The 49013-nt window shown below is 62.9% G+C and carries 44 protein-coding genes (1 of these 44 only partly in view); 32 read left to right on the top strand and 12 right to left on the bottom strand.

Annotated features, from left to right (window positions below):
* The first annotated feature begins 331 nt into the window (after positions 1 to 331).
* The 8 genes from NE850_RS31495 (at position 332) to NE850_RS31460 (ending at position 8074) form a co-directional block, all read left to right on the top strand.
* Positions 332 to 886 (top strand): hypothetical protein, encoded by a 555-nt coding sequence (locus NE850_RS31495; RefSeq protein ID WP_310699840.1) that lies wholly within the window; start codon positions 332 to 334, stop codon positions 884 to 886.
* The gene (locus tag NE850_RS31490) at positions 883 to 2283 is read left to right on the top strand and encodes a hypothetical protein (RefSeq protein ID WP_310699839.1); all 1401 of its coding nucleotides are present in this window, start codon (positions 883 to 885) and stop codon (positions 2281 to 2283) included. The genes NE850_RS31495 and NE850_RS31490 overlap by 4 nt, the downstream gene beginning before the upstream one ends.
* Position 2284: 1 nt before the next feature.
* Complete coding sequence (locus NE850_RS31485) at positions 2285 to 3445, top strand: XRE family transcriptional regulator (protein ID WP_310699838.1); 1161 nt, start codon at positions 2285 to 2287, stop codon at positions 3443 to 3445.
* Positions 3429 to 3998 carry a hypothetical protein gene (locus NE850_RS31480; protein ID WP_310699837.1) on the top strand — a complete coding sequence of 190 codons (570 nt, stop codon included), beginning with the start codon at positions 3429 to 3431 and terminating at the stop codon, positions 3996 to 3998. The genes NE850_RS31485 and NE850_RS31480 overlap by 17 nt, the downstream gene beginning before the upstream one ends.
* Before the next feature lie 61 nt (positions 3999 to 4059).
* The gene (locus tag NE850_RS31475) at positions 4060 to 4566 is read left to right on the top strand and encodes a gamma-glutamylcyclotransferase family protein (protein WP_310699836.1); all 507 of its coding nucleotides are present in this window, start codon (positions 4060 to 4062) and stop codon (positions 4564 to 4566) included.
* 423 nt (positions 4567 to 4989) lie between these two features.
* Complete coding sequence (locus NE850_RS31470; RefSeq protein ID WP_007177540.1) at positions 4990 to 5844, top strand: MurR/RpiR family transcriptional regulator; 855 nt, start codon at positions 4990 to 4992, stop codon at positions 5842 to 5844.
* A 311-nt stretch (positions 5845 to 6155) separates the two neighbouring features.
* Positions 6156 to 7484 carry an aspartate aminotransferase family protein gene (locus NE850_RS31465; protein ID WP_310699835.1) on the top strand — a complete coding sequence of 443 codons (1329 nt, stop codon included), beginning with the start codon at positions 6156 to 6158 and terminating at the stop codon, positions 7482 to 7484.
* A 35-nt stretch (positions 7485 to 7519) separates the two neighbouring features.
* Positions 7520 to 8074, top strand: coding sequence for a carboxymuconolactone decarboxylase family protein (locus tag NE850_RS31460; RefSeq protein ID WP_007177538.1), 555 nt, complete (start codon positions 7520 to 7522; stop codon positions 8072 to 8074).
* A gap of 250 nt (positions 8075 to 8324) precedes the next feature.
* Here NE850_RS31460 and NE850_RS31455 read toward each other — a convergent pair whose 3' ends face one another.
* The gene (locus NE850_RS31455) at positions 8325 to 8633 is read right to left on the bottom strand and encodes a DUF4148 domain-containing protein (protein WP_007177537.1); all 309 of its coding nucleotides are present in this window, start codon (positions 8631 to 8633) and stop codon (positions 8325 to 8327) included.
* A 351-nt stretch (positions 8634 to 8984) separates the two neighbouring features.
* Between NE850_RS31455 and NE850_RS31450 the strand changes: the two genes are divergently transcribed.
* The 4 genes from NE850_RS31450 (at position 8985) to NE850_RS31435 (ending at position 12572) form a co-directional block, all read left to right on the top strand.
* A complete protein-coding gene (locus NE850_RS31450) occupies positions 8985 to 9410 on the top strand; it encodes an OsmC family protein (protein ID WP_310699834.1) in 426 nt (141 codons plus the stop codon).
* A 163-nt stretch (positions 9411 to 9573) separates the two neighbouring features.
* Positions 9574 to 10224, top strand: coding sequence for a TetR/AcrR family transcriptional regulator (locus NE850_RS31445; protein ID WP_310699833.1), 651 nt, complete (start codon positions 9574 to 9576; stop codon positions 10222 to 10224).
* Between the two features lie 31 nt (positions 10225 to 10255).
* Complete coding sequence (locus NE850_RS31440; RefSeq protein WP_310699832.1) at positions 10256 to 11806, top strand: MFS transporter; 1551 nt, start codon at positions 10256 to 10258, stop codon at positions 11804 to 11806.
* 493 nt (positions 11807 to 12299) lie between these two features.
* Complete coding sequence (locus tag NE850_RS31435) at positions 12300 to 12572, top strand: YodC family protein (RefSeq protein WP_007177533.1); 273 nt, start codon at positions 12300 to 12302, stop codon at positions 12570 to 12572.
* A gap of 137 nt (positions 12573 to 12709) precedes the next feature.
* On the opposite strand, the gene NE850_RS31430 is transcribed toward NE850_RS31435, so the two are convergent.
* Complete coding sequence (locus NE850_RS31430) at positions 12710 to 13018, bottom strand: superinfection immunity protein (RefSeq protein ID WP_007177532.1); 309 nt, start codon at positions 13016 to 13018, stop codon at positions 12710 to 12712.
* A 228-nt stretch (positions 13019 to 13246) separates the two neighbouring features.
* Here NE850_RS31430 and NE850_RS31425 point away from each other — a divergent pair, with 228 nt between their 5' ends.
* Entirely contained in the window at positions 13247 to 14710 is a 1464-nt protein-coding gene (locus NE850_RS31425; protein WP_007177531.1) for a M20 family metallopeptidase, read from the top strand.
* A gap of 512 nt (positions 14711 to 15222) precedes the next feature.
* Entirely contained in the window at positions 15223 to 16110 is an 888-nt protein-coding gene (locus NE850_RS31420) for a crotonase/enoyl-CoA hydratase family protein (RefSeq protein ID WP_007177530.1), read from the top strand.
* A 76-nt stretch (positions 16111 to 16186) separates the two neighbouring features.
* On the opposite strand, the gene pdeR is transcribed toward NE850_RS31420, so the two are convergent.
* Both pdeR and NE850_RS31410 read right to left on the bottom strand, forming a co-directional pair.
* Positions 16187 to 18190, bottom strand: coding sequence for a cyclic di-GMP phosphodiesterase (gene pdeR, locus NE850_RS31415; protein ID WP_007177529.1), 2004 nt, complete (start codon positions 18188 to 18190; stop codon positions 16187 to 16189).
* A gap of 205 nt (positions 18191 to 18395) precedes the next feature.
* Positions 18396 to 22913, bottom strand: a complete 4518-nt coding sequence (locus tag NE850_RS31410) for a DEAD/DEAH box helicase (RefSeq protein ID WP_310699831.1) — start codon at positions 22911 to 22913, stop codon at positions 18396 to 18398.
* A 338-nt stretch (positions 22914 to 23251) separates the two neighbouring features.
* Here NE850_RS31410 and NE850_RS31405 point away from each other — a divergent pair, with 338 nt between their 5' ends.
* Positions 23252 to 24301 (top strand): aldo/keto reductase, encoded by a 1050-nt coding sequence (locus NE850_RS31405; RefSeq protein WP_007177527.1) that lies wholly within the window; start codon positions 23252 to 23254, stop codon positions 24299 to 24301.
* A 134-nt stretch (positions 24302 to 24435) separates the two neighbouring features.
* Here the strand turns inward: NE850_RS31405 and NE850_RS31400 are convergent, their stop codons facing one another.
* Complete coding sequence (locus tag NE850_RS31400) at positions 24436 to 24804, bottom strand: carboxymuconolactone decarboxylase family protein (RefSeq protein ID WP_007177526.1); 369 nt, start codon at positions 24802 to 24804, stop codon at positions 24436 to 24438.
* 116 nt (positions 24805 to 24920) lie between these two features.
* Between NE850_RS31400 and NE850_RS31395 the strand changes: the two genes are divergently transcribed.
* Complete coding sequence (locus NE850_RS31395) at positions 24921 to 25871, top strand: AraC family transcriptional regulator (protein WP_165188531.1); 951 nt, start codon at positions 24921 to 24923, stop codon at positions 25869 to 25871.
* Here NE850_RS31395 and NE850_RS31390 read toward each other — a convergent pair whose 3' ends face one another.
* From NE850_RS31390 to NE850_RS31375, 4 genes are all read right to left on the bottom strand, one after another.
* Entirely contained in the window at positions 25872 to 26441 is a 570-nt protein-coding gene (locus NE850_RS31390; RefSeq protein ID WP_007177524.1) for an aromatic acid exporter family protein, read from the bottom strand.
* A 132-nt stretch (positions 26442 to 26573) separates the two neighbouring features.
* Positions 26574 to 27893 carry a cation:proton antiporter gene (locus NE850_RS31385; RefSeq protein ID WP_310699830.1) on the bottom strand — a complete coding sequence of 440 codons (1320 nt, stop codon included), beginning with the start codon at positions 27891 to 27893 and terminating at the stop codon, positions 26574 to 26576.
* 87 nt (positions 27894 to 27980) lie between these two features.
* On the bottom strand, positions 27981 to 28370 hold the full coding sequence (locus tag NE850_RS31380; RefSeq protein ID WP_007177522.1) for a DUF3175 domain-containing protein: 390 nt from the start codon (positions 28368 to 28370) through the stop codon (positions 27981 to 27983).
* A gap of 174 nt (positions 28371 to 28544) precedes the next feature.
* A complete protein-coding gene (locus tag NE850_RS31375) occupies positions 28545 to 29072 on the bottom strand; it encodes a PRC-barrel domain-containing protein (protein WP_007177521.1) in 528 nt (175 codons plus the stop codon).
* A gap of 318 nt (positions 29073 to 29390) precedes the next feature.
* On the opposite strand from NE850_RS31375, the gene NE850_RS31370 reads away from it, so the two are divergent.
* On the top strand, positions 29391 to 29678 hold the full coding sequence (locus NE850_RS31370) for a hypothetical protein (protein ID WP_007177520.1): 288 nt from the start codon (positions 29391 to 29393) through the stop codon (positions 29676 to 29678).
* Between the two features lie 182 nt (positions 29679 to 29860).
* On the opposite strand, the gene NE850_RS31365 is transcribed toward NE850_RS31370, so the two are convergent.
* Positions 29861 to 31123, bottom strand: a complete 1263-nt coding sequence (locus NE850_RS31365; protein ID WP_310699829.1) for a DNA topoisomerase IB — start codon at positions 31121 to 31123, stop codon at positions 29861 to 29863.
* Positions 31124 to 31336: 213 nt separating this feature from the next.
* Between NE850_RS31365 and NE850_RS31360 the strand changes: the two genes are divergently transcribed.
* From NE850_RS31360 to NE850_RS31340, 5 genes are all read left to right on the top strand, one after another.
* Complete coding sequence (locus NE850_RS31360) at positions 31337 to 31678, top strand: hypothetical protein (RefSeq protein ID WP_007177518.1); 342 nt, start codon at positions 31337 to 31339, stop codon at positions 31676 to 31678.
* A 182-nt stretch (positions 31679 to 31860) separates the two neighbouring features.
* Entirely contained in the window at positions 31861 to 32412 is a 552-nt protein-coding gene (locus tag NE850_RS31355; protein ID WP_007177517.1) for a type 1 glutamine amidotransferase domain-containing protein, read from the top strand.
* A gap of 95 nt (positions 32413 to 32507) precedes the next feature.
* Entirely contained in the window at positions 32508 to 33071 is a 564-nt protein-coding gene (locus tag NE850_RS31350) for a DUF4142 domain-containing protein (RefSeq protein ID WP_007177516.1), read from the top strand.
* Positions 33068 to 33412 (top strand): DUF1488 domain-containing protein, encoded by a 345-nt coding sequence (locus NE850_RS31345; protein WP_007177515.1) that lies wholly within the window; start codon positions 33068 to 33070, stop codon positions 33410 to 33412. The genes NE850_RS31350 and NE850_RS31345 overlap by 4 nt, the downstream gene beginning before the upstream one ends.
* Before the next feature lie 94 nt (positions 33413 to 33506).
* Complete coding sequence (locus NE850_RS31340; protein WP_007177514.1) at positions 33507 to 34088, top strand: glycine zipper domain-containing protein; 582 nt, start codon at positions 33507 to 33509, stop codon at positions 34086 to 34088.
* Between the two features lie 154 nt (positions 34089 to 34242).
* On the opposite strand, the gene NE850_RS31335 is transcribed toward NE850_RS31340, so the two are convergent.
* Positions 34243 to 34482 (bottom strand): hypothetical protein, encoded by a 240-nt coding sequence (locus NE850_RS31335; protein WP_165188529.1) that lies wholly within the window; start codon positions 34480 to 34482, stop codon positions 34243 to 34245.
* Between the two features lie 363 nt (positions 34483 to 34845).
* On the opposite strand from NE850_RS31335, the gene NE850_RS31330 reads away from it, so the two are divergent.
* Positions 34846 to 35298, top strand: a complete 453-nt coding sequence (locus tag NE850_RS31330) for a PA2169 family four-helix-bundle protein (protein ID WP_007177511.1) — start codon at positions 34846 to 34848, stop codon at positions 35296 to 35298.
* Positions 35299 to 35507: 209 nt separating this feature from the next.
* Here NE850_RS31330 and NE850_RS31325 read toward each other — a convergent pair whose 3' ends face one another.
* The gene (locus NE850_RS31325; protein ID WP_007177510.1) at positions 35508 to 35846 is read right to left on the bottom strand and encodes a BON domain-containing protein; all 339 of its coding nucleotides are present in this window, start codon (positions 35844 to 35846) and stop codon (positions 35508 to 35510) included.
* A 500-nt stretch (positions 35847 to 36346) separates the two neighbouring features.
* Here NE850_RS31325 and NE850_RS31320 point away from each other — a divergent pair, with 500 nt between their 5' ends.
* The 9 genes from NE850_RS31320 to NE850_RS31280 form a co-directional block, all read left to right on the top strand.
* The gene (locus NE850_RS31320; RefSeq protein ID WP_007177509.1) at positions 36347 to 37840 is read left to right on the top strand and encodes an RNA polymerase factor sigma-54; all 1494 of its coding nucleotides are present in this window, start codon (positions 36347 to 36349) and stop codon (positions 37838 to 37840) included.
* A gap of 135 nt (positions 37841 to 37975) precedes the next feature.
* The gene (locus NE850_RS31315) at positions 37976 to 39154 is read left to right on the top strand and encodes an aminotransferase class I/II-fold pyridoxal phosphate-dependent enzyme (protein ID WP_310699828.1); all 1179 of its coding nucleotides are present in this window, start codon (positions 37976 to 37978) and stop codon (positions 39152 to 39154) included.
* Positions 39155 to 39344: 190 nt separating this feature from the next.
* Complete coding sequence (locus tag NE850_RS31310; protein WP_165188527.1) at positions 39345 to 41117, top strand: S10 family peptidase; 1773 nt, start codon at positions 39345 to 39347, stop codon at positions 41115 to 41117.
* Between the two features lie 190 nt (positions 41118 to 41307).
* Complete coding sequence (locus NE850_RS31305) at positions 41308 to 42054, top strand: FadR/GntR family transcriptional regulator (protein ID WP_007177506.1); 747 nt, start codon at positions 41308 to 41310, stop codon at positions 42052 to 42054.
* A gap of 199 nt (positions 42055 to 42253) precedes the next feature.
* A complete protein-coding gene (locus NE850_RS31300; RefSeq protein WP_007177505.1) occupies positions 42254 to 42997 on the top strand; it encodes a (Fe-S)-binding protein in 744 nt (247 codons plus the stop codon).
* Positions 42994 to 44388, top strand: coding sequence for a lactate utilization protein B (locus NE850_RS31295; RefSeq protein ID WP_165188525.1), 1395 nt, complete (start codon positions 42994 to 42996; stop codon positions 44386 to 44388). The genes NE850_RS31300 and NE850_RS31295 overlap by 4 nt, the downstream gene beginning before the upstream one ends.
* Entirely contained in the window at positions 44375 to 44962 is a 588-nt protein-coding gene (locus tag NE850_RS31290) for an LUD domain-containing protein (RefSeq protein WP_007177503.1), read from the top strand. The genes NE850_RS31295 and NE850_RS31290 overlap by 14 nt, the downstream gene beginning before the upstream one ends.
* A 114-nt stretch (positions 44963 to 45076) precedes the next feature.
* Positions 45077 to 46984: a VRR-NUC domain-containing protein gene (locus NE850_RS31285; RefSeq protein ID WP_310699827.1), complete on the top strand. Its 1908-nt coding sequence runs from the start codon at positions 45077 to 45079 to the stop codon at positions 46982 to 46984.
* Positions 46981 to 49013 carry the 5' portion of an ATP-dependent DNA helicase gene (locus NE850_RS31280; protein WP_310699826.1) on the top strand. 232 nt of this gene lie beyond the right edge of the window, so the window shows 2033 of its 2265 coding nt (coding positions 1-2033); it begins with the start codon at positions 46981 to 46983; its stop codon lies beyond the right edge, outside the window. Before NE850_RS31285 ends, NE850_RS31280 begins: the two co-directional genes overlap by 4 nt.

The following is a 49013-nucleotide window of genomic DNA, read 5'->3' as shown; positions in this document are numbered from 1 at the left end:
ACACCACCGGTTGCTCGACTGGTGCGGCGGTAGTTTCGATCCTTCTGCCTTTGACCTCCAAGGCCTCAACGAACGCCTCTTCGAGATCAAATTCTGATCGTCAAGACGGCCGCCAAATGTCGCTTACTCTATATCGAATATTAAATTCGATTTATGAAATCTATTTTTGGGGGCCTTGAGGCCCTCACTTGCAGTCTGCAGCCTTCGAGCGCACCACCGAATTCAACCGTACCGAGACTTAATCTGACATTGTCATGAAATTACTTGTTTTAGATTGACATTGTCATGGGTGGGTCTAACATATAAGCGTGCGAACTCCGTGGAGGAGCGAATGCGCGACGACTTGCATACGACGGTAGCTTTGAAGCCGCACTGGCGGAAAGCCGTGCGAGTAGTGGAGAGACTGGAGGCGGCTGGTGAGACGGAGGCCGCGCTGGCCATCCATGAGGCGACTTGCAGCGAGTGGGCGACTAGCGTACGCCCGCCGTGGTTTGCCGAGTTTGCTGTGCACCTTGAGCAGGCAGGTAGGGATTTGTTTCGGCTCGACAGCCTCCTTGCCGTTGTGGACGAGTTTGAGCGCCGCGCGGAGACCTCGCTCGAATTAAGTGTTTGCGAGGTAGCACGCCTGACTATTTACGGCGACCCGGTCGACAGGCTCCACGAGGCAGTTCGTGCTGCGGTACTTTCAGACTGCGTTCTGCAAGGGATTGAGCACTGCGCGTTGAAGGTCTCCGACCAGTTCGGCGATTTGCAGGGAACCACTCTGCGTCGCGCAATGACCAGGCTGGCGGCCGACATTGACTTCTCCCACGACCCGGCACGCAATTCGAAGCGCAAGCTGGGTAAGGACGACATTCTGGGCATTGATTTAGGGCTGAGACTATGACCAGCCGCGCGGTTCCTGCCAACGCTCCAACGGCGACCTTCCGCGTTTGCGAAAAACGCGCTCGCAAGTTATCCAAGGTTCAGGTCATCCGCTTGGGAGAAGACATCGAGGTCGACGCGACTACGCTGTCCGAATACTGCTTTCGCCAGTCTGATGGACTGGCATATGACCTGATGACGCTGATTGGGGCCGTGAAATTTGCGGACCGCATGCTTCGGCGACAACACGCGAAGACTTGGGCGCGGCACTTACATATCGAAATTCCCGTCTTCAGACCTAACGCTTGGCTGCTGCCGAGTGTTCATGACACGCTGGTGCAATGCCTCAACTATCTCACCGGAGATGGTTGGTCCTTCACGTTTGTGGAGCGCGCGGGAGAGGCGCCCGCGCTGCAGCAGTCGCCGTTGCACGAAATATCGCTCGGCAACCGCGACATCGTGTTCGTTCCTTTTAGCCACGGATTGGACTCTTACGGCCAAGTTAGGCTCCTGAAACTCGCACAGCCAGAAACTGAGGTTGTGTGCGTTTACGCAGATGCTCGGGCCGCAGGAGGACACAGGGGCGCATTGAAGCGGAAGAGGATGGCGGGAATCCAGTATGTGGGCGTACCTGTTAAGGTCAAACGGTTCCGTCATCCGGAGGGCAGCTTCAGGTCGCGTCCTTTTATGTTCTATCTTTTGGCGAGCCTTGGGGCGATTGAATCGGGCGCCAACCGGGTCATGATTCCCGAGAACGGGCAGGGGAGCATTGGAGGGTCCCTCGTCACGACTGGCCATGAACCGAAGCACCGCAGTTGCTATCCGGGTTTCACGTCGCGGCTTTCGAAATTTCTCGCGGCGTTGACTGGCACGCAGTTGGAGTTCTATCATCCTGCGCTCTTCGACACGAAGGGCGTTATGTTGCGCGCTCTATCGGAGTCCGGTGAGGATGTCCGCGCGATTTTGAAAACCCATCGGTCATGCTCGTGCGATGCACGAACGGCATCTCGCGACGGGAGGATGTTCCACTGCGGTGTTTGTGGGAACTGCCTTCTCAGGCGTGCCGCCGAACGCTGCGCGCAGCTCGAAGGAGCCACTGACTACCTTTTTTCGGACTTGACTTCGAAAACGCTTGAAGGCGGACTCAGGCCAGGTGATGGCCAAGTCAAGTTTGGCTTCTTTTCCGACCTCGCGCGCAACAGCGCGCGTGACATGCAGCGCTTGGCCGACTTTGGCTCAGCTCCGCATCATCGTGTCGCGCAAGTGACCGCGATTGACCTCGCCAGATTTGCTGGCGGCGACATCGCCCAGACCAGCTCCAATCTCACAGGTTTGCTCCGGCAGCATGCATTGGAGTGGAACGACTTCTTGGCTGCTTGTGGCGAAGATTCATGGATTTCGAAAATCGCGAGGGGATAGCATGGCTATCGAATTAAAAGTCCGCCCCGAAGTTTTGGGGCCGCGACTCAAAGGTGCCCGCTCGCTAGCTAAGCTGACGCAGGAACAGGTGGCGCAGAGGCTGAGGATTGCCCGGACCACTGTTGTCGCAATCGAAAGCGGTAAGCGGGGAGTTTCGTCCAGCGAGCTGAGAGCTTTTGCTGAACTGTACGCGATGCCGGAGAGCGAGCTGTTGGCAGACGGCACTCCAAGCTTGGACATGGAGTTGAAGTTCCGCGCGCACTCCAGTAGTGATGATGTCGACAGCGCCGCTGCGCATTTGTTGCTGAACAAGCTCGCGGCGGCCTCGGTCGAACTCGAAGCGATGCTCGACAGGCGGATGTTGCAGCCTGACCTGCCAGTTGTGACCATTTCTCGCTCGATGCCCGTCGAGCAACAGGCCGAGGACGTCGCGCTTTCGATTCGGCAACGTTTGGGCATCGGTTTTGGCCCCATACCGGACCTCATCGCTTTGGTCGAGCTTGACATGGGATTGCGCGTCTTTGAGCGCGGATTGCCATCAAAGGTCAGCGGCGCGTTTGCCTACGACGAGGCGATTGGTGGATTTATTGTCGTTAATGCACTGCACCCAGCATCTCGCAGGCGTCTGACTATCGCACATGAACTCTGCCACGCATTGTTACGGCGCGCAGGCATAGTCGTCCACATGACCGAAGGCGATTTTTCGGACAGGGAAGAAAAGTTTTGTGACGCCTTTGCTCGGGCGTTGCTGATGCCAGCAATGACTGTGCGCAAGAAGGCCGCAGAGTTGCGTGATGCAGCGGGCCAGTTCTCGGTGAGGCAACTGCTCGCAATGGCTGTGTACTTTCACACGTCCATCGAAGCCATGACTCGTCGCCTAGAGGGACTGAACCTTTTGCCGAAGGGGACGTTCGAGTCTTTGAAAGCAAAAGGATTGGGGACCCAGCATCTGGAAGAGGTGCGGCGCGAGCTCGACGAGCCGGAGGCTGTCGGCCGATTCAGTCCACGGACTTTGCTCCTGGCCGCGGAAGCATTTGAGAAAGGGCTTCTCTCAGAGCAACAAATCGCTCGAAAGCTGCAATTGGATTTGGGCTCGGTGCGCGAAGTGTTGGGACATATGGCTCCGGACGGAGAGGGGGAAGAACTTGAGCTTGCCATCTAGCCAATTTCCGACCGGTCCGCTGGTGCTGGACGCAAGCGTCCTTTTCAATCTTCTCGGCACTGGCAAGCCAAAAGCGGTCCTGCAAGCCATCGGAGTTGCTTGTTGGGTGGAAGAGCGTACGGCTGCCGAGGTTCGGCGTATGCCTGGACAGCGTACGGAGAGCGCGCCGCTGCAGCCACTATTTGATGATGGGTGCCTCCAATTATGCAGAATGTCTGAGCAAGCGTATGACACTTATCTTTCATTGGTCAGCGGGGCGCCGACAGAATCGCTGGACGATGGGGAAAGCGCGGCGATAGCGATAGCTGTCGACGGTTTCGGGAGCGTAGTGCTTGACGACAAAAAGGCACGACGAATTCTGTCGAACCGGTTCACGGAGTCAACGCGCGGTAGTTCGCTTTCATTGTTCCTTGCAGCGGCAACACGAGCGAATTGGAGCATGCAGGAGCTACGAGCCGCCATCACGGCAGCCCGCGAAGTTGCTCGGATGGCGATTGTCCCCGAGGAGCGCATTCTCTACGCGGAATTGTTTGCAGCGACGGCGGCCGGCTAAGCCGACTAGCGAATTTGCGCTCAGAATTGGTGTGACATCGGCCGGTCAATTGAGGGTGGGCATGTTCACAACCGACGAATTCGCGTATTTCGCGTATGGCTCGAACATGTCGGCACGCCGATTGGTCGCACGGGTGCCGTCCGCGAGGGTTGTCACCACAGGCTTCATAACCAGGCACAGACTCGTCTTCGACAAGCTCAGCCAGGACGGGTCGGGCAAATGCGATTGCGAGTACACCGGACTCGCTGACGACAGTGTCTATGGTGTCATTTTCGGAGTGGCCTTGCGAGACCGTCCGGTGCTCGACAGATTCGAGGGGGCAGGCGCGGGTTATGAATCTAAAACAGTACAGATTGAAACCGCTGCTGGCGGCTTGGCCGCGCTCACATACATGGCGACGAACAAACGGTTGGGCCTAACACCGTATCACTGGTACAAACACCATGTGCTCATTGGCGCCCGTGAGGCCGGCCTTCCAGCCAACTATATTCGCGCCGTCGAAGCTGTCGCATCCGTTGACGACCCGCAGCACTCAAGGGCCGAGAAGGAGGCTCGTCTGTACGACTGATTGGGCAAGGGCCCTAGGCCAGATGTTGTTTGCAACTGGCTTTTTTCAGGCCAGCTTTGTTTGCGATGCCGGCAGATAAGTCTTTGATTTTGCAACGGGTAGATTTGGCGCAGATACAACTCTCTTGTATCCAACTGCCATTGTAATTGTTGCAACGCCCTAGAAGGCGCCATCCGCCCGGATGTTTGTTGTTGCGCGTGCGTGGCCATTGCGCAATCAAATCAGCCCGTTAGCGAGAATGGGATGAGAAGCCCCTCCGAGTCGGGCCAGTTTGTTTTGTGAAAAGCTAGCCGGGACAGGTTTGATTGCGATAGGACAGGTATCGTTTGCAAGCCACCACGCGCCGCAGCTCCTGCTGAACGCCATGTGCCGGGTGGTAACATTTGTTGTCATCCTTTCCGACCGCTCGCCCGGTACATCCGCATGCCAGACAGTTTCGACCAGCTCGCCGCCCTGATCCGGGCGCGCTTCTCAGAACTGAGTCCGCAGTTCCAGATGGGGGCGGCCTTCCTGCTCGATCATCCCGACGAGGTCGCGGTCTCGTCCATGCGCAAGGTGGCCGAACGGGCACAGGTGCAACCGGCCTCACTGGTGCGTCTGTCGCAGCAACTCGGCTTCCCCGGCTGGAACGAATTGCGCAACCTCTTCGTCGCGCGTGTGCGCACGCGGCCTGAGCCGCTCGCGAGCCGCGCCCGTTCGCTCGTCAAATCGAAAGACGCGCTGGCGAACGATCTGCTGGTCGCGCAACAGCACAATCTCGAGGTGACCGCCGCGCATAACGGCCGCGTGATCGTGGAAGCGGCGCGTCTGTTGCGGCGTGCGCCGCACGTGCATGTGGCCGGTTTCCGCTCCTGCTATGCGGTGGCGTTTGGCCTCGTCTACGGATACCGGCTGTTCCGTTCCTCGGTGTCCTTGCTCAACGGCGAGGCCGGAACGCTGGAGATGCAGTTGCGCACCGTCGAGCGCGATAGCGCCACCATCGTGATCAGCTTCGCGCCATATTCGGTGGAAGCCGCGCGCGTAGCCGAAGCCGCCCTGGAAAAGGGCAGCAAGCTGATCGCGATCACCGACAGCGCCGTGTCGCCGATCGCCTTGAATGCCGACAAGGTGCTGATCTTTTCACACGAAAGTCCTTCGTTTTTCCCTTCGCTGGTGGCGGCGACCGCGATCGCCGAATCGCTGGTCGCGCATCTACTGGCGCTCGAGGGAGCGGGCGCGGTCGAACAGCTCGCCATTGCCGAGCAGTCGCTGCATGCGAAGGGCGCATACGTGCCTTGAATATTTCCTTCTGAATCGAGCCGGGTCTTGTATGAAGCAGGACCGCTCCATCTGCATCGGCGTCGCGCTGTTTGACAACAATTGTTGTTGATATGTATAAATACATACCAATTGTTGAAGGGGCGCGAATGGTGGTGTCGAAGCAGGAGTTGGATCTGTTTTGCCACCGCGCTCTTCGAGATCGGCGGCGCGGGTGTGTCGATGAAGGTTCGCCGGCAAGGGCAGTGCGCATTCGGCGCTTTCATCGCCCGCATGGCTTGCGGACAGACCGGCGCCTGAACGGCTGCCGCAACCAACAGGAAACCGGATCCATGTCCACAGTGTTTCATCGTTTACCGAAGCAATTGCTGCCGGTCGCCGTCGCAGGCGAGGGCATCGAGATCATCGATTCCACGGGCAAGCGCTATATCGACGCATCCGGCGGCGCCGCCGTTTCGTGTCTCGGGCACAGCAACCAGCGCGTGATCGATGCGATCAAACGGCAGTCGCAGCAACTGCCGTATGCGCACACATCGTTCTTCACCACCGAGTCCGCCGAAGCGCTCGCCGACCGCCTGGTGGCGAGCGCCCCGCAAGGGCTCGAACATGTGTATTTCGTCTCGGGCGGTTCGGAGGCGATCGAGGCGGCGCTCAAACTCGCGCGCCAATATTTCGTGGAGAAGGGCGAACGGCAGCGGCGCCATTTCATCGCGCGTCGCCAGAGTTATCACGGCAACACGCTGGGTGCGCTGGCAATCGGCGGCAATGCGTGGCGCCGCGAGCCGTTCCTGCCGATCCTGATCGAGGCGCATCACGTGAGCCCGTGTTACGCGTATCGCGAGCAACGCGCGGACGAAACCGAAGAGGCCTTCGCGCAGCGTCTCGCCGACGAACTCGAGCGGAAGATTCTCGAACTCGGCGTGGACACGGTCGCCGCTTTCGTCGCCGAAACTGTGGTTGGCGCGACGGCCGGCGCCGTGCCGCCGGTGCGCGAGTACTTCCGCAAGATTCGCGCGGTGTGCGATCGCTACGGCGTGCTGCTGATTCTCGACGAGATCATGTCCGGCATGGGTCGCACCGGCTATCTTTACGCCTGCGAGGAAGACGGCGTGGCGCCCGATATCCTGACCATCGCCAAAGGGCTCGGCGCGGGTTATCAGCCGATCGGCGCGACGCTCGTGAGCGAGCGGATCTATCAGGCGATCGTCGGCGGATCGGGGTTCTTTCAGCATGGCCATACCTATATCGGCCATGCCACCGCCTGCGCCGGCGCGCTCGAAGTGCAACGCGTGATCGAGGAAGACAAACTGCTGCCCAATGTGCTGGCGCGCGGCGAACAGCTGCGCGGCCGGCTGCGCGAGCACTACGCGCAGCATCCGCATATCGGCGACGTGCGCGGACGCGGGCTGTTCGTCGGCGTAGAACTGGTCAGGGACCGCGCCGGCAAAACGCCGTTCGACGCCGGCCTCAAACTGCACGCGGCAATTCGGCGCGAAGCGTTCGCACGCGGTTTGATGGTGTATCCGATGGGCGGCACGGTCGACGGCAAGATCGGCGATCATGTGCTGCTGGCGCCGCCTTTTATCTGCACCGCGCGTGACATCGACGAAATCGTCAGCCGGCTTACCGATGCGATTAGCGGCGCGCTGGCCGCCGTCTGAAACCTTCTGCGCCACTACGACTTGCGAGAACGATGATGACCGAGCGTTTGCCTCACTTCGACCTGTCCGACGCCACGCCCGAACAGAAAGCGGTGCTGGACGAAATTCTGTCGGGCCCGCGCCGCAATCTGAACGGGCCGTTTCTCGGCTGGATTCATAGTCCGGAACTGGCGCAGCAGGCGCAGCGCCTGGGCGCGTTCTGCCGTTACCGGACCGGTTTGCCGCTGCGCCTCTCGGAACTGGCGATTCTGGTGACCGCGGCTCGCTGGCAGGCGCAGGCGGAGTGGTACATCCACCATCCGATCGCGCTGGAAGCCGGCGTGTGCGCAGCGGATGCCGAGGCGATTCGCGAGGGCCGGCGGCCGGATTTCGCGGAAGCCGACGACGCGTTGATTCACGATTTCGCGAGCGAACTGTATGACACCAAGCGCGTTTCGGACGCGACCTATGCGAAGGCTGTCGAGCGTTTCGGGCATCAGGTGGTGATCAACCTGGTGGGTCTGCTCGGCTACTACGCATTGGTCGCGATGACGCTGAACGTGTTCGGCATGCGTGCGGTCGGGCAGGATAGTTTGCCGTTCGCTGAGTAGCTGGAAGAGTACGGGCAAGGTAAAGTCGTCGGCAGACGCTTGGGCAGCGAGCCTTGCAGTGGCGATGGCCCACGCCCTCTATAACGTCATTGTTCAGCTTTTCCGACGCACAATGCAGAAGCGCCCCGGTTGCGAACTTCGCAACCGGGGCGCTTCCTTATTACCACTACGCCGTCCCCTGCCATGCACTCGCTATAACGCCAGCAACCGCATCGCGCGACCGCGCGGCTTGCCGACTGCCGCTTGCCGATTACTGGCCGCGATACGTCGAGAACAGGCGCTGCTGCACCGAGTTCGGCGCGCCTGCATCCGAGGAGCCTACCTTTGCGCCGCCGACGTCCTGCGAGCCCTGCGCAACGGCGGCCACTGCCGTACCGTTTTCCGGCACCGTCTTCGGATAGTCGACGTCGTTCTGATTCAGGAGGCCCGCTTTTTGCGCGGCCACCAGTTCGGCACGTACCTGCGCACGCGTCACCGGACCATTCTCCTGCTGGGCGAACGAGACAGCCGGAACGACGAGCGCGGATGCGATGACCACTGCGGAAATAAGCGATTTCATGATGACCTCCAGTATTCGATTGTTGGTGAGATCGGCTGAATGCTGTGTGCCAATCCATTGAATACAGTCTATTTCTTGCAGGGTCGGCGAAAAAGCGGCTTTCTGAGGAAAGATTATTGCGGTAATTGATACAGTTGTTGGGGCGGCTTCTGTTTTGACCGATTGTCGGCATCGTCACGACGCTGGCACACGGAAGCGCCTATGATGAAGTTCGGTCCCCGCCCGCGCCTGCAGCGCCGCGCGGCACTCGCGACCGATGCCGAAACCGCAGAACGTCCGGGCGGGGCCGTTGCGGCGGGCATCAGATTCGGTCGTGGAGCGCGCGAAGCAGGGCACAAACAGGAGAGAGCAATGAAGCGCAAGGCATCAGCAGTCTGGCAAGGCGGCCTGCAAGACGGCAAGGGCTCGATTTCCACCGACAGCGGCGTTCTCAAGGAGACTCAATACTCGTTTTCGACACGCTTCGCTGACGGCATCGGCACGAATCCGGAAGAGCTGATTGCGGCTGCGCATGCGGGATGTTTCTCGATGGCGCTGTCGGCGGAACTGGGCAAGGCCGGCATCACGCCCGAGCGTATCGGCACCACAGCGACCGTTACGCTCGACAAGGACGGTGGCGGTTTTGCCATCACCGCAGTCCATCTCGACGTGGCCGTGAAGATCCCCGGCGGCGACAAAGCGGCCTTTGAGAAGGCGACCACCGACGCCAAAGCCGGTTGCCCAGTGTCGAAAGTGCTGAAGGCCACGATCACGATGGATGCGAAGCTCGAAACCTGAGTTCGCGTTTTTCTACGGTCGTCGCAGTCGTTCAAACGCGATGATGAAGCCGGCGCCCGGGCAAAACCGGGGCCGGTTTTTGTATGGTCTGACACCGGCTCCCTGCCGCACCCTACGGAAACTCGTCTTGCTTTCTTGAACGGTTAGTCATAATATCCGTTCCATGAAGCAATCTGCCGATTCGAAACATTCCGCGAAGCAATCCGCGAAGAAAGCGGGCGAGGTCTGCCTGCGGGGCCGGCCGCGCGAATTCGACACGGACACCGTATTGGCGAGCGCGAGTCAGGTGTTCTGGAATCACGGCTACCACGCCACTTCGATCGACGACCTGTGCAAGGCCACCGGCCTGTTGCGCGGCAGTCTCTACGGCGTATTCGGCGACAAGCACGGCATCATGCTGGCCGCGCTCGATCACTACGCGGAAGGTTCGGTCGCGCGGCTCTCCGAGCGGCTCAACGCGCCGGTCCCGCCGGAAGAAGCGCTACGCAATGCCTTGCTGCACTATGCGCGGGTCGCGTGCGCGTTAACCGGCGAGCGCAGTTGCTTCATCACCAACACCACGCTGGAAATGCAGCCGGGTGACGAGGAACTGCGCACCCGCGTCGCCGCGATTCAGCGCCGCATGGCAACGCTGCTGGCGGCGTCGGTGATTCGCGGTCAGGCGAGCGGCGCCTTCAACTCCACGCTCGACGAAAAAGCCGTCGGCGATTTCCTGCTCTGCGTGATGCAAGGCTTGCGCGTGCTGGGGCGGGTCGCCCACAAAGAAGACGCGCTGACAGGAATAGTGGACGTCGCCATGCGCGCGCTCGTCTAAATTTTTTTGTCGAATTTTTGAATGATCAGTCATGAATAGCGAAGCGATCAAGTCCGCTCCGGCGGCATTCGTTGGATCCAGTGGCACGGGCGGCGCAGCCTGCGCGGCGACCTGTCCGGGCGCCGCGGCCGCGAGCGTGACGGCGTCCGTCGACAAGGCCCAGCCGCATTTTGAACGACAGGGGCTCGCGCTTGCCGTGCTGTTCGTCGGCGCCTTCCTCGCGCCGCTCGACTATTTCATCGTGAATCTCGCGCTGCCCTCAATCCACACCGGCCTGAACGCCGGCGACGCGCAATTGCAGCTCGTGGTCTCCGCCTATGCGTCGGCGTACGCGGTGCTGCTGATCACGGGCGGTCGGCTCGGCGACCTGTTCGGCCGCCGCCGCATGTTCATGACGGGCATGGCGGCGTTCGTGGTCGCTTCGGCGCTGTGCGGCTTTGCCACCAGCGGGCACATGCTGGTGATCTCGCGGATCGTGCAAGGCGTCGCCGCCGCCGTCATGGCGCCGCAAGTGCTTGCGACCATTCGCGCGGTCGTGCCGCTGCATCAGCAGACCAAAGTGATGAGCCTGTACGGCTTCGTGTTCGGGCTGTCGTCGATCGTCGGCCAGTTGGGCGGCGGCGCGCTGATTACGTATCACCCGTTCGGACTCGACTGGCGCATCATCTTTCTGATCAACATTCCGATCGGCATTGTGGCGTTTATCGGCACCTGGAAGTTCGTGCCGGAAAATCAGCCGGCCACGCGCACGGGCATCGACGTGAAGGGCGTGGCGCTGCTCTCCGCCGTGCTGTTGCTGGTCATTTACCCGATGACGCACGGCCGCGAAGCGGGCTGGCCGGCATGGACCTTCGCGATGTTCGCGCTTGCCGTGCCCGCGTTCGCGCTCTTCGTGGTGGCGGAGCGGCGCGTCGAGCGCGGCGGCGGCCATCCGCTGGTGGATCTGCAACTGTTCCGCAACCGGGCCTTCGCGTTGGGTCTCGTGCTCGCGTTCCTGTTCTACTGCAATAGCGCGTTTTTCCTGACCTACGGGATTTTCCTGCAAACCGGTTTGCACTGGACGCCGCTCGCCTCGGGCGTGGCGATCATGCCGTTCGCGATCGGTTTCGTGGTCGGGCCGCTGGCTTCGCCGGCTGTGGTCAGGCGCATAGGCGGCCATGTACTGACGCTCGGTTTTTCGATGATGACGCTCGGCTTCACGGTCACGGGCTGGTCCGCCACGCAGTCGGCGGCGCCGGATCTGCTGTTCTATTGCGGACTGGTGTGCGCGGGTGTCGGTCATGGCCTGCTGCTGCCGTCGATCATGCGCATCGTGTTGCTGGAGGTCGTGCCGGAGAAAGCCGGGCTCGCTTCGGGCGTGGTCTCGTCGACGTTGCAGATCGGCTCCGCGTTCGGCACGGCGGCCATCAGCGGCGCGTTCTTCGGCGCGATTGGTGGCCGCGCGGCTCCGGGTGCGTACGCGCACGCATTCCAGATCAGCCTCGCCATCAACGCGGTACTGATGTTCGTATGCATCGGTTTGAGCGTGCTGCTGGTGCGGCACCAGCAACTCGTACTGCGGCGTGCGGCGCAGTGGGTTTGAAAATCCGGCGACCGCAACCGTTTTCAACAGAAGCGTCGGGAATTATTAGGTAATTTTTTAAACAATCCTATTTTAAGCATGCTGCATTTACCGATGACGTGATCGTTCACAGGTAATTGTGTTTTGCGCCAGATCAGAATAAACCCTGAATGTCCCGCAGCGCTTCATTACATATGACAAAACGGCTCCGCATTTTCTACTGCCTGTGCGAATCCGCCGCAGTAACACTTGCGATCGTGCAGCGCCGCATGGGCTCGCGGCCCGGCGGCGTATGGGATGGATATTGAAGGGTTTTCCCGGTTTTACCCAGGTATCGATCGGTACTGGAAGCCATTCCACTCCCGATGAAAACGGTATCAATAAAAAGCGCTTGCAGCGATTAATTTCGATTGTTAATCTTGGCAAACCTTTTAGAGTTTTCCTTCAGCAGGTCTAATGCCGAAAAATCCGCGCAACGATTTATTGCCGCTCAAAGGTTCCGTAGGGGGTAAATATGCTGACCGCTACCATTGACGCATTCCAGACACCGCCAGCCGCCCAGTTCAATGTCGGCGACGTGGTCACGCTGAAGGAAGGGGGTTCGCGCATGACAGTGACATATGCAGGGCCAGTGGCGCTCAATCCCGGCGACTGGCTGATTTGCGAATGGTTCGACGAACACGGCGAACTGCGCCGCGAGATGTTTGCACCCGCAAGCGTGCGGGCGGAGCCACGCTCTATTCCAGCCGGTTCCGTTCTGTGGAACCGCGTGGGCCGCGCGGCCTGAGCAAACCTGGCTGGGTTGGCCGGGGGCCGGTGTTTGGGCCGACCTGTGCTGCCTTACTTGCCTGACCTATTTGCCTGACTCGCTTTCCTGAGTCGCTTTCCTGAGTCGCTTTCCTAACCTACCAAGCCGCACCTGACTCAATTCTCAGAGCGATCCCGCGTCGTGCGACGTTGCACGCGCACCAGCAACGCGGACGAAAACGCTCGCATGCTCACGAGTTTGCGCGTCTCCACCACCTCGCCCGCGATGTTTTTCGGCGGGTTCGGTTGCAGCGCCCAATATAGCGCAAGCAGCCAGCCGAACACGGTCCAGCCGAGACAGGCATTGAAGAGCGCCAGCGTCAGCACGTCGTGCCGGTTGCGCCGGTCCGCCAGCACGGCCGGCAGAAAATAGAGCGCCAACGCCAGTACCGCGGCGATGGCCTGAACGAAGACATTGCCCGCCATGATCCGCCTCCCCACACGCGACGTATGTCTGATTGTCGCGCGATTGTTTTGTCCGCGTAAGCTCGCTGCAAACTGCTCGCGTTGCTAGCGAAACCGCCGGCGCGAACGGTGGCGGTCGTCACTCAGCCACCTCTAAGCAAGCCCGCTGCGCGACGAGGGGTTCAGCCGATCCCGCATCAGGACTATCATGGTCGTTTCGACTGAACAGACCCGCCACGGACAGCCATCATGATCTCCGACGACACGACCCAGCAGGCTCAACGCATCAACCCCGACACGCTACGTGAATTCGTGGAGCGCAAGTGGAACGACGAGATCGTGCCCGCGCTCACGGACTACATTGCGGTACCGGCCAAGAGTCCGGCGTTCGATCCCGAGTGGGTCAAGCACGGCTATCTGGAGCGCGTGATTACCGACGCCGCGCAATGGGCCGAACAGCAGGCGGTGCGCGGCCTGGAACTCGAAGTGATCCGCTTGCCGGGCCGCACGCCGGTGATCTTCTTCGAAACGCCGGCGACCCGTTCCGGCAGCGAAGAGACCATCGTGCTGTACGGCCACCTCGACAAGCAGCCCGAGTTCGACGGCTGGCGCAACGACCTCGGACCGTGGACGCCCAAGCTCGAGAACGACAGGCTGTACGGCCGCGGCGGCGCCGACGACGGCTATGCGATCTACGCGAGCATTACCGCACTCGCGGCGCTGGACGCGCAGGGCGTCGAACGTCCGCGTTGCGTCGGTCTGATCGAAACCTGCGAGGAGTCCGGCAGCTACGATCTGCTGCCGTATGTCGACGCGCTGCGCGAGCGGCTCGGCAAGGTCGGTCTCGTCGTGTGCCTGGATTCGGGCGCGGGCAACTACGATCAGTTGTGGCTCACCACGTCCTTGCGCGGACTGGTGGCGGGCGACCTCGAAGTGCAGGTGCTCGACGAAGGCATTCACTCGGGCGGCTACGGCGGAATCGCGCCGTCGAGCTTTCGCATCATGCGGCAACTGTTCGACCGTCTCGAAGACTCCGCCAACGGCACGTTGCTGCCAAAGGGTTTCCACGTCGAGATTCCGGCGGACCGTTTGCGTGAAGCGGAAGCCACCGCCCGGATTCTCGGCGACGACGTCTGGAAAAAGTTGCCGTGGGCGTGCGGCCAGGACGGCCGCCAGGTGCTGCCCACCACCACTGATCCCAAAGAGGCCTTGCTCAATTCGACGTGGCGTCCGTCGCTGTCCGTGACCGGCGCGGCCGGGCTGCCCGCGCTTGCCGATGCCGGCAACGTACTGCGTCCGCGCACGGCGTTCAAGCTGTCGCTGCGTCTGCCGCCGCTGATCGAGGCGGAAAAGGCCGTCGCCGAACTGAAGGCACTGCTCGAACTCGATCCGCCGTACAACGCCAAGGTGACTTTCAAGCCGGACGCGGGCGCGGCGAGCGGCTGGAGCGCGCCGGATCTCGCCCCGTGGCTTGCCACGGCGCTCAACGACGCGTCGCGTCGACACTACGGCGCCGATGTCGCCTACATGGGGCAGGGCGGCACCATTCCGCTCATGAACGTGCTGAAGGCGGGTTTCCCGAAATCGCAGTTCATGGTGTGCGGCGTGCTCGGGCCGAAATCGAACGCGCACGGACCGAACGAATTCCTGGACGTGCCGTACGGCAAGAAGCTCACGGCAGCGGTTGCGGAGGTGATCGCCGCCGCGCCTTGAACGTTCCAGGGCGCGCCGCCCGGTACGAACAACGCGGCCATCAATTGTATGAATGCGCGGCAAGCTTGTCTCTATGCCGCGCATCTGCGATAGAACCCAGATGAAAATGCGCGGACTGGGTGGCCGCGCGTTTGAATATGCGAAACGGATATTCCGTCTGTTATCCCGCACACCAGAAAAAATAAATTCGCCGCTGATATTTTCGATTGCATTTTCTAATCGAAGACTATTTCCTTATCTTTCCACTCCGGCAAGAAATTCAATCTCTGGCCGTCAGTAAATCGACAGGCGTCCCGCGCTTATTTATGGGCCATTTTCGCCCATCTTCGGTGCGCAAGCGTTTGCGTGCGCGCCACGCCTCACCGCATGTCCGTCTTTGCCCGAAACGCCTTCTGATGTGGCTTTGAACGCCGCTTGCATTCATCTGTTGGTTACCCCGCTCCCAACCGATTCCGGTCTGCTTTAGGCTCGCATTGCAATGCCAGTGTTTAACCTTAAAAGGACCGTTCAAAATGAATCTGCATAACCACCACGCCTGCCGCCCGTTCCTCGAAGCCGGCAATCTTTCGCAAATTTCCGCTTACTATGAAGAAGGCCGCAACGTCATGTGGATGATGTTGCGGGCGCAGCCGCGGCCCTGTTTCAATCTCGATCTGGTGCATGACATTCTGGAACTCGCACAGGCAGCGCGAGCGTCGGGATTGCCGATCGATTTCTGGGTCACCGGCTCGTTGATTCCGACCATGTACAACGTGGGCGGCGATCTGGATTTCTTCGCGGACGCGATCCGCAACGGCAAGCGTCAGGCGCTGATGGCGTACGCGCGGGCTTGTGTCGATTGTGTGCATGCGGCGTCGCGGGGGTTCGACACCGGGGCGATCTCGATTGCGATGGTGGAAGGCACGGCGCTCGGTGGGGGCTTCGAGGCCGCGCTCGCACATCATTTCCTGCTCGCGCAGAGCGACGCGCGCATGGGCTTCCCGGAGATCGCGTTCAATCTGTTCCCGGGCATGGGCGGTTATTCACTGGTGGCACGTAAAGTCGGCATGCGGCTCGCGGAGGAACTGATCGGCGTCGGAGAATCGCATACGGCCGAATGGCATTACGGCAAAGGTCTGGTCGATCAACTGTTCGAGCCGGGCGAGGCCTATATGGCGACCCGTACTTTCATCGACACGCTCAAACCGAAAATGAACGGCATCCGCGCGATGCTGCGGGCTCGCCAGCGCGTGCTGCAACTCTCGCGCGCCGAGCTGATGGAAATCACCGAGGATTGGGTCGAGGCCGCCTTCACGATCGAAGAAAAGGATCTGGCTTTCATGGAGCGGCTCGTGCAGTTGCAGAACCGTCGCACGGCGAACCTGCGTCAGACGGCGGCCAGCGCGGCTAATTTCGCCTGAACCAGCCCGGCTTCAAACACAAAAAGCCGCAAGGGGGGCGGCCCCCACGGGGACTTTACGTGGGGCGCACGGGAGCTCAGGCAATCAGTCTGAGCTTCTGTCTATCCTGCAACCAGCGCTCGAATTCAGCCGCCGGCATGGCCTGCCCGTACAGAAAACCCTGTACGTAATCGACGCCCAGGCCCTTCATGAACAATTCTTCCGACTCGGTTTCGATTCCTTCGGCAACCACCTTGAAGTTCAGCTCCTGCGCGACGACCACCATGGAGCGCACCAGCGCTTGCGCTTTGGGGTCGGCGTTGATCGAGCGCACGAAGCTGCGATCGAGCTTGATGACGTCGAGCGGAATACGGCCGAGTTGCGACAGCGACGAATAGCCCGTGCCGAAGTCATCCAGATGAACCTGCGCGCCGAGCTGCCGGAACTGCTTGATCAGATCGATCGCGGCCGTTTCGTCTTCGATCAGGCAGCTCTCGGTCAGTTCGAGATCGATCAGGCAGGGGTCGAGATTCGCGTGCTGGAGCGCCTCGCTGAAATGGCGGACCACCGCCGTATCCACCAGTTGCCGAGCGGACACGTTGATCGCGATGCGCAGGTTGTAGCCGTCCGCTTTCCATTTGGCGGCCTGTTTCGCGGCCGTTTCCATGACCCAGCGGCCCAGCACGCCGATCAGACCGGACTCTTCCGCATAACGGATGAACTCCGCCGGCATGATCTGCCCGCGCTCCGGCGAATTCCAGCGCACCAGTGCTTCGGCGCCCTGGACCGCTCCGGTGGCGAGCGATAGTTTCGGCTGGTAATGCAGTGTCAGCTGGCCTTCATCGATGCCGCGCCGCAGGTTGGTGTCGAGCCACATGTACTCGGCGACCTTGCGATTCATCTCCGGCGAGAACACGCGGTGCGTACGCTTGCCTTCGTCTTTGGCGACGTACATGGCGGTATCCGCTGAGCGGATCAGCGATTCGAGGCTATCGCCATGTTCCGGATACAGCGCGATGCCGATCGAGCAGCCCGTGTAGACCTCCACGAGCCCGAGGCTGAACGGCGTGCGCATGCGTTCGAGAATGCGCTGCGCGGTGACTTCGAGTTCATGCGCCGTGCCCTTGGCCGCGAGCACGATGAATTCGTCGCCGCCGAGTCGCGCGAGCGTATCGCCTTCGTTCAGACAGAGGCTGATGGCCGCCGATACGTCGCGAATCAGGCGGTCGCCGAAGACGTGGCCGTAGTGATCGTTGACCTTCTTGAAGTTGTCGAGGTCGAGGAACAGCACGCCGACCGCTTCGCCTGGCGCGGCGTCTTCAATGGCGGCGCGGATCCTGTCCTGGATCGCGTTGCGGTTCGCAAGGCCGGTGAGCGAGTCGGTGTTCGCGAGCTCGGTGAGGCGTTCCTGCGCGAGCCGTTCCTCGGTGATGTCCGTGCCCGAGCAGATCAGGAATTGTTCTTCGACGCCGCTGCCGCTGTGAACGAACTTGTTGCGAAACAGAAAGAGCCGTTCGCCGTGCACCGTTTTGACGCGCCGCTCGACTTCGTACGACACGCCGCGATTGAAGAAGCCCGCAATGTTCTGGCTGGATGCCGCGCCGTCTTCAGTAGACATGAACAGCGCCCACACGTTGCGGCCGATGATGTTCTCTTCCTTGACGCCGGTGAGCTCTTCCGCGAGCCGGTTGAAGCGCTGTATCCGGCCGTGCCGGTCGAGGATCACGACGACCGAATTCACTTCGGAGACAACCTGTTCGGCGAACGAAAGACCGTGGACCAGATCGCGCGCGACGGACTCGGTGTCGTCATAGGCCGAGGCGGTGCCGGCCCACGAGTTGCTGGTGAGCTTTTTACCGACCAGATGCAGACGCAACGGCTCGCCGAATAGCCGCACGTCGAGCACGAGATGCGAGGTGACGCCGGTGAGGCAGCGGATTTGCGAGGCTTGTTGAGGATTCAGCGGAATGGCGACATTGGCGGGCACGTCCCCGGTCACGGGCGTGAGTTCGAGCGCGTTGCTGTCGTTCGACAGACGCCAGCATGGGCTGCTTGTGCCGAACTGGGCATAAAGCACCTGGTCGTGTTGGTCGTCGTTCATGAGATCCCCGGGCGGTGTGTGCCGTTGGCCGCCTTGAAGGCGGAGTCGGCAAACAGTCTTCATCATACTTAAGACTGTCCCCATTGTAGCGAAGCGGCTGGCGTTCGGGCTTAGAAAGATTAACGGTAATCGCGACTGTCGCCTTTAGCGCTTTTTTGCATTGAAGTAGCAGCGATTTTCCAATAGTCGGCACGCACTTCAAGCCTCAAAACCGCCGCGCGAGCCATGCACGAGCCTGTTCCCTCGCGGAAGGAACCGCTTCCAGAGCAGGATCAAACCAGAAAGTCCCCGCCACGAGCGTGGCCACTACGATGCCGTCGCGATAGAGGATCCGGTTGCCCGCCACAGCGGGCACGCGTTCGCCGACGAGCAAAGTGCCCGCGAGATTTAACGGATCGGTGCCGGCGACACAAACAAAAGCACCATCGTTCGCATGTCGCCGCACTTCTCGCAGGACCGGAATCGCTTCGGGCAGTGCGAACTGTTCACCGGCGAGTCCGTTCACAAAACGACCGCCTCGAATCACTCCGCGCGCTTCGAGTCTTTGGAACACGCGCAGAAGATCTCGCCAGGGCGGCAGCCAATCCGCCTCGCGTTCGAGCAGACGCCAGAACACCACGCCATAACGGCGCAAGAGTGTCATCGCGACATGTTCCAGCACTTCGGGCGGCACTTGCCGGCGGCGCTCCGGCACAACTTCGGCTGCCGCAGTAGCGGGCCGGCTGACGAGTGCCCAGCGTCCCGCGTCGTCCATGCCGCCGATCAACGCACTCGAGCGCGCGCGCCGGCTGCCCGAAAACGCATTGCGCTTTGCAACCGGTTTCAGCAACGCACGCAAGCCCGCGAAACTGTCGGAATTCACGAGACCCGCGGCCACCAGTTCGCCTAATGCGTTCTCCAGTTCCATACGCAATACGCGAACCTCCGTCAGCAATTCGTCGAAGAACATCGCGCCGTGTTGCACCAGCGCGTCATACACGCTTTGCGCGCGCGCCGACAACTCCGGTTGCTTCGACGGATCGAGCAATGCGCTCCACACGCGTACCTGGGCGCGCGGCAGCAGCACGATCGGCGTACTGCGGACCGGTCCCGCGGTGCCACGCGGGCGCTCGGTCAGACGAGTCCAGACTATCTTGCCGGCCCGGCATAGTTCGTCGAGCGAAGTATTCGCATACGCTTTCACGCGTGCGGGCAGGATGTCTTCCTCCCACGCGCCCGCCGCGGCCTGGAAGCCTTCGAGTTGTTCGAGCACCGCGGCCAGCGCGTCGCGCCCCTCGCTGCGGGTGTCCGGCGTCAAGTGCTGCCACTCGAACAGAAAACGCATGAAGTCGTGCCGTTCCACCGGCTCGATTTCGCGTCGCAAGCGTTTCACGGTGTAACGGTGTATGCGGGCGAGAAGGTGGCGTTCGCACCACTCTTCTTCCGCGGCTTGCGGCGTAAAGCGCCCACGCATCACATAGCCTTCGGCTTCCAGGCGCGTGAGGGTCTGTTCGACCGATGTTGCCGGCAATTTCAGCGCCGCCGCGATCGCGCTGACCGGCAGCGGGCCGAAGCCCGTCAGACGCGCACGGAGCACGTCGAGCAGGGCGTCGTCGGCATTCCAGTTGCCCGTGTAGCCCTTCGGCGCGGCGAGCGGGGGTGAGAATTGGGCGTCGGGATAAAGCGACTCGAAGCAGGTGAGGCGCTCGATGGGCAGCCACATTCCGGCGTCGCCGGCGATCTGCAAGCGGGTGGCGCGGCCGGCTTCGGCCAGCGACGCGAGCCATGCCGGCCAGCCTTCGTGGTGGCGCGCTTCGGTATCGGTGATGCAGGCGAGGCCCGTCAGCGCTTCGTGCATTTCGTCGGCGTTGCACGCCTGCGGCCATGCTTCGTCGCGCACGCTTTCAATGGCGCCGGCATCCAGCGCGCCGAGATCGTCGGCACTCGACGGATCCGTCCAGCGGCGATTCAGCACGGCTTGCGTGCGGCGTTCCTCGATGGGGGCGTCGTCGAGATACGCGTACGGCTTTGCATTGAGGATTTCGGCGGCGAGCGGCGAGGGTGCCGGCAAATCGCGCGCGACCAGTTGCACGTCGCCCTGTTCGATACGACGCAGCAGCGCGAGCCAGCGTTCGCTGTCCATTGCCTCGTGCAGACAGTCGTCGACGGTTTGGTCCACTAACGGATGACGCGGCAGCTCGCGTTCGCCGACTACGTTCTCCAGGCACGCGGCCTGTTCGGGAAACACGCTCGCCAGCAGATCCTCGCTGCGCATACGCTGTAATTGCGGCGCGGTCTTGCGCCCGCCGGTATAACGCGGCAAGCCGAGCGCGGTGGTCGCGTTCCAGCGCCAGCGCACGCCGAACAGCGGCGCGTCGAGCAACGCCTGAATCAGGAGATGCTCCGCGCTGTTCGAATGCAGATAGCGCCACACGTCGTCGAGCACGAAGGAGTGGCTGCCGGTCAGCGACAGCACGATCGCGTCCTCGGTGGCGGCAGCCTGCAGTTCGAAGTTGAAGGTGCGGCAAAACCGCTTGCGCAGCGCGAGGCCCCAGGCGCGATTCACGCGGCTGCCGAACGGCGCGTGGATCACGAGTTGCGTGCCGCCGGATTCGTCGAAGAAACGCTCCATGACCAGCGTGTTCTGCGTGGGCAGCACACTGAGCGCGGCGCGCGCGCGGGCGAGATAGTCGACGATCTGGCGCGCGGCGGCTTCGTCGAGACCGAGGTTGTCGGTGAGCCAGTGGGTCGCGTGGTCCAAGCGGGCAGGGAGCGTTGTCACTTCGGTTGCAATCTCGGCTTCAACCTCGGTTCCGGTGCCGGTTCCGTTCGCAACGATAGCCGACACTACCGAATCCTTCCCATCGAGAAGGCGCCCGATCTGCTCACGCAAACGCGCAACGCCGAACGACAGTTCGTCGCTGCGCCCCGGCGCTTCTCCTAGCCAGAAAGGAATATTCGGCGGCTGGCCCTGTGCGTCCTCGACCCGCACGCGCCCGCTTTCGATCCGCAGAATCCGATATGAAGCATTGCCAAGCTGAAACACGTCGCCGGCCAGACTTTCGACGGCGAAATCCTCGTTCACGGTGCCGATATTGATCGCCTGCGGTTCGAGCACCACGGCATAGTCGGCGTTCTCGGGAATGGTACCGCCCGAAGTGACGGCCACCAGCTTGCCGCCGCGCCGGCCGCGCAGCGTGCCGCTCACCACGTCGCGGTGAATATAGGCGCCGCGCGGACCATTGCGGCTCGTATAGCCTTCAACGAGCATGCGCAGGACGGCGTCGTACTGTTCACGCGTCAGGTCCGCGTACGGCGCGGCACGCCGCATCATGTCGAACAGCGCGTCTTCGCTCCACTCGGCGCTCGACACTTCCGCAACGATCTGCTGCGCGAGCACATCGAGCGGCGCGCGCGGAATGCGCAGCGCGTCGAGTTCGCCGCGCCGCACGCAGTCGAGCAGCGCCGCGCATTCGATCAGATCGTCGCGCGAAGCCGGAAAAAGTCTGCCCTTGGGCATGCCGCCGACATGATGGCCCGAGCGTCCGACGCGTTGCAGGAACGGCGCGATCGCGCGTGGCGAACCCATCTGGCAGACCAGATCGACGTCGCCGATATCGATGCCGAGTTCCAGCGAAGCGGTGGCGATCAGCACGCGCAGTTCCCCGCGTTTCAGGCGCTGTTCGGCGTCGAACCGGTATTCCTTGGCGAGGCTGCCGTGGTGCGCGGCGACCGCCTCCGTGCCCAGCCGCTCGGTCAGATGACGCGCGGCGCGCTCGGCCATGCGGCGCGTGTTGACGAAGATCAGGGTGGTGCGGTGCATGGCCACGAGTTCGGCGAGGCGGTCGTAGACGCGCTCCCACACCTCGTTGGGCATCACGGCTTCGAGCGGCACGGGAGGAATTTCCAGCGCGAGATCGCGTTCGCGCACATGACCGACGTCGACGATCGCGCAATCGGCGGGAATGCCGCTGTCGATGCTCGCGCCGCCAACCAGAAAGCGCGCGACCGCGCTCACCGGCTTTTGCGTCGCGGACAGGCCGATTCGCGGCAGGCGCCGCTGACACAGCGCGTCCAGCCGCTCCAGGCTGAGCGCGAGATGACTGCCGCGCTTGCTGCCGGCGAGCGCGTGAATTTCGTCGACGATCACCGTGCGTACGGTCGAGAGCATGCGTCGGCCGGAGTCCGAACCGAGCAGCACGTAAAGCGATTCCGGCGTGGTCACGAGAATATGCGGCGCGCGCTTTTTCAACGCGTTGCGTTCCTGCTGCGTGGTGTCGCCGGTGCGCACGGCGGTACGGATGTCCGGCGCCGGCAAGCCGCGCAACGCGAGTTCCGCGGCGATGCCTTGCAACGGCAGTTGCAGATTGAGGCGAATGTCGTTGGACAGCGCTTTCAACGGCGAGACGTAGACGACCAGCGTTTCGTCGGGCAGTGCGCCGCCGGCAGCGAGTCCTTGCTGAACCAGATCGTCGAGCGCGGACAGGAAGGCGGTGAGCGTTTTGCCCGACCCCGTCGGCGCGGCCACCAGCGTGGAGCGGCCACGGCGAATCTGCGGCCACGCGGCGGCCTGAGCGTCGGTCGGCGCGGCGAACATCTTCAGGAACCAGCTTGCGACCGCGGGATGGAAATCATCCAGCGCGTGTGCGGTGGATCGCCCCGTCGCGGGCGTCGCGACAGGGCCGGATGCGTTGCCGGAAGCCGCGCCCAGGGCAGCGGCGGGGACGGTGGTGGCCGAAGTCATGCTTGCATAGATGGGGACGTGACGTGCCATATCCAGAGGGCGAAGAAATCTTGCCAGCTGCAGGGATCAGGAGTCAGTCTGGCAGGTTTGCGCGGGCTTTGCCGAACCTAACTTGCCGCCGGTAACGTTGCAATCGAAGCGCCTGTGTCACGGCAATTTTTGCCGTCCCGGCGATGCGCTACGGCCAGGCGCGCGGCCGAATGGATCGTAAGGAGTTTGGAATATACATCGGCCCGCTGGCCGGCAGGCGCACGCGCATTTCGCGCTCTGCCGGATTTTTCTAATTGCAGTACTCTCTACGCCTCACCCATCCACGAATCCATGATGGAGTCTCGACAATGCGATACAACCAGTTGGGCCGTACCGGTGTGTTTGTTTCAGAACTATGTCTGGGCACGATGACCTTCGGCGGTGGCGAGGGCATGTGGAAGCAGATCGGCGATCTGCAGCAGGGCGACGCGGAGCGGCTGGTTGGCCGGGCGCTCGACGCGGGCATTAATTTCATCGACACGGCCGATGTTTACGCGGAAGGTCTGTCAGAGCAGATCACGGGCCAGGCGCTGAAAAACCTCAAGGTGCCGCGCGACAAAGTGGTGGTGGCCACCAAAGTCTTCGGCCAGACGGGCGAGTTTCCCAACGCGCGCGGCGCCTCGCGCTACCACATCGTCGACGGCGTGAAGGCGAGTCTGAAGCGCCTGCAGCTCGATCACGTGGACCTGTATCAGATTCACGGCTTCGATCCGGCCACGCCGATCGAAGAAACCCTGCGCGCGCTCGATACGCTCGTGCAGCACGGCCATGTGCGCTATGTCGGCGTGTCGAACTGGGCCGCGTGGCAGATCGCGAAAGCGCTCGGCATCTCGGAGCGCCTGGGGCTCGCGCGCTTCGAAACGCTGCAGGCGTATTACACGCTGGCAGGCCGCGACCTCGAACGTGAACTTGCGCCGATGCTGCGCAGCGAGGGCCTCGGGCTGATGGTATGGAGTCCGCTCGCGGGCGGCCTGCTGAGCGGCAAATATGGACGCGAGCAGCAGGGCGAAGCGGGCAGCCGCCGCACGACCTTCGATTTTCCGCCGGTCAACCGTGAACGCGCCTACGACTGCATCGACGTGATGCGCGATATTGCCGAGACGAAGAAGGTATCGGTGGCGCAGATTGCGCTGGCCTGGCTGCTGCATCAGCGGGTGGTGACCTCGGTGATCGTCGGCGCAAAGAAGGTCGAGCAACTCGACGACAACATCGCGGCCACCGGCGTCTCGCTGACTGCGGACGAACTCGCGAAGCTCGATCAGGTCAGCACGCTGCCGGCGGAATACCCGGGCTGGATGCTGGATCGTCAGGGCGAGCCGCGCCGCAAGCAGCTGGAGGAGACGCGGCATCCGGCATAGTGCCGGGCGTAAGCGAAGGCAGCCGAGCGTGGGGTGGACGCAGCGTGTAGCGTGAAGTGAGCACAGCGTGTGAATGCTGTGCTCATTCAGTCTGCTCAGCCGGCGTACTCCGTCAGCGCGCCTGGTTAATGTGCTCAGCCAGCGGCCTGGGCTGCGTCCGCAGCTTCAGCCGCATAAGCGGCGGCGGCATCCATCGTGCGAGCCGAATACACCATCGCGGCGCCTGCATTGATGGCGACCGCTACGCCCAGCGCTTCGGCGATTTCGTCGCGCGTTGCGCCATGCTTGAGCGCTTCGGCCGTGTGCACGGTGATACAGCCGTCACAGCGCAGGCTGACCGCCACGGCGAGCGAAATCAGTTCGCGTGTTTTGGCGCCGAGCAGATCCTTCTTTTGACCGGCGCCCGATATCGCCTGATAGCCCCTGACGGTATCCGGCGACAGTTTGGCGATCTCGCCGATACGGCCCAACAGTTCTTTGCGGTAATCGATCCAGTTCAACATGGCAGTGCTCCTTGGTCTGTTGCGCGCCGGCAGGTGCCGGCGTCGTGAGACAAGTATTGCGCTGCGCCGCGATATCCTGAATACTCGATTCGCTCAACTTTTAGCGCGTGCGTCTCATGGATACGCTCAGCCGACTGATCGACCTCGCCCGGCCTCAAGCCAGTCTCGACCTGCGTTGCCTGCTTTCGGGCGCCTTCGACCTCGATCATGACCCGATGGAAGCCGGCATTGCGCCGTTCCACCTGGTGCTGGACGGCGCGTGCATCGTCGAAACCGCCGACGGCGCGCAGCACGCCCTGAGCGCGGGCGATTTCATGCTGTTTCCCCGCGGCGCGGCGCATCGCGTGCGCGACGTGAAGCGGTTGGCGGCCGCCGCGCCGTTGACGCTCGGCCACGACGGCATGCTGCCGTTGCGGCGCAATGACGGTCACGATGACGCACGCGTCTCCGCCGACGTCGATCTTCTGTGCGGCCGTTTCCTCTATGCACCGGGATCATCCGCCTTGCTGCTGAATGCGTTGCCCGATCCGTTTCATGTTTCGCTGAGCGGTATGCAAACGCTGGGCTCGCTGCAAACGGTAATCGCGCTGATGCGGACCGAGGCCGAACGACGCCAGGCGGGCGCTCTTGCGATCGTCACCGCATTGAGTCAGGCGCTCTTTGCGATGGCATTGCGCGCGCACGGCGAGCAGAACGCGTCGACGTCGGGCGTGCTCGCGCTACTTGCCGACGCGCGCCTCGGTGCTTCCGTGCAAGGCATGCTGGGCGCTCCCGAGCGGGCGTGGTCCATTGCGGAACTCGGCGAGCTCGCCGCCATGTCGCGCGCGACTTACGCGCGCCATTTCAACGAGCGCGCGGGCATGACGGTGATGGACTTTCTCACGCAGATCCGTATGACCATAGCGTGCGATCTGCTGCGACGCACGCAGCGCAGCGCGGCCGAGATCGGCGAAGCGGTGGGCTATCAATCGGAGGCGGCCTTCGGCAAGGCGTTTCAGCAAAGCGTGGGCGTGACACCGGGACGTTACCGGCGTCTTCCGCAGGAGAACGGTGCGGCGCAAAGCTAGCTAGGTTTTGTGCGGTTTGCCGAACCAGCGTTCCTCGATCCACGACATGAGAAAGGCAACGAGCAACGCGCAGACCGTGCCGAGCGTCACTTCGCCGAGGCGCATCAGGGCTTTGTCCCACGCCGGCCCCATGCCGGGCACCAGCAGCATGATCGTCGCGGTAATGCCGCCCAGACGCGCCGCACTGCCGACGTTCAGGATCCAGCACATGATGATCGCCACCCCTACTGTGGCCGCATAGGCCGCGAAATAGCCGGCGCCGAGCGTCGTGCCGACGAGCCCGCACAAGCCGCCGACCATCGCGCCGATGAATTGATCGCGCGACAGGTTGCGAGTGTCGATGTAGCTATGCTGGCTGACCGCGATCGCCGTGATGCAGGCCCAGAACGCCTGCTCGGTATGCAGCGCGCGGCCGATGGCGAAGGCGAGGCTCGCGCCCGCCACCGCTTGCACGGCCATGAAGCCGCCTTCGATCAGCCGCTCGCCGGGCGGCAACGACTTGAGAAAGGCAAACAGCGTGTTGGCGGCGCTTGCCCGCGCCGTACGTTGTGGATCGTCGCGTAAGGTCATTGAATGTGAGAAGCCTTGTTGCTGCAAGAGGGTTCCGTATTCTAGCGACTTCAATTTGCGCCGGGCAGAGGCAGGCTCGCCGGCCCGCGCGAATCAAAAAGCGTTGCATATCCATGCGTTTGACGCTCATGACTAACCCTCACGACTGCGTAGCCGGTGATACCAGTTCATCAACGGCGTCGCCGAAACACCGTGGACGACGACTGACGCCGCGATCACCGCCAGCGCGAGCGGCACGAGCGGGACGACGTTGGCCTCGCTGCCGTTTTCGAGTGCGAATGCGAGGTAATAAAACGAACCGATGCCACGTATTCCGAACCAGCTCATGAGGCGCCGTTGCGTCGGTGTCGCGCTCGAGCCCAGCAGCGATAATTCCACCGATACGGGGCGCACCAGGACGAACAGCGCGGCGGTGAGCGCAACGGTCTGCCAGGTGAAGAGCGGCGCCTGCATCGTGGCGAGCACGTTGCCGACCATCGCCATGACGGCGACCTCGGCGATGCGTTCGAGCTCGATCGTGAAGCCGAGGACCGACTCGGTCATGAACGCATGCGCCTTGCTCGGATTTGCCGCGGTCGCTTCCACGTCTTCGGAGTCGACGGTGCCGATTGCCTTGCGAGCCGACATGCCGCCGCTCGCACGGTGTTCGACGCGGCGCATCGCGACACCGGCCGCGAACACGGCCAGAAAACCGTAGGTCTGAGCGAGTTGTGCGGCGCCGAAACAGAGTTCGATCAGGCCGAGCGCGAAGAAACCCTCGAGCCCGAGCGCCTGCGCATGGCGCGTGCGCAGCCATGCCACTGCGTGCGTCGTGGCCCAGCCGAGCCCGCCGCCGATAGCGAGCGCGCCCGCCACGCCCCATACGATGCTGCCCGCGAGCTTCAGGTTCAGCAGATCGCCGGCTTCGGCGGCGGGCGCGGCGCACAACGCCAGGCCCAGCATGGCGAAGGGCAGTGCGATGCCGTCGTTCAGGCCGCCTTCGCCGGAGAGCGCGAAGCGCAGCAGATCGTGATCGCCCGGGTTGTGCACTTGCACATCGTGGGCGAGCACCGGGTCCGTGGGCGCGAGAATCGCCGCCAGCAGCAATGCCGGCCCCCAGCCGAGATGCAGGACATATACGCCAAAGAGCGTCAGCAGTGGAATAGTCGCCAGCATGGCAAGAAAGCCGAGCCGCAGCGGCACGGTCCAGAGTTTCTCCAGCATGCCTAGCCGCAGGCGCAGGCCGATGGCAAACAGCGAGACGAGCAGCGCGACTTCGGTGATGATGCGCAGCAGGTGCGCGTCGGCGATCATGTCGAGACGCAACAGGCCGATACAGGGCGGCCCGAGGGCATAGCCGATCGCGAGGTAGAACATGGCGGCGCTGACTGGCAGCCGCCGGAGTGTCGTTGCCGCGAGGCCCATGAAAACGAGCACGCCGCCAACGATGAGAAACCACAAAGTTTCGTGCATGAGCATCCGGTAAGGGCTCGCGGGCGCGCGCCGCATGCGTGGCCGGTTGAAGAATGCGCGGACGCGTCGGTCACTGACGCGCCCTTTTCAAGGCGTGCGTCCGAATGCTTCCCGCAGCTTGCGCTTGGCCTCTTGCAAGGTATCACGGCGCGCTTTCGGCAGGTTCCTTCCCGCGCGATTGATATAGAAGTTCAGCATCGACATGGCCGACTGGAACGGTGTGCCCTTGCGGCGGCGGCTTTTGGTGGACGACTGCTTGAGTGAGTGCGCGATCGACTCGGCGCTGCCGGTTTTGAAAATGTCGTGCTGGATATCCATCGCGTCACTGGTTTCCATCACGTGATGCGACCACTTTTTCGGACTCTTCGCGCGATGGGCGGCCTGTGCCTGCGCGTGCCGCTGGCGCGGCGGCCGTCCGGACTTGCCGCGCGCGACAGGGCGTTTCGATCGGGTGGTGGACTTTTTTCGGGTGGGCATGGTGCCGGCTCCTTATCGGAATGTGCCGCGCGCGCTTGCGCGGCTGTGATGTCTTGGAACGTCTTGCAACTCCCGCTCAAAGAGAAATGCGCCGGCTGCCGCGATGGCGGCATGCCGGCGCATCGGCTCGGGTGCGGCAACCGCATTGCCGCACGCGCTCGCCATGAGCGCCCTTTACAACTTCAATCCGCCAGCCTCGGGTGCATCCGACGATCCCGGCGGAATGTCGCCGACACCGTAGTCGTCGCGTCGATCGTACGGGTCGCGGCCCCAGTAAGGTTCGCTGCCGTAGTACTGATGCACGGAGGTCGCCCACGTCTGATCCGCCATCGCCGGCCAATGATCCTTGTCGAAGCCGGGTGCGTTCTTCACGCGTTCGGCGGTCATGTTCAGCACGAAGCACTTCTGCTCCGTATCCAGCGTCAACGCGTGCCAGGGAATGGCAAGCAGCTTGTCGCCAATGCCGAGAAAGCCGCCGCTCGAGAGCACGGCGTACGCGACGCGTCCCGAACTGACGTCGAGCATGATGTCCTTGATCTTGCCGATGTCCTCGCCGTCGCTGCTGAGCACCTTGTTGCCATCCAGCGTGGCGGCGGCCATCACGTTGGGACCGGGGCCATCGGCGGTGGCGCTGCCTTTGCCGACGATACGGGCGCCTTCGCCCTGGCGCATGCCGGCTTGCGTCTGTGTCTGGTTGAGCATGATGTGACTCCTCTACAGGTGGGTATGTGGAAGCTTGAGCAACCGGCGTTCCTTCATGTTCCGGGAGGCATGCACGAGGTGGAGCGGCGACAAGGGGTGTTCACGTGTGTGTGTTCACGTGTGTGCGTTCGCGCTGAATGCTTGCGGTGGGCCGCACTGCACGCGTAAAGCGTGCTGGCGTGTTTGAAATTATTTCGCTCGCAGATCGGATGGATGAAGACGGCTGGCGCGACCTCCGTCCTAAGGCATAGCCCTTGCTCGTTGCTTCTGCAACAGCGCATGCAACCCACGCTGCTATCTACTCAGGGAGAGAACTCGATGAAATCTTCACAAGCATGGCTGGTATCGGCACTCGTCGTCGTGTCGGGCGCGGCGTTCGCGCAGGCGGGCGGTGGCAACGGCAATGGCGGCAACGGTGGCTCCGGCGGCTCGGGCAACGCGCACGGCGCCGCGACGGCGGCACCGACCACGAACGGACAACCCACGTCGGGCGCGATGAGTTCGAGCGGCTCGAAGTCGCATCACATGTCGAAGGCGAAGAAGCCGAAGACTGATTCGACCAATATGCCCGGCGCTGATGCGAGCAGTGACACGAAAGGGCAGTGAGAGCGAATTATCCAGGGGCGGGCCGTCTTTAGATTGAAGGACGGTCTGCTTTCTTCCAGCCAACTGCCCTGCTAAGCGGAATCTGCGGGAGCCGATTCACTTCACGGTCCGTCTCGGGAGATATGAGTGTGGCGAGTCAGGATTCCTGAACTGCGATTGAAGCGACTTAAGCCACAGCAAAGCTAGGCATGCGCTGCAGCGCGGGCGGTTTGCGCGCCGGCCTTCGAACCGGTCTTCGCAGCCGCTGCTTTGCGCACCCTCCGCGATTTTTTCAGCAAACTCGTGACCGACGTATCGATGCTTTCCGTCACCGCCGACTCACGCGCCTTGCGGCCTTTCGCGCCTGCCTGTCGCGCGAGCCTTCCCGCGCGTTTCCCGGCGTGCGCAAGCAACGCGGCAAACGCCATCTCGTCCACTCGCAGTCCACGACGCGACTGGCCCGGCGCCAGACGCTGCAATTCGTCCGCTTCGAACGCGCTGATCACCGCCGGGTGAATGTAGCAGCGCTTGCACACCGCCGGTGTATTGCGCAATAGCACGGCCACGTCCTTGACCGTCGCGACGATGTGCCGGCGCGCTTCCGCCGCGCTGCTGCAAATCAGCCGTCGCAGTGCGGCCAATGCATAGACGCTGCCGGCCCACGTTCGATAATCCTTGGCGGTGAAATCCGCGCCGCTCGCACGGCGCAGATAGTCGTTGATATCGGCGGAACCGACGGTGCGGCGCGTGCCGTCTTCGTCGAGATACTGGAACAGGTCGTGGCCCGGCAGTTCGGCGCAACGCCGCACAATGCGCCTGATGCGCGGATTGTTCACCGTCACGTCGTGTTCGATGCCGCTTTTGCCGCGAAACCTGAAACGCAACTGGCCCGCTTCGATCTTCACGTGCTTCTTGCGCAGCGTAGTCAATCCGTACGACTGATTATCGCGCGCGTATTCGACGCTGCCGATCCGGATCAACGTCGTGTCGAGCAACTGCACGATCGCGGCGATGACCTTGTCGCGTTGCATGCCCGGCAGATTCAGATCGCGCGCGACACGCGCGCGGATCTTCGGCAATGCGCGGCCGAATTCGGCCATGCGCTCGTATTTGTCGGCGTCGCGTGTCTCGCGCCAGCGCGGGTGATAGCGGTATTGCTTGCGGCCGCGCGCGTCGCGGCCTGTTGCCTGGATGTGGCCCCGCGCGTCCGGGCAGATCCACACGTTTTCATAGGCGGGCGGGATGGCGAGCGCGTTGATGCGTTTGATTTCGTCTTCGTCGTCGATGCGTTTGCCCTCGACGTCGAAATAGACGAATTCGCCGTTTTCACGCTTGCGCGTGAAGCCGGGCTTCGTGTCGTCGGCGTGGCGCAAGCCCGGCGGCATGACGGCAGGGGCGGCGGGTTTCGCGCGGTCGTCGTCCGTACGTTCGGGGCGGCGTTGAGTCGGAGTCGTTGTGGCAGCCATCGTCGCAGGTAGAAGTTTCAAGCATGAGGCGCGCTTTGCGCCGATGGCTGGCGTCAAGCAAAGGCAGTGCCTGGCACCGGGCGCGGACTCTCGCGTGCTGCGCCGCCGCTGCGTTGCGGACTGCTTGGTGCGCTGTCTTGCGGACCAGCGGAACAGTCCTTGCGAACACTCGTTACGGGTAATCGATGAAACGAACGAACCAAGGAGAGCGTCATGAGCAGCACTCTTAATCCCGACGACGAGCCGCAACAGGTCGTCAAGCAAACCTCCGGCACGACGGGTGCACTCGGGCCAAGCGATTCGTCCGACAGCGGCAGCGATGTGGCCGGTGCGAAGCGCCACGAATTCGACGTGGATTCGGAACTGGACAACCACGCGCTCGAAACCGGCGACTCCGAACTCGGCAGCGACACGGATCGCGCCGGCACGGGCGAGCGTGCGGCCGCGGACGGCGATTCGACGCTCGTACCGGACAGCGATATCGAGCCTGACCACGTTATGGACCCGCTGGTCAACGACGACGACGGCCTTGATGACGATCCGCAAGGGCTTTAACGGGTGGCGGCCGGTACGCGGTGACGGACCGAACCGGACTGACGAAACGTCGCAGACCGGACGTTGCGGCGAGCGTGCCACATGGGCACATCTTTTGCTGACTGAGCGTTAACGACGATTAACGGCGGGATCAATCCGCGCAATATGCGGGGCCCCCAGCACTTACATGAAGGAGAGTACGCATGGCAAGCACATTGAATGGTCACAAGGTGGCAATACTCGCGCTGGACGGTTTCGAGCAGGCCGAACTGGTCGAGCCGAAACGCGCGCTCACTGAAGCAGGCGCGACGGTACAGATCATTTCAGCCAGGCCCGGCACGATCCAGGGTTTCAAGCACGTGGACAAAGGTGACGCCGTCGAAGTCGATCTGACTTTCGACAAGGCAAGCGCAAACGATTACGACGCCGTGGTGCTGCCGGGTGGCGTGGTGAACGGCGACGCCATCCGTTTGCTGCCGCAGGCACAAGCCTTCGTCAAGGCCGCCGACAGCGCAAAGAAGCCGATCGCGGTGATCTGTCATGGCACGTGGCTGCTGGTGTCCGCGGGAATCGTCAAGGGCCGCACGGTCACGAGCTGGCCGAGCCTGCAGGACGATATTCGCAACGCGGGCGGCACGTGGGTGGACAAGGAAGTAGTCGAAGACGGCAATCTGATCAGCAGCCGCAAGCCCGACGATCTGCCTGCCTTTAACAAGGCGCTGATTGCGCAATTGTCCACACGCAACGCGGCATAAACCGGCATGGCGAACGAGGGGCGAAGATTGAATGAATGCCGCGCCTCGTCCCGTCGGTTCAGTTTCGCTGTATCCGTCGAACAGGGAGAAAATGCATGAAATTCCGGTATCCCCTACAAGCGATGGCGGTCGCGCTGAGTTTGAGCGCGGCGTCCCTCGGCCCGGTGTTTGCGCAAGCCAGCGACGCGCCCGCCAGCGAGGCGCCTGTCAACGGCACGAAGCTCTCGCCCGCGGACCAGCAATTCGTGCAGGACGCCTCGAAATCCGACGCGACCGAGATCGCGGCCAGCAAGGTTGCGCTGAAGAATTCAAGCGATCCGCACGTGAAGAAATTCGCGCAGCAGATGATTACCGATCACACCAGACTCTCTCGCGGCATGGCCGCACTTGTGTCGAAGAAGGGCTTTACCGCGACGCCGTCGGCGGATTCCGCGCTGGTCGGCAAGCTGCAAACGCTCAAGGGCAAGGAATTCGATCAGGCCTACGTGGAGCAGGTCGGCGTGGAAGCGCATCAGCGCGCGGTGGACCTGTTCCAGCAGGAGAGCACGAGCGGCACCGACGCGCAACTCAAGGCCGCGGCAACGCACGCGTTGCCGATCATCAAACATCATCTGGCGATGGCGCAGCAACTGGCCGGCGCCATGAAGGGTTCGTCATGAACGCGATCCTGCCGCGCCCGGCCTATGAGGATTCCCTTATGCAGATCACTTTTTCCGACGACAAGCCGGCCTTCGACGGAGCGAATCTGACCGTGTGCTTCATGGCGCGGGTGGACGGCGAAGCGGTGGTGTGCTCGATTACCGCCGAAGCGCTCGAAGACCATTTCGGCGCCGATTCCGCACTCGAAGCAACGCTCATGTCGGCCTTCGAGAAAGGCCGTCATCGCATCCGATCCGTCTGCGCGGAAGCGCTCGACCAGAACAACGGAGAAGGCGTAGTGTTGCATAGCGGACTGTTCCGAGTGGAAGGCATGGAACCGGATCGCGGCACGGCAGCGTAATGCCGCAGCGCGCCGCCGCCCGAACGCGCCGAATGGCACGGCGACATGCGGTGGCACGGTTCGCAATCGCCGTTCAACGATGCAAGGAGGTCTCATGTCACTCATCGTCGCAGCACGTTTTACGACTTTTCCCGCCGCTGAAGATGCGGCGCAAAAGCTCTTCAATGCAGGGTTCGTCGAAGAAGACGTGACGCTGTTTTTCGTCAATCCGCGCGGGCAGCACGCGCGTTTTCCGATTGGCGGCGATACCAGTACGGACGCTGGCGCAAAGGATGCGCCCAAAGGTGCCGGCATGGGCGTCACAATCGGCGCGGTTGCCGGTGCCGTGGTGGGCGTCGCGATTTTCGCCGCGTTCTCGGCGCCGGTTATCGTGTCATTGATCGCAGCGGGCGTCGGCGCTTATGTCGGCTCGCTGGTCGGCGCAATGTCGCACACGCGCGAGGGCGGCAAGGCGGGGCACCGAACACCGTTTCACGAGGAAACGCGTGATTCCGGCGTGCTGGTCGCCGTGCACGTCTCCCCGGACAATCAGTTCGACGCCGCGCGCGTTTTGCGCGAAGCAGGCGGCGTGGCGATCGAGCGGGCGAGCGGCCGCTGGCAGCAGGGACGCTGGGCTGACTTCGACCCTTTGAAAGAACCGGTGCCGCTCAACGAGTTCAGCGAGAATCGCGCGTGACGGCACGGGCTTTTGCGCATAACCACTCGAGTCGAAGTTCGAGGCGGTGGCGAGCAGGCAGCGGCCCGACGTACCGTCGGGCCGTTTTTATTGACACCCGGCGCTCAGTCTATCGTGACCGCGCAGGCGGCCAATCCCCACAGGAGCGGGATGCTCAAACCCAGATCTGTGGCGTGCTACGTTGCCGCAGCATCGCGGGGTCCTGACGTTCGTCGCGAGTCGGCTCGCACGCGGCCGGCACCAGTCCGCCGCGTGTCATGCCGCACGACGGCGACGCGGCTTGCGCGCTCGCGGATGGCGCTTCGCGCGCCGGCCTATGCTCGCGAATCTGCATCACTGTTGCCGAGGTGAGGATCGCGACGGCGGCCAGAAATTCTGTGCTCCTGATTTTCATGGTGAATGCTCCCTGTCGTTGTCGCCTGCCCATTGTTTTCAATTCATCGGCACGTCTTGCAGCGTGTCGTTGTTGCACGGCGTGCTGTGGGGCGAGCATATTAAGCAACCGCCGTGCCATTCAGCGCAGCCGCGCGGGGCGGCCTTCAGCGCATGTCGCGTGAGATCGCGACGGGAAAAATCTACGCGCGTTGGCAAGATCGAAAGTCCGGCGGCAGGCAGCCCGTGATACGTCCGTGGCGATGTACGCCGGGCACGCATCATGCGGATCGATGGGGAGGCCCGCAGTGGGTTGGAGCGCCGGCAAAGCCGCGACGCATCCGGCTGCGGACTCCATGATTGACGAAACCCCTGGAGGTATTGAATGGCTACGAACGTTGTTTCCGTGTTGAACGATCTGGTCGAGACGTCGAAGGACGGCGAGAAGGGCTTTCGCAAAGCGGCTGAAGATGCCCACGACGCACAACTGAAGACGCTGTTTCTATCGCGAGCCGAAGACTGCGCGCGTGGCGCACGCGAGTTGCAGGATGCGGTTGCGGCCCTCGGCGGCAAACCCGAAACGGGCGGCAGCATGAGCGGTGCGTTGCATCGCGGCTGGGTCGACGTGAAGTCGGCGGTGACCGATCGCAGCGATCACGAGATTCTGGCCGAGTGTGAAAAGGGCGAGGACGTCGCGAAGAAGCGCTACCACGACGCGTTGGAAAAGGAGTTGCCGGCGGACGTGCGAGTGATCGTCGAGCGGCAGTATCAAGGCGTGCTGCAGAACCATGACCGCGTGCGTGATCTGCGCGACCAATACGCGGCTGCGCGGCATTAAATTCGGGTGAGTGACCGGCGCTCTCCGTTGGAGGGGGCCGGTTTTTTTGCGTGTTGACGGCCCGCTGGCGTGCTTGCGCAAGCCAGATTCAGGTCGGCAAGCTCGCGTACAAAAAAGCCGTCGCATTCGCGAACGGCTTTCACATTTCCCGGAGCATCAGCGCCGGAAAGCACTAGCCGCAGCCAGCGCTTCCCGGTCGGATCACACGCTTATTGGGCGCTGACCTTCAGATGGTTCTTCACGCTCGATACGCCCTTCACGGCTTGCACGACTTCTTCAGCCGCCGACTTGTCGTCAGCCGAAGGCACCGTACCCGTGAGCCACACCACGCCCTTGCGCGTCTTCACGTGAATGTGCGTCGACTTGACGTTCTTCGCGGCCAGCAGGTCGGCCTTGGCCTTGGTGGTGATGGTGCCGTCGTCGACGTGCTCGCCGATGGTTTCGGACGAAGCCGACGGCGCCGAGGCGCTGGTCTGCGCCGTAGCGTTCAGTGCGAATGCGAGACAGGCAATGCTACCTGCGGTCTTCAGGAATTGGATCGTCTTCATGGTTTCTCCTTCGGGTGTTGATGAAAATTGCGGTCTTGTTGCCTGCGGTCGATCGCGGTCGAGGCCGCCGATGACACGCGTGGGGTCGTTGCCGCTACGGTTCCGTCAGGGCCCGTTATCGACACTGGGCGACAGCCTGTGCACGCGATTTCGCTGCCACGTTGCGCGTGCAAAGACCGGCGTCCGTCCACATAGTGCCAGGACGCAAGCGGTGTGCCCGATAGCTCGGGCGAATGAGGCGCTGGCGGGAAAGCCGTTACGGCACGTGGCTTTAGGCTGAAGAATGAGAGGCGGCGCCGAGCCGGGGAGGAGTGTGACCGCTTGCGCGCGCGGGGACCGGAATTTGCCGGGCACTTGTAAAAATGGCGCCCGGCGGCGTGCGCAAGTGATGGGCCTGAAAATGCAAAACATTGAAAAAACAGGAAGTTGCGCGACCTGGTACGGCAGTTGCTGTAAGCAGATCACTCACCATTTTCGGCTATTAAAGGGACCTCACTACAATGCCTTCCATTGAACTACGCACAAGGCAGTCTCTCGCACTTACGCCGCGTCTACAGCAATCGGTGCGTCTGTTGCAGTTGTCGTCTCTGGAGTTCCAGCAGGAGTTGCGCACGGCGCTTGACACTAATCCGTTCCTCGAGTACGACTCGTCGGATACGGAAGACGTCGCGCTCGCCACCACCGCGTCCGGCGAAGAGGCGGGCGCGCTGCCCGCCACCGACACGGCGGCCGCAGCCGAACCCGATGCGATGTCGTCCGACATGCCGTCTGAGTCGGGCGCGAACGACACGCTGGAAAGCGCGGGGCAGGACGACATGCCGGGCGATTTCTCGGGCGACTATAGCAGCCGCAGTTCGACGCGCCAGAACGGCGACTCGGACAGTAGCGATCCCGCCGAGTGGGCCCGTTCCCAGCCGACATTGCGCGAGCAGCTGCACGACTCGCTGCGCCTCTATCGACTCGACGACCGGGACCGCGCGGTGGCGCGCTTCATCATCGAGGCGCTCGACGACGACGGCTATCTGCGCCAGGATCTCGCCGATCTCGCGGACAGTGTCGATCTCGAACCCGAATTGACCGAAGACGAGTTGCTGGTGGCATTGCGTCTCGTGCAGTCGCTCGATCGACCGGGTCTGGGCGCCCGCACGCTGTCCGAGTGCCTGTCGCTGCAGGTCAACGCGTTGCCGGCCGACACGCCGGGGCGCGACGTGGCGCGGCAGATCGTCGAACATCATCTGGAACGGCTCGCACGCCGCGAACAGGCCGAACTGCAGAAGCAGATTGGCTGCAGCGCGGAAGAACTGCGGGTTGCCTGCGCTCTCGTGCGCAAGCTCGATCCGAAGCCGGGCAACTGCTATGGCCGCACCGAAGACAACTACGTGGTGCCGGACGTGATCGTGCGGCAGGTGCGTAACAAGTGGGTCGTGGCGATCAACCCGGCGGTGCAGCCGCGCGCGCGAATTCATCGCATGTATGCGGAGCTGTTCGCGCAGTCGGCCGGTGCGAGCCGCTCGCCGCTCGCGCAGCAGTTGCAGGAAGCGCGCTGGCTGATCCGCAACGCGCAACAACGCTTCGATACCATCCAGCGCGTGGCCGAGTGCATCGTCGCGCATCAGAAAGCCTTCTTCCAGTACGGCGAAATCGCGCTCAAGCCGATGGTGCTGCGCGATGTCGCCGACGAACTCGGCCTGCACGAATCCACTATCTCGCGAGCCACGGGCAACAAATATATGGCCACGCCGCGGGGTATTTTCGAATTCAAGCACTTCTTCCCGCGCGAGCTCGGCACTGAAAGCGGCGGCACCTGTTCGGCCGCTGCGGTGCGCGCGCTGCTCAAGGAAATGATCGCCGCGGAAAACACGCGTGATCCGCTCTCGGACGTGACGCTCGCGAAGATGCTCGCGGATCAGGGCGTGCTGGTGGCGCGTCGTACGGTGGCGAAGTACCGGCATCTGATGAAGGTGCCGCCGGCGGAATTGCGCCGCCAGATCTGAACGACGCAGCCCGCCGGAGCCAGGCTGCGTTGAAGCGCCACGCGAGACTGTCCGCTCGCGTGGCGCTTTTTCGTATCTGGACGTTTCGAGCGTGCCCCATTACATTGGCGAGTCCATGAGTAACGGGGTGGTTCAATGAAGTACTCGAATCTGGTCGAACGCCTGCAGGGCAGGCGCACGTCCGCGTGGGAAATCCATCGTGTCGCGCAACAGGCGGCGGCCAACGGTGAAGACGTTATCGTGCTGAGCGTCGGCGATCCCGATTTCGCGACGCCCGCGCCGATCGTCGAGCGCGCGGTCGAGGCCTTGCGCGGCGGCGATACGCACTATAGCGCCGTGTCCGGCCGGGAACCGGTGCGCGCGGCGATTGCCGAAGAGCATGCGCGCATGACCGGCTGTGCCGTCAGCGCCGCCAATGTGATCCTGACCGCGGGCGCGCAGAACGGCGTATTCGCTTCGTCGCTATGTCTGCTGGAAGCGGGCGACGAGGTGATCGTCCCCGAGCCCATGTACCTGACTTATGAGGCCTGCGTGCGCGCGGCCGGCGCCAGGCTCGTGGCGGTGCCGGTCGATCGGGCGCGGGCGTTTCACGTCGATTGCGACGCGCTGGAAGCGGCGGTCACTTCGCGCACAAAGGCCATTTTCTTCGCTACGCCGTGTAATCCGACCGGCGTGGTCATGCCGCGCGCCGATCTGGAACGGATCGCGCGGATCGCGTGCGAGCATGACCTGTGGGTGCTCTCCGACGAGGTCTACGCCGATCTGACTTTCGAGCGCGAGCACGTGAGCATTGCAGCGTTGCCCGGCATGGCGGAGCGCACCGTGACGCTCGGCAGTCTGTCGAAATCGCATGCTATGGCCGGTTGGCGCGTGGGTTGGGCGATCGGGCCGGCGGAGCTGATCGAGCACATGGGAAGGCTCGCCCTTGCGATGCTGTACGGCTTGCCCGGATTCATCCAGCAGGCCGCATTGACCACTTTGCAGAACAAGGCGCGGATCGCCGCCGAAATGCGTGAGATTTACCGCCGTCGGCGCGACGTGGTGTTCGAGCGTTTGCAGCGCGTGCCGGGGCTGCGGTGCGTGTTACCAGAGGCCGGCATGTTCATGATGGTCGACGTGAGCGGCACGGGTCTCGACACGGTCGACTTCACCTGGCAGCTGTTTCGCGCGCAGGGCGTGTCGCTGCTCGACGCGAGCGCCTTCGGCGAGACGGCGAATGGTTTCGTGCGGCTGGGTTTCGTGGTCGACGAAGCGCGTCTGATCGACGCGTGCGAGCGGATTGCCGCATTTGTCCGCGCATTGCCGGCTCGCTGAGCCTTACTTTAGCGTTTCGTTTGCTTTGCGATTCGCGCAACGATGCGGCGCATGGTGGGAGGAATGCGTGTCCTCACCAGTTTTCGATTGACGCAACCAAAGCTTGCGTCAAAAATCGAGCGCCGGCCCCGTCTTTAAGCGTGGCCATTCCGGACACCGGCGCATATCGACACTCACTGTCGGGAACTCCATGACCCTTCGCTTCACCCTCTCGTTGCGCCGATCGCTGATGGCAGGATCGATGGCGGCCGCCCTCGTGGCGATGGCGCTCGTCCTTGCCTTGCTCGCCGCGTTCAGCACGACTTGCGCGGCTGCTGAACCGGACGACTCGTCGGATGCCGCCGCGAGCGCGGAAACCGCGGCTTCAGCGCCGGACGCACCGCGCGTTGTGAGCGGCAAGCCCCGTCAGCGCGCGGAGGCGAATGCCCAACCCGGCGAAGATCCGCACGCGGCCACGGCTCGTGCGCCGCGCCAGGCTGCCGCGGCGCCGAACGACGCGTCGGGCAGCACGGCGCAGCGCAACGCGAGACCGGAAACGGCGGCTATTCCTGTGCCGCCGGAAACGTCGTCGGTGACGCAGCATTCCATCCGGCTCGACAGCCGCAAGATCGACTACACGGCCACCGCCGGCAACCTGCTGCTGCGCGACAGGACAGGTGAGGCCAACGCGAGCGTTTTCTATGTCGCCTACACCGTCGCCAGCAAAACGCCGGCAACGCGGCCGGTCACGTTTCTCTTCAACGGCGGGCCGGGCGCCGGCAGCGTATTCCTGATGATCGGCTCGTTCGGGCCGAAGCGGGCGCGCACGGCGAGTCCCGCCATTACGCCGCCCGCGCCGTACACGCTCGCCGACAATCCCGACAGCCTGCTCGATACCACCGACCTCGTATTTATCGATGCGGTCGGCGCGGGTTTGTCGAGGGTGGTCGGCCATGGCACGGGCAAGGAGTTCTGGGGCGTCGATCAGGATCTCGATGCTTTCTCGCAGTTTATCGACCGCTACCTGACAGTGAACCAGCGCTGGAATTCGCCGAAGTATCTGCTCGGCGAATCGTATGGGACCGCGCGTGCCGCGATGCTCGCGTACCAGTTGGGGCAGGACAATATCGCGCTCAATGGTGTAATCCTGATGTCGTCGGTGCTCGATTCCGCCGCGTTTTCGGCGGGCTCGGATTTCAAAAGCGAAAGCTATCTGCCGAGCTTCGCGGCCATTGCCTGGTATCACGACAAGATCGTGCCGAAGCCGGCCAGCCTGCCGGCCTTTCTCGACGACGCCCGTGCATTCGCGCGCGGACCGTATGCGCAGGCGCTCGCCCAGGGCGACGCGCTGCCCGACGCCGAGCGCGACGCGATCGCCGCGCGCGTCGCGCACTTCACCGGGCTCGACGTCGGCTATGTGAAGCGCAGCCGCCTGCGTCTTTATCCGTCGCGTTATCGCAGCGAATTGCTGCGCGATCAGGCGCGCAGCGTCGGCCGTTACGATGCGCGCTTCGAAGGGATCGACTTTGACAGCGTGTCCGAGCGTCCTGATTACGACGCCTCGGTGAGCAGCGTGTCGAGCGCTTTCGACGCGGCCCTACATCAGCATTTCGCTCAGGATCTGCACTTTACGCCGGCCGACCGTTACCGCGTCTTCAACGACGAAGCGTTGACGCAATGGGACTGGAAGCATCGCGCATGGTGGGGCGAACGTCTGCCCGTGCCGTATGCGGTGGGCGATCTGGCCGAAGCAATGAGGCAGAATCCGCAGTTGCGCGTGATGTCGTTGAACGGCTATTTCGATCTGGCCACGCCGTTCTACGCAACCGAGTACGCGCTCGCCCACCTGGGCGTGGACGGGCCGCTGCGCGCCAACGTGCGAATCGCCTACTACCCGACCGGTCACATGATCTATCTCGACGACGCGGCATTGCACACGCTCAGGAGCGATCTGGCGAGTTTCTATGCGGCAGGGGCGCGCTAGGGTTCAGAAGAGCGCGCCGGGCGGTCCGAAAGCGGGTGCCGCGTCTTGCAACCGGGTCGGGCTTGAGCCGTTGAACGGTATAATTCGTTCGACGTCGCGCGGTGCTTCAGAGTCGCGTCGAACCGCGCTCAGGCGCCTCTCCGCTACCTGAAAATCCGCTTTATCAACCGGCTTTTTTTCACCGCTGCCCATGCCATTTCACCCGATCCAGTCCTTCACGCGCAAACGGCTGTCCGACGTGGTGTCCGACCAGATCAAGCAACTGATTTCGGACGGCACGCTGATGCCCGGCGACCGGCTGCCGGCCGAACGCGATCTGGCCACGCAGCTCGGCGTGTCGCGGCCTTCGCTGCGCGAAGCGCTGATCAGGCTGGAAGCGGACGGCTATATTGAAACCTCGGGGCGGGGCGGTTTTACGGTGGTCGATGTCACGGCGCCGATCATCTCCAAGCCGCTTGCGGAGTTGCTGCTGCAAAACCCGCGCACCAGTGCCGATATTCTGGAACTGCGCCAGGGGCTCGAATCGATTTCGACGGTCTATGCCGCGCAGCGCGCCACGGCCGCAGACCTGAAGAAGATCAGCGCGGCGTTCGAGGCATTGAAAGCCGGCTCGCAGTCGCAGGACCGTGTGAACCTCGCCGAACTGGACGCCGCGTTCCACCTCGCGATCGCGGACTCCACGCACAACATTGCGCTCGCGCATGTGATGCACGGCATCCATACGCTGATTCGCGAGGGTATGCGCCAGTACCATCGTTTGATCGATTACGACGACGCGATGGAAAAGCAGTTGATGGGCCAGCACCAGGCCATTTACGACGCCGTGATGTCGCGCGACGCGCAAAAGGCACGCAAGGCCGCCGAGCGGCATTTGACCTATGTGCGCGAGATGTACAAGGAAGACGCGGCCAGGCCTTCGTCGAGTACGGTTTCGTAAATACCCGCGATTGACACCTTGCCGCAACTTCCTTATATTCTTGGTCAGACCAACCATACCAGTCTTACTGGGGCGCCGGAATTCCTCGTTGCTCCATCCCGCTTGCATGCTGGCCGCCGCAATAACGCACTGGTTCACCGCCGCCATTCCGCAGTAGAGTAGGTGAATCGCCGACTGCCGCTTTTTCCCCAATGAGCTTATGAAAGTCGCCCTGTTTATCCCGTGCTTCATCGACGCGTTTTATCCCGAAGTGGGGATCGCCACGCTCGAATTGCTCGAACGCTTCGGCATCGAGGTCGACTATCCGCAGGAGCAAACCTGCTGCGGCCAGCCAATGGCCAACAGCGGCGCGCATGCCGAGGCAGCCGGCACCGAGCGTGTGTTCGCGCGCAACTTTGCCGGCTACGACTACATCGTCGGGCCGTCGGCGAGTTGCATTCACCACGTGCGCGAGCATCTCACCGCGCTGGAGCAGACCGACGAAGTGAAGAAGGTCCGCGCGAACGCCTACGAACTCGTCGAGTTTCTGCACGACGTGGTCGGCGCGCGTGAATTTCCGTGGGCCGAGTTTCCGCACCGCGTGGGCTTGCACAACAGTTGCAGCGCATTGAGGCATCTGAAGGAAGCATCGATTTCGGAAGTGGCCGGCACGCCGTTTTCGAAGCCGCGCACGTTGCTCGAAGGCGTGAAGGGCATTGAGTTCGTCAAACCGGCGCGGCCCGACGAATGCTGCGGTTTCGGCGGCACGTTCTCTGTCACAGAGGAGCCGGTCTCGGTGCGCATGGGCCAGGACAAGGTGCGCGATCACCTGAACGCGGGCGCCGAGTACATCGTATCGGGCGACATGTCGTGCCTGATGCATCAGCAAGGCTGCGCGGAACGCATGAAAGCCGACGCGCGCTTCATCCATATCGCGCAGGTTCTCAACGGAGCACGCGCATGAGCAACCGCATCGATCACGCGAAAGCCGCGGGCGCTTTCATCAGCAAGACAGAGCATGTCGCGTTTCACGACAAGCGCCTGTGGGATCTGCGCGAGAAGCGCGATGTGCAGGCGCACGGCATTGCCGAGTGGGAGACGATGCGCGAGCTGGCCTCGGGCATCAAGGAACACACGCTGTCGAATCTGTCCACGTATCTGGAACAGTTCGCGGCGGCCGCCGAGGCGAACGGCGTCACGGTGCATTGGGCCGCCACCGCCGAAGAGCACAACGCGCTCGTGCACCAGCTCATGTCGGAGCGCGGCATGACCACGCTCGTCAAAAGCAAGTCGATGCTGACCGACGAATGCAAGATGCGCGAGTATCTCGAACCGCGCGGCATTACGGTGATGGAAACGGATCTGGGCGAACGTATCCAGCAACTCGACCATCAGGATCCGAGCCACATGGTGGTGCCCGCGGTCCACAAACTGCGGGCCGACGTTGCCGAACTGTTCGGCCGCACTATCGGCACCGATCCGAAGAACAGCGATATTCATTACCTGGCGGAAAGCCAGCGGATGAACACGCGGCCGTACTTCGTGCGCGAGAAAACGGCCGGCATGACCGGTTGCAATTTCGCGGTGGCGGAGACGGGCACGGTCGTAGTGTGTACTAACGAAGGCAATGCGGATCTGTCGGCGAATGTGCCGCCGTTGCATATCGCGTCGATCGGTATCGAGAAGCTGATTCCGAAGGTCTCGGATCTCGGTGTGTTTATCCGCATGTTGTCGCGCAGCGCACTCGGCTCGCCGATCACGCAATACACGTCGCATTTCCGTGCGCCGCGCAAAGGCACGGAGATGCATTTCATTCTCGTCGATCACGGCCGCTCGGAGCGGCTCGCAATGGAGGACTTCTGGTATTCGCTCAAGTGCATTCGCTGCGGCGCCTGCATGAATACGTGTCCTGTTTACCGGCGCAGCGGCGGGCTGTCGTATGGCGGCACCTACTCGGGGCCGATCGGCGCGATCATCAATCCGACCTTCGATCTGAAGCGCTACAGTGCGTTGCCGTTTGCATCGACGCTCAATGGCAGTTGCACGAACGTGTGTCCGGTGAAGATCAATATTCACGAGCAGATCTACAAATGGCGCACGGTGATTGCGGAGCATCACGAGGTGCCGTTCGTGAAGCAGGAGGTGTTGAAGATGGCAGGGCGGTTGCTCGCGAGCCCGACCTTGTATCGCGCGACGGTGTCCTCGATGGGCAGCGCGCTGCGGCGGCTGCCGAATTTCGTGCTGTATAACCCGCTCAATATCTGGGGCAAACAGCGCGAGTTGCCGGAGGCGCCAAAACTGACCTTCCACGCCTGGTACAAAAAGAATCGTGGAGCCGATCATGACAACGCGTGAAGCTTTTCTGGCGAAAGTGCGGCAGGCGCAGCCGCCGGCGCGACCACGGCCCGACGTGCCGCTGTTCGATGCGGCGGGTGGCGATCTGCACGCGCGTTTTACGGCGGCGCTGCAGGCAATGGGTGGCACGTGCGTCGAAGTTACGGCTGCGAGCGACGTGGGCGGGCTGATTCGCGAGCGGTTCGGGGCTGAGGCATCCATCGCTTCGGCAACCGCGGAAGTGCCGGGCACGCGCGTGCTCACCGCCGACACGGAACCCGCGTCGCTGCAGGATATCGAGGTCGGTGTGGTGCGGGCGCGCTTCGGCGTGGCTGAGACCGGCTCGGTGTGGTTCAGCGAACGTGAGTATGTGGTCAACGCGCTGGGGTACATCGTGCAGCATCTGGTCGTGCTGCTCGATCCGTCGCAATTGCTCGACGGCTTGCAGGACGTATACCGGCGCGATGATTTCCGTGAAGCCCGTTATGCGGCGCTCGTCACCGGGCCTTCGGCGACGGCGGATATCGAGGGTGTGCTGATTCGCGGCGCGCAAGGCGTGCGTTCGTTGACGGTGGTGTGGCTGGCAGCGGAGTAAAAAAATTCCGGGTCGCCTGATTCGGGCGGCCCCCACGTCTTGCCGCGCTGTGCCTGCATCGCCACGGACTTTGCTATCATCACTGTATAAACATACAGGTTTCGTGAACGTGCCGTGGCAACACCCGCTTCTCCCTACGCTCTCTACTATCTGCTGAACTTCGAGCGCGCCCTCGCGTGGCTCGCGCAGCGTTACGACGACCTGTTCGACGCGCACGAACAGGCGTTTCTGCGCGATTTCGCCGCGTTGCCGCAGGCGTCACGCGCGCTGCTGGTTCGCATGCTGATGCGTAAAGGCACGCTATTTCGCGCAAGCCGCCTGTCTTACGAAGAGATCGGCTGCCCACTGCAGGCGGCCGCGCCGATCGCCGCGCTCGGCTGGGTCGATACCCAACCGGCCCTGACGCTCGACGATCTGTTCGCGCTCACCACGCGTGCCGAGTTGATGGAAATTTTCGCGGACGCCGTCGCGTTGATTCCCGGCACGAAGAGCTTGCGCAAACCGGAACTGCTGGAAACGCTGCGTCCGTTTTATGTCGGCGAGCCTGGCGAGCCCGCAGAAGAAGGCGTCGCGGCGCGCCCGCTCCGCGCATGGTACGGTCAATCAACGGATTGCGTGCTGCACGTTGCCATCGCACCGCTGTGCGAACGTCTGCGTTTGATGTTCTTCGGCAATTTGCAGCAGGCGTGGTCGGAGTTCGTGCTTGCCGACCTCGGTGTGTTCCAGTACGAGAAGGTGGCGTTCGCGCCTTCGTCGCGCGCGTTTCAGGCGCGTGCGGACGTGGACGTTTATCTCGCCTTGCACGCGTGCCGTGAAGCGCTCGAATGGCTACCCGGCGGCGACGCGGAAGCAGAGGCGATCAACGAACTGGTGGCAGCCGTCGGTGAAATAGAAACCTCGAACGCCTGGCTCGAAACGCGGCGCGCGAAACTGTTGTTTCGTATCGGCCACCTGTGCGAGCGTCGGGAGAACTGGCCGGCCGCGCTCGCCGTGTATGAGCGCTGCGCGTGGCCCGGTGCGCGCCATCGGCGCATGCGTGTGCTCGAACGCAGCGAACGTTTCGACGATGCGTTCGCGCTCGCCTCGCAAGCCGCCGCGGCGCCGGAGAGCGAAGAAGAAGCGCAACGCATCGCCCGCATGCTCGCACGGTTGCTGCGCAAGCGCGGCATGCCGGCCGCACGGGCGAGCGCGGCGCGTCCCGTCGAGCGCAGCACGCTGGTGGTGCCGCGGCCCAAGGAGCCGCTGCCGGTCGAATACGTCGTTCGCGATCATTTGACGTGCGGCGCCGCGCCGGTTCATTACGTCGAGAACGCGCTGATCAATTCGCTGTTCGGGCTGCTGTGCTGGGAGCCGGTCTTTGCGGCGTTGCCGGGCGCGTTTTTTCATCCGTTCCAGCGCGGTCCGGCCGATCTGCACGCGCCGGATTTTCATGCTCGCCGCGCGGAGCCGTTTGCCGCGTGTCTTGCGCAACTCGACAGCGGAGCTTATCGCGAGACGATCTGGCGGCATCTGGATAGCAAGGCGGGACTGCAATCGCCTTTCGTATTCTGGGGGCTGCTCTCGCCGGAACTCGTTGCATTGGCGCTCGACTGTCTGCCGGCCGCGCATCTGAAACTGTGGTTCGAGCGCTTGCTGCGCGATATACGAGGCAATTGTTCCGGCCTGCCGGATCTGATCCGCTTCTGGCCTGCCGAGCGCCGCTACGAATTGATCGAAGTGAAAGGCCCCGGCGACCGCTTGCAGGACAACCAGATCCGCTGGCTCGCGTATTGCGCGCAGCACGGCATGCCGGTGCGAGTGCTCGACGTGCGTTGGGCCGACGAGGTGCTCGTCGTGAATGGCGGCGCGGTTGACGCTGCTGCCGAGGCCGCCGCAGCGGTCGGACGCGCGATCGTCACGGAGGCCGGAACCGAGGGCGCGGTAGATGCCATCGCAGAGGTCAAACCGGAACCCACCACCGAACCCACCACCGAGGCCACCACCGAACCCACCACCGAACCCACCACCGAGGCCACCGCATGACCTACGTGGTCGCCGTGCGAGCGATGTGCGAGTTCACCGCGAGGCGCGGCGATCTGGATCTGCGCTTCACGCCCGCGCCCACCTCGCTCGAAGGCATGGCGGGCCACGTCACGGTCGCCGGACGGCGCGCGAGCGGCTACGAAACCGAAATCACGCTGACGGGCACGCATCGCAGCCTGACCGTGCGCGGACGCGCCGACGGCTACGACCCGGCGGCGAACCGGCTGGAAGAGGTCAAGACGCATCGTGGCGATCTCGAACGGATGCCCGCCAATCACCGCACGTTGCATTGGGCGCAAGCGCTCGTCTATGGTCATCTGCTGTGCCGCACGCGCGAGCTTGCCGGGTTGACCGTAGCGTTGGTGTACTTCGATATCGGTACCCAGAAGGAAGTGCTGTTGACGCAAACGCATACCGCGCGCGACCTGGAGATTTTCTTCGTCGAGCAATGCGAGCGTTTTCTGGATTGGGCCGTACAGGAAGAGGCGCATCGGGCCGCGCGCAACTCGGCGCTGAGTGCGTTGCAGTTTCCGCATGGGCAGTTTCGCAGCGGCCAGCGCGAACTGGCGGTGTCGGTCTATCGTTCGGCGCGCGACGGCAAGCCTTTGATGGCCCAGGCGCCGACCGGCATCGGCAAGACGCTCGCGACGATTTTTCCGTTGCTCAAGGCGTGCGCGTCGGACCAGATCGACCGGGTGTTCTTTCTGACCGCCAAGACGCCGGGCCGCGCGCTGGCGCTGGATGCGATCGAAACACTGCATCGGGTCGACGCGCGCCTGCCGTTGAGAACCCTCGAACTGGTCGCACGCGATAAAGCCTGCGAGCATCCGGACAAAGCCTGCAACGGCGAGTCCTGTCCGCTCGCGCGCGGCTTCTACGACCGGCTCGACGCGGCCCGCAGCGCGGCGCTGGCAGGCCCGCGCCTGGACCGTGCGGCGGTGCGCGAAGCAGCGCTTGCGCACGACATCTGTCCGTACTATCTGGCGCAGGAACTGGCGCGCTGGGCCGACGTGGTGGTCGGCGATTACAACTACTACTACGACAGCAACGCCATGCTGTACGCGCTCACGCAGATCAACCAGTGGCGGGTGGGCGTGCTGGTGGACGAGGCGCACAATCTGCTCGATCGTGCCCGCCGCATGTACACCGCCTCGCTCGATCAGACGGCATTCCGGCTCGCGCGCAAAACGGCGCCGGCCGCGCTGCGCAAGCCGCTTGAACGGCTGCAACGCGAGTGGAACGCGCTCAAACGCGCTCAGACCGCGAGCTATCAGGTCTACGCCGGGATCCCCGGCAAACTGCTCTCCGCCGCGCAAAATCTGATCAGCGCCGTCACGGACCAACTGGCGGAAGCGCCACTTTCCATCGACGAAGCATCGCTGCGCTTCTTCTTCGACGCCATGCATTTCGTCGCGCTGGCCGAGCAGTTCGGCGAGCATTCGATTTTCGACATCACGCTCGCCACGGATCGTTACGCGCCACGCGACAAAAACAGTGCCGCGCTTTGCGTGCGCAACGTGATTCCCGCGCCGTTTCTCACGCCGCGCTACGCGGCCGCGCGCACTACGGTGATGTTCTCCGGCACGCTCAACCCGCATCATTTCTATCGCGATACGCTGGGGTTGCCCGAAGCCACGCAATGGCTCGACGTGGAAGGGCCGTTTCGCGCGGAGCAGTTGCAGGTGCGCGTGGCCGGCAACGTGTCGACGCGTTGGCGTGACCGCGAGCGTTCGCTGATTCCGATCGTCGACCTGATCGCCCGGCAATACGCAACGCAGCCGGGCAATTATCTGGGCTTTCTGAGCAGCTTCGAGTACTTGCAGCGCGTGGTCGCGTTGATGCGCGAGCGGCACCCGGACTTGCCGGTCTGGGCGCAGGAGCCCGGCATGGACGAAGCCGCGCGCGACGCGTTTCTCGCGCGCTTCCGGACCATGAACGAGGGCGTGGGCTTCGCGGTGCTCGGCGGTGCGTTTTCGGAAGGTGTCGACCTGGTCGGTCAGCAGTTGATCGGCGCGTTCATCGCCACGCT

Source organism: Paraburkholderia sp. USG1, assembly GCF_031570135.1.
Classification (GTDB): domain Bacteria; phylum Pseudomonadota; class Gammaproteobacteria; order Burkholderiales; family Burkholderiaceae; genus Paraburkholderia; species Paraburkholderia dioscoreae.
This window is presented reverse-complemented; position numbering and strand designations above follow the sequence as displayed.

Bases quoted from the DNA above. Each gene is read 5' to 3' on its own strand.
- NE850_RS31495 (WP_310699840.1), top strand. From the start codon at position 332: ATGCGCGACGACTTGCATACGACGGTAGCTTTGAAGCCGCACTGGCGG.
- NE850_RS31490 (WP_310699839.1), top strand. From the start codon at position 883: ATGACCAGCCGCGCGGTTCCTGCCAACGCTCCAACGGCGACCTTCCGC.
- NE850_RS31485 (WP_310699838.1), top strand. From the start codon at position 2,285: ATGGCTATCGAATTAAAAGTCCGCCCCGAAGTTTTGGGGCCGCGACTC.
- NE850_RS31475 (WP_310699836.1), top strand. From the start codon at position 4,060: ATGTTCACAACCGACGAATTCGCGTATTTCGCGTATGGCTCGAACATG.
- NE850_RS31470 (WP_007177540.1), top strand. From the start codon at position 4,990: ATGCCAGACAGTTTCGACCAGCTCGCCGCCCTGATCCGGGCGCGCTTC.
- NE850_RS31465 (WP_310699835.1), top strand. From the start codon at position 6,156: ATGTCCACAGTGTTTCATCGTTTACCGAAGCAATTGCTGCCGGTCGCC.
- NE850_RS31460 (WP_007177538.1), top strand. From the start codon at position 7,520: ATGACCGAGCGTTTGCCTCACTTCGACCTGTCCGACGCCACGCCCGAA.
- NE850_RS31455 (WP_007177537.1), bottom strand. From the start codon at position 8,633: ATGAAATCGCTTATTTCCGCAGTGGTCATCGCATCCGCGCTCGTCGTT.
- NE850_RS31450 (WP_310699834.1), top strand. From the start codon at position 8,985: ATGAAGCGCAAGGCATCAGCAGTCTGGCAAGGCGGCCTGCAAGACGGC.
- NE850_RS31445 (WP_310699833.1), top strand. From the start codon at position 9,574: ATGAAGCAATCTGCCGATTCGAAACATTCCGCGAAGCAATCCGCGAAG.
- NE850_RS31440 (WP_310699832.1), top strand. From the start codon at position 10,256: ATGAATAGCGAAGCGATCAAGTCCGCTCCGGCGGCATTCGTTGGATCC.
- NE850_RS31435 (WP_007177533.1), top strand. From the start codon at position 12,300: ATGCTGACCGCTACCATTGACGCATTCCAGACACCGCCAGCCGCCCAG.
- NE850_RS31430 (WP_007177532.1), bottom strand. From the start codon at position 13,018: ATGGCGGGCAATGTCTTCGTTCAGGCCATCGCCGCGGTACTGGCGTTG.
- NE850_RS31425 (WP_007177531.1), top strand. From the start codon at position 13,247: ATGATCTCCGACGACACGACCCAGCAGGCTCAACGCATCAACCCCGAC.
- NE850_RS31420 (WP_007177530.1), top strand. From the start codon at position 15,223: ATGAATCTGCATAACCACCACGCCTGCCGCCCGTTCCTCGAAGCCGGC.
- pdeR (WP_007177529.1), bottom strand. From the start codon at position 18,190: ATGAACGACGACCAACACGACCAGGTGCTTTATGCCCAGTTCGGCACA.
- NE850_RS31410 (WP_310699831.1), bottom strand. From the start codon at position 22,913: ATGACTTCGGCCACCACCGTCCCCGCCGCTGCCCTGGGCGCGGCTTCC.
- NE850_RS31405 (WP_007177527.1), top strand. From the start codon at position 23,252: ATGCGATACAACCAGTTGGGCCGTACCGGTGTGTTTGTTTCAGAACTA.
- NE850_RS31400 (WP_007177526.1), bottom strand. From the start codon at position 24,804: ATGTTGAACTGGATCGATTACCGCAAAGAACTGTTGGGCCGTATCGGC.
- NE850_RS31395 (WP_165188531.1), top strand. From the start codon at position 24,921: ATGGATACGCTCAGCCGACTGATCGACCTCGCCCGGCCTCAAGCCAGT.
- NE850_RS31390 (WP_007177524.1), bottom strand. From the start codon at position 26,441: ATGACCTTACGCGACGATCCACAACGTACGGCGCGGGCAAGCGCCGCC.
- NE850_RS31385 (WP_310699830.1), bottom strand. From the start codon at position 27,893: ATGCACGAAACTTTGTGGTTTCTCATCGTTGGCGGCGTGCTCGTTTTC.
- NE850_RS31380 (WP_007177522.1), bottom strand. From the start codon at position 28,370: ATGCCCACCCGAAAAAAGTCCACCACCCGATCGAAACGCCCTGTCGCG.
- NE850_RS31375 (WP_007177521.1), bottom strand. From the start codon at position 29,072: ATGCTCAACCAGACACAGACGCAAGCCGGCATGCGCCAGGGCGAAGGC.
- NE850_RS31370 (WP_007177520.1), top strand. From the start codon at position 29,391: ATGAAATCTTCACAAGCATGGCTGGTATCGGCACTCGTCGTCGTGTCG.
- NE850_RS31365 (WP_310699829.1), bottom strand. From the start codon at position 31,123: ATGGCTGCCACAACGACTCCGACTCAACGCCGCCCCGAACGTACGGAC.
- NE850_RS31360 (WP_007177518.1), top strand. From the start codon at position 31,337: ATGAGCAGCACTCTTAATCCCGACGACGAGCCGCAACAGGTCGTCAAG.
- NE850_RS31355 (WP_007177517.1), top strand. From the start codon at position 31,861: ATGGCAAGCACATTGAATGGTCACAAGGTGGCAATACTCGCGCTGGAC.
- NE850_RS31350 (WP_007177516.1), top strand. From the start codon at position 32,508: ATGAAATTCCGGTATCCCCTACAAGCGATGGCGGTCGCGCTGAGTTTG.
- NE850_RS31345 (WP_007177515.1), top strand. From the start codon at position 33,068: ATGAACGCGATCCTGCCGCGCCCGGCCTATGAGGATTCCCTTATGCAG.
- NE850_RS31340 (WP_007177514.1), top strand. From the start codon at position 33,507: ATGTCACTCATCGTCGCAGCACGTTTTACGACTTTTCCCGCCGCTGAA.
- NE850_RS31335 (WP_165188529.1), bottom strand. From the start codon at position 34,482: ATGAAAATCAGGAGCACAGAATTTCTGGCCGCCGTCGCGATCCTCACC.
- NE850_RS31330 (WP_007177511.1), top strand. From the start codon at position 34,846: ATGGCTACGAACGTTGTTTCCGTGTTGAACGATCTGGTCGAGACGTCG.
- NE850_RS31325 (WP_007177510.1), bottom strand. From the start codon at position 35,846: ATGAAGACGATCCAATTCCTGAAGACCGCAGGTAGCATTGCCTGTCTC.
- NE850_RS31320 (WP_007177509.1), top strand. From the start codon at position 36,347: ATGCCTTCCATTGAACTACGCACAAGGCAGTCTCTCGCACTTACGCCG.
- NE850_RS31315 (WP_310699828.1), top strand. From the start codon at position 37,976: ATGAAGTACTCGAATCTGGTCGAACGCCTGCAGGGCAGGCGCACGTCC.
- NE850_RS31310 (WP_165188527.1), top strand. From the start codon at position 39,345: ATGACCCTTCGCTTCACCCTCTCGTTGCGCCGATCGCTGATGGCAGGA.
- NE850_RS31305 (WP_007177506.1), top strand. From the start codon at position 41,308: ATGCCATTTCACCCGATCCAGTCCTTCACGCGCAAACGGCTGTCCGAC.
- NE850_RS31300 (WP_007177505.1), top strand. From the start codon at position 42,254: ATGAAAGTCGCCCTGTTTATCCCGTGCTTCATCGACGCGTTTTATCCC.
- NE850_RS31295 (WP_165188525.1), top strand. From the start codon at position 42,994: ATGAGCAACCGCATCGATCACGCGAAAGCCGCGGGCGCTTTCATCAGC.
- NE850_RS31290 (WP_007177503.1), top strand. From the start codon at position 44,375: ATGACAACGCGTGAAGCTTTTCTGGCGAAAGTGCGGCAGGCGCAGCCG.